Annotated in this window: 40 protein-coding genes, 1 other RNA gene and 4 pseudogenes; 21 read left to right on the forward strand and 24 right to left on the reverse strand. The window is 43.1% G+C overall.

Translation table 11 applies throughout. The annotated features are described in order from the left end of the window. Positions 1–642: pseudogene (locus ACOCD9_RS03720) on the forward strand (transposase family protein); the annotation flags it as partial. A gap of 326 nt (positions 643–968) precedes the next feature. Here the strand turns inward: ACOCD9_RS03720 and ACOCD9_RS03725 are convergent. Then, positions 969–2,015, reverse strand: coding sequence for a glucokinase (locus ACOCD9_RS03725; RefSeq protein WP_287699946.1), 1,047 nt, complete (start codon positions 2,013–2,015; stop codon positions 969–971). 190 nt (positions 2,016–2,205) lie between these two features. On the opposite strand from ACOCD9_RS03725, the gene ACOCD9_RS03730 reads away from it, so the two are divergent. Both ACOCD9_RS03730 and ACOCD9_RS03735 read left to right on the forward strand, forming a co-directional pair. Further along, positions 2,206–2,847, forward strand: coding sequence for a hypothetical protein (locus ACOCD9_RS03730; RefSeq protein ID WP_002766539.1), 642 nt, complete (start codon positions 2,206–2,208; stop codon positions 2,845–2,847). Positions 2,848–2,905: 58 nt separating this feature from the next. Next, positions 2,906–3,121, forward strand: a complete 216-nt coding sequence (locus tag ACOCD9_RS03735; RefSeq protein ID WP_353737338.1) for a hypothetical protein — start codon at positions 2,906–2,908, stop codon at positions 3,119–3,121. Positions 3,122–3,225: 104 nt separating this feature from the next. On the opposite strand, the gene ACOCD9_RS03740 is transcribed toward ACOCD9_RS03735, so the two are convergent. The 3 genes from ACOCD9_RS03740 to ssrS all read right to left on the reverse strand — a co-directional run bounded on the left by ACOCD9_RS03740 (position 3,226) and on the right by ssrS (position 5,298). After that, positions 3,226–3,480: a hypothetical protein gene (locus ACOCD9_RS03740; protein ID WP_002731866.1), complete on the reverse strand. Its 255-nt coding sequence runs from the start codon at positions 3,478–3,480 to the stop codon at positions 3,226–3,228. Between the two features lie 60 nt (positions 3,481–3,540). Next, positions 3,541–4,911, reverse strand: a complete 1,371-nt coding sequence (locus tag ACOCD9_RS03745; RefSeq protein ID WP_419546421.1) for an NAD(P)/FAD-dependent oxidoreductase — start codon at positions 4,909–4,911, stop codon at positions 3,541–3,543. Positions 4,912–5,110: 199 nt separating this feature from the next. Continuing rightward, a non-coding RNA gene (gene ssrS, locus ACOCD9_RS03750) (6S RNA) lies at positions 5,111–5,298 on the reverse strand. A gap of 289 nt (positions 5,299–5,587) precedes the next feature. Between ssrS and ACOCD9_RS03755 the strand changes: the two genes are divergently transcribed. The 3 genes and pseudogenes from ACOCD9_RS03755 to ACOCD9_RS03765 all read left to right on the forward strand — a co-directional run. Next, the gene (locus ACOCD9_RS03755; RefSeq protein WP_419546423.1) at positions 5,588–6,877 is read left to right on the forward strand and encodes a M16 family metallopeptidase; all 1,290 of its coding nucleotides are present in this window, start codon (positions 5,588–5,590) and stop codon (positions 6,875–6,877) included. Between the two features lie 143 nt (positions 6,878–7,020). Next, positions 7,021–7,881 carry a fructosamine kinase family protein gene (locus ACOCD9_RS03760; RefSeq protein WP_419546424.1) on the forward strand — a complete coding sequence of 287 codons (861 nt, stop codon included), beginning with the start codon at positions 7,021–7,023 and terminating at the stop codon, positions 7,879–7,881. Between the two features lie 21 nt (positions 7,882–7,902). Further along, positions 7,903–8,103, forward strand: a pseudogene (locus ACOCD9_RS03765) (Uma2 family endonuclease); the annotation flags it as partial. On the opposite strand, the gene murG reads toward ACOCD9_RS03765, so the two are convergent. Beyond that, positions 8,085–9,158 carry an undecaprenyldiphospho-muramoylpentapeptide beta-N-acetylglucosaminyltransferase gene (gene murG, locus ACOCD9_RS03770; protein WP_287699950.1) on the reverse strand — a complete coding sequence of 358 codons (1,074 nt, stop codon included), beginning with the start codon at positions 9,156–9,158 and terminating at the stop codon, positions 8,085–8,087. The pseudogene ACOCD9_RS03765 and the gene murG sit on opposite strands and share 19 nt — an antisense overlap. A gap of 81 nt (positions 9,159–9,239) precedes the next feature. On the opposite strand from murG, the gene ACOCD9_RS03775 reads away from it, so the two are divergent. Next, positions 9,240–10,046 carry a nuclear transport factor 2 family protein gene (locus ACOCD9_RS03775; RefSeq protein ID WP_287699951.1) on the forward strand — a complete coding sequence of 269 codons (807 nt, stop codon included), beginning with the start codon at positions 9,240–9,242 and terminating at the stop codon, positions 10,044–10,046. Between the two features lie 193 nt (positions 10,047–10,239). Here the strand turns inward: ACOCD9_RS03775 and ACOCD9_RS03780 are convergent, their stop codons facing one another. From ACOCD9_RS03780 to psb32, 3 genes are all read right to left on the reverse strand, one after another. Beyond that, a complete protein-coding gene (locus ACOCD9_RS03780) occupies positions 10,240–11,058 on the reverse strand; it encodes a transglutaminase-like domain-containing protein (protein ID WP_419546427.1) in 819 nt (272 codons plus the stop codon). A gap of 222 nt (positions 11,059–11,280) precedes the next feature. Further along, entirely contained in the window at positions 11,281–11,880 is a 600-nt protein-coding gene (locus tag ACOCD9_RS03785) for a hypothetical protein (RefSeq protein WP_419546428.1), read from the reverse strand. Positions 11,881–12,023: 143 nt separating this feature from the next. Next, positions 12,024–12,707, reverse strand: a complete 684-nt coding sequence (gene psb32 / locus ACOCD9_RS03790) for a photosystem II repair protein Psb32 (RefSeq protein ID WP_419546430.1) — start codon at positions 12,705–12,707, stop codon at positions 12,024–12,026. 197 nt (positions 12,708–12,904) lie between these two features. On the opposite strand from psb32, the gene ACOCD9_RS03795 reads away from it, so the two are divergent. The 8 genes and pseudogenes from ACOCD9_RS03795 to ACOCD9_RS03830 form a co-directional block, all read left to right on the forward strand. Next, positions 12,905–14,914, forward strand: coding sequence for a response regulator (locus ACOCD9_RS03795; RefSeq protein WP_419546431.1), 2,010 nt, complete (start codon positions 12,905–12,907; stop codon positions 14,912–14,914). Between the two features lie 74 nt (positions 14,915–14,988). Next, on the forward strand, positions 14,989–15,450 hold the full coding sequence (locus ACOCD9_RS03800) for a hypothetical protein (protein ID WP_287699956.1): 462 nt from the start codon (positions 14,989–14,991) through the stop codon (positions 15,448–15,450). Next, the gene (locus ACOCD9_RS03805; RefSeq protein ID WP_419546432.1) at positions 15,447–16,088 is read left to right on the forward strand and encodes an LppP/LprE family lipoprotein; all 642 of its coding nucleotides are present in this window, start codon (positions 15,447–15,449) and stop codon (positions 16,086–16,088) included. Before ACOCD9_RS03800 ends, ACOCD9_RS03805 begins: the two co-directional genes overlap by 4 nt. Before the next feature lie 58 nt (positions 16,089–16,146). Further along, a complete protein-coding gene (gene recJ, locus ACOCD9_RS03810) occupies positions 16,147–18,111 on the forward strand; it encodes a single-stranded-DNA-specific exonuclease RecJ (RefSeq protein WP_287699958.1) in 1,965 nt (654 codons plus the stop codon). 104 nt (positions 18,112–18,215) lie between these two features. Further along, entirely contained in the window at positions 18,216–19,355 is a 1,140-nt protein-coding gene (gene proB, locus ACOCD9_RS03815; RefSeq protein WP_287699959.1) for a glutamate 5-kinase, read from the forward strand. A gap of 98 nt (positions 19,356–19,453) precedes the next feature. Further along, on the forward strand, positions 19,454–20,047 hold the full coding sequence (gene apcB / locus ACOCD9_RS03820; RefSeq protein WP_287699960.1) for an allophycocyanin subunit beta: 594 nt from the start codon (positions 19,454–19,456) through the stop codon (positions 20,045–20,047). A 129-nt stretch (positions 20,048–20,176) separates the two neighbouring features. Beyond that, the gene (locus ACOCD9_RS03825) at positions 20,177–20,467 is read left to right on the forward strand and encodes a hypothetical protein (RefSeq protein ID WP_024968627.1); all 291 of its coding nucleotides are present in this window, start codon (positions 20,177–20,179) and stop codon (positions 20,465–20,467) included. Next, a pseudogene (locus ACOCD9_RS03830) lies at positions 20,464–20,802 on the forward strand (type II toxin-antitoxin system VapC family toxin); the annotation flags it as partial. The gene ACOCD9_RS03825 and the pseudogene ACOCD9_RS03830, both read left to right, overlap by 4 nt. Positions 20,803–20,841: 39 nt before the next feature. On the opposite strand, the gene ruvX reads toward ACOCD9_RS03830, so the two are convergent. Then, positions 20,842–21,342 carry a Holliday junction resolvase RuvX gene (gene ruvX / locus ACOCD9_RS03835; protein WP_419546433.1) on the reverse strand — a complete coding sequence of 167 codons (501 nt, stop codon included), beginning with the start codon at positions 21,340–21,342 and terminating at the stop codon, positions 20,842–20,844. After that, on the reverse strand, positions 21,342–22,583 hold the full coding sequence (locus ACOCD9_RS03840; RefSeq protein WP_287699962.1) for a GNAT family N-acetyltransferase: 1,242 nt from the start codon (positions 22,581–22,583) through the stop codon (positions 21,342–21,344). Before ACOCD9_RS03840 ends, ruvX begins: the two co-directional genes overlap by 1 nt. A gap of 211 nt (positions 22,584–22,794) precedes the next feature. On the opposite strand from ACOCD9_RS03840, the gene ACOCD9_RS03845 reads away from it, so the two are divergent. Then, positions 22,795–23,301 carry a hypothetical protein gene (locus tag ACOCD9_RS03845; RefSeq protein ID WP_002741066.1) on the forward strand — a complete coding sequence of 169 codons (507 nt, stop codon included), beginning with the start codon at positions 22,795–22,797 and terminating at the stop codon, positions 23,299–23,301. A gap of 8 nt (positions 23,302–23,309) precedes the next feature. Continuing rightward, on the forward strand, positions 23,310–23,717 hold the full coding sequence (locus ACOCD9_RS03850; protein WP_002802758.1) for an MAPEG family protein: 408 nt from the start codon (positions 23,310–23,312) through the stop codon (positions 23,715–23,717). Between the two features lie 90 nt (positions 23,718–23,807). On the opposite strand, the gene ACOCD9_RS03855 is transcribed toward ACOCD9_RS03850, so the two are convergent. Then, the gene (locus tag ACOCD9_RS03855) at positions 23,808–24,848 is read right to left on the reverse strand and encodes an adenosine deaminase (protein ID WP_419546434.1); all 1,041 of its coding nucleotides are present in this window, start codon (positions 24,846–24,848) and stop codon (positions 23,808–23,810) included. A 256-nt stretch (positions 24,849–25,104) separates the two neighbouring features. Between ACOCD9_RS03855 and ACOCD9_RS03860 the strand changes: the two genes are divergently transcribed. After that, on the forward strand, positions 25,105–25,935 hold the full coding sequence (locus ACOCD9_RS03860; RefSeq protein ID WP_287699965.1) for a hypothetical protein: 831 nt from the start codon (positions 25,105–25,107) through the stop codon (positions 25,933–25,935). Between the two features lie 6 nt (positions 25,936–25,941). On the opposite strand, the gene ACOCD9_RS03865 is transcribed toward ACOCD9_RS03860, so the two are convergent. After that, a complete protein-coding gene (locus tag ACOCD9_RS03865; RefSeq protein WP_287699966.1) occupies positions 25,942–26,832 on the reverse strand; it encodes an alpha/beta fold hydrolase in 891 nt (296 codons plus the stop codon). 1,135 nt (positions 26,833–27,967) lie between these two features. Here ACOCD9_RS03865 and ACOCD9_RS03870 point away from each other — a divergent pair. After that, a complete protein-coding gene (locus ACOCD9_RS03870; protein ID WP_002731861.1) occupies positions 27,968–28,153 on the forward strand; it encodes a hypothetical protein in 186 nt (61 codons plus the stop codon). Between the two features lie 345 nt (positions 28,154–28,498). Here ACOCD9_RS03870 and ACOCD9_RS03875 read toward each other — a convergent pair whose 3' ends face one another. The 5 genes from ACOCD9_RS03875 to ACOCD9_RS03895 all read right to left on the reverse strand — a co-directional run bounded on the left by ACOCD9_RS03875 (position 28,499) and on the right by ACOCD9_RS03895 (position 33,391). After that, the gene (locus tag ACOCD9_RS03875; RefSeq protein ID WP_419546435.1) at positions 28,499–28,882 is read right to left on the reverse strand and encodes a hypothetical protein; all 384 of its coding nucleotides are present in this window, start codon (positions 28,880–28,882) and stop codon (positions 28,499–28,501) included. A gap of 58 nt (positions 28,883–28,940) precedes the next feature. After that, positions 28,941–29,909: a hypothetical protein gene (locus tag ACOCD9_RS03880; RefSeq protein ID WP_419546436.1), complete on the reverse strand. Its 969-nt coding sequence runs from the start codon at positions 29,907–29,909 to the stop codon at positions 28,941–28,943. Positions 29,910–29,955: 46 nt separating this feature from the next. Further along, positions 29,956–30,582, reverse strand: coding sequence for an SH3 domain-containing protein (locus tag ACOCD9_RS03885; protein ID WP_419546438.1), 627 nt, complete (start codon positions 30,580–30,582; stop codon positions 29,956–29,958). Between the two features lie 81 nt (positions 30,583–30,663). Beyond that, entirely contained in the window at positions 30,664–32,199 is a 1,536-nt protein-coding gene (locus ACOCD9_RS03890) for a glycoside hydrolase family protein (protein ID WP_419546439.1), read from the reverse strand. Positions 32,200–32,278: 79 nt separating this feature from the next. Then, entirely contained in the window at positions 32,279–33,391 is a 1,113-nt protein-coding gene (locus tag ACOCD9_RS03895; RefSeq protein WP_419546441.1) for a DUF2235 domain-containing protein, read from the reverse strand. 520 nt (positions 33,392–33,911) lie between these two features. On the opposite strand from ACOCD9_RS03895, the gene ACOCD9_RS03900 reads away from it, so the two are divergent. Then, the gene (locus tag ACOCD9_RS03900; protein WP_287699971.1) at positions 33,912–34,628 is read left to right on the forward strand and encodes a hypothetical protein; all 717 of its coding nucleotides are present in this window, start codon (positions 33,912–33,914) and stop codon (positions 34,626–34,628) included. 69 nt (positions 34,629–34,697) lie between these two features. Here ACOCD9_RS03900 and cysK read toward each other — a convergent pair whose 3' ends face one another. After that, the gene (gene cysK, locus ACOCD9_RS03905) at positions 34,698–35,657 is read right to left on the reverse strand and encodes a cysteine synthase A (protein WP_002741039.1); all 960 of its coding nucleotides are present in this window, start codon (positions 35,655–35,657) and stop codon (positions 34,698–34,700) included. Between the two features lie 676 nt (positions 35,658–36,333). On the opposite strand from cysK, the pseudogene ACOCD9_RS03910 reads away from it, so the two are divergent. Then, a pseudogene (locus ACOCD9_RS03910) lies at positions 36,334–36,645 on the forward strand (transposase family protein); the annotation flags it as partial. Between the two features lie 420 nt (positions 36,646–37,065). Here ACOCD9_RS03910 and ACOCD9_RS03915 read toward each other — a convergent pair. The 6 genes from ACOCD9_RS03915 to ACOCD9_RS03940 all read right to left on the reverse strand — a co-directional run bounded on the left by ACOCD9_RS03915 (position 37,066) and on the right by ACOCD9_RS03940 (position 42,412). Beyond that, positions 37,066–38,613 (reverse strand): mercuric reductase, encoded by a 1,548-nt coding sequence (locus tag ACOCD9_RS03915; RefSeq protein WP_419546443.1) that lies wholly within the window; start codon positions 38,611–38,613, stop codon positions 37,066–37,068. 6 nt (positions 38,614–38,619) lie between these two features. Continuing rightward, complete coding sequence (locus ACOCD9_RS03920; protein WP_419546447.1) at positions 38,620–38,955, reverse strand: zinc ribbon domain-containing protein; 336 nt, start codon at positions 38,953–38,955, stop codon at positions 38,620–38,622. A 139-nt stretch (positions 38,956–39,094) separates the two neighbouring features. Next, on the reverse strand, positions 39,095–39,436 hold the full coding sequence (locus tag ACOCD9_RS03925; protein ID WP_419546445.1) for a DUF565 domain-containing protein: 342 nt from the start codon (positions 39,434–39,436) through the stop codon (positions 39,095–39,097). 2 nt (positions 39,437–39,438) lie between these two features. After that, complete coding sequence (locus tag ACOCD9_RS03930) at positions 39,439–40,050, reverse strand: DUF3611 family protein (RefSeq protein WP_103112220.1); 612 nt, start codon at positions 40,048–40,050, stop codon at positions 39,439–39,441. Between the two features lie 250 nt (positions 40,051–40,300). Beyond that, on the reverse strand, positions 40,301–40,990 hold the full coding sequence (locus ACOCD9_RS03935) for a J domain-containing protein (protein WP_016515421.1): 690 nt from the start codon (positions 40,988–40,990) through the stop codon (positions 40,301–40,303). A gap of 657 nt (positions 40,991–41,647) precedes the next feature. Beyond that, a complete protein-coding gene (locus ACOCD9_RS03940; RefSeq protein ID WP_419546446.1) occupies positions 41,648–42,412 on the reverse strand; it encodes a PD-(D/E)XK nuclease family protein in 765 nt (254 codons plus the stop codon). Between the last annotated feature and the right edge of the window lie 247 nt (positions 42,413–42,659).

A 42,659-nucleotide genomic window follows, 5' to 3' on the forward strand; every position in this document is an offset into this window, starting at 1 on the left:
ATATTTTCACATTGGTACAAGCTGGGAACTATCAGAATCAACTATATGTCGGATTGTAAATAAGACGGAAAAAATGCTTTTACAATCGGGAAACTTCCGTTTAAAAGGAAAAAAAGCTTTACTCAATCAAGCAGAGATACCGGTCATAACGGTAATGGATGTAACGGAAACTCCCAGGGAACGCCTCAAAAAGAAACAGAAAAATTTTTTTGTGGTAAAAGAAGTTATCATACTTTAAAATCCCAATTAGTAGCTGATAAAAATACCGAGGAAATTATCTGTGTCTGTTGTGGGAAAGGTAGAGGTCACGATTTTAGTTTATTTTAAAAAAGTCGAGTTCGGTTTCATCCTTTAACTCCCAGCAGAGAAGACAATAATTATCAGGGAATAGATACATACCATAGTAATGGTTATACACCGAAAAAGAAACCGAAAAATAGAAAATTAACAGAGTTATAAAAGGAGTATAACAATGCTTTAGCCAAAGAAAGGATTATCATTTAACCTATAAATAGGAAACTCAAAATCTTGAAAATATTATCGCGTAAATATCGGAATTGTCGTCGAATATATAGTTTAAAAGTTAACTTTTTGACGACTATTTATAACTATGAGTTAAGAATAGTTATAGCAACTTCTTAAAAGTTGCCAAACATTAATCCAGTCAAGGATAATTTATTCTCAATAATAAAAATTGAGATGGTTTCTGCAGCTTAAATAAAGAGGTTTTGATAACCAAATTAAAGCATATATAAAGAGTTTTGAGTTAAAAGTAAAACTTCAGGTTTTCATTCAGAAAAAATGCACTAATTGGCTAATTTTCCCAAAAAATTAGTTAGCCTACCATCATAACATATAATTAATTTGCAAGAGTTCTAATGCACAGCAAAGGAAAGGATTAAGCCTCCATCACTACTACCGAATCACCACCTGAAAATAATCCCTAGCCATCTCCACTAAACCCTCCCTCATAGCTGACTAGCACAGTAAACCGCCCCCATCAGTCCCACTTGAGCATTAAGAACGATATGGACGGGAATATTGCTTAATAGCTCCCTCATCCGACCTTTAGCCCGAAAAGCCTTCATAAAGCTACCCTCGGTCATTAGGGGAAGATTTTTGGCCGCAATCCCCCCCGCGATGTATAATCCTCCGTAGGGAAGCAACTTGAGGGCTAAATTGCCCGCTTCCGCACCGTAGGCCTCGACAAAAATTTTCATGGTTTGATAACAGAGATCATCCGAGTTATCTTGGGCAAAACTGGCAATTTTGGCCGCTAAATCGACGGTTTTTTGCGTTTTACCCATTTCTGCTAACCAAGTGCGGTAAATTTCCGCCATGGCCGGTGATGACTGACTATAGTTACTATCGTGGAGAAATCGATAGATAGAAGTGATTCCGGGGCCAGAAACCACTCGCTCCACCGAAATTCGCTCGATATTATAGAGTTCCAAGAGATAATTTAATAGTTGATATTCTAAACTCGATCGAGGGGCAAAATCAGCGTGGGAACCCTCACTACCAAACACCCGATATTTACCCTTCGAGACGGGAATCAAAAAACCCTCTCCTAACCCCGTCCCCGCACCGATAACCGCAATCGGGGCATCCGGTACTGTCGGGGCCGACTGTAGATTGTGCAGCTCCTCTGGGGCTAATCCTAACACCCCATAACCGATCGCCGCAAAATCATTAATTAATTTTACTTCCTCAATCTGCAAATCTCGGCTTAGGCGATCGCCAGTTAGAGACCAACTTAAATTAGTCAATTCGGAACTATTGTTAACCACCGGACCTGCAATACCGAAACAAGCTTTTGCCACCGCGGGAATAGTAGTTTGTCGGGCCAAAAACTGCCGGACGATCGGCACCAGATCGGGGTATTGTTCACTAGGATAAGTTTCTTGATCGAGAGTAGTTAGCAGGGGTTGGGGACTATCCGGTGAGTTTTGGCAATCCACTAAACGCAGGATTGTTTTAGTTCCCCCGATATCTCCCCCTAAAAGAATCGTCATGCTGGTTTTTCCCTGAGTTTGTCCCCATAATTATAGTTTTTTACCCTTTCTATCAGGCAAATTTAAAGGCCACCAATTCTATACTATAGTGAAAGATGGTAATGCCTAAGCCCTAATTAAGGATTGATTAATCATCGCTCCCGGGTTGGAATGGGGATTGGCTAGAGGACAGAAAGAGGGAGAAATCAGCTTGGGTGTAGAACTTCGCAGTTACGTTTATCTTGACAATTTACAGCTTCAACACGCCGCTTACATCGGTACAGTCGCCCAAGGATTTTTACCCTTACCCGGGGATGCTTCCCTCTGGATTGAAATTTCCCCCGGCATCGAGATTAATCGCATCACCGATATTGCCCTCAAATCCGCCGTGGTTCGTCCGGGGGTTCTATTCGTAGAAAGACTCTATGGACTCTTAGAACTCCATTCTAGCAGTCAGGGAGAGGTCAGGGCGGCCGGTCAGGCAATTTTGCAGTATTTAGGCGTTAGTCAGCGCGATTGTCTGAAACCGCAAATTGTCTCCAGCCAAATTATTCGCAACATTGACGCTTACCAAGCCCAATTAATTAACCGTAGTTCTCGGGGTATGATGTTAATGGCAGGACAGACTTTATATGTTTTAGAAGTGCAACCAGCCGCCTACGCTTCCCTAGCCGCTAATCAGGCGGAAAAAGCCGCTTTAATTAATATCCTACACGTTACTTCCGTGGGCAGTTTTGGACGCTTATATTTAGGGGGAGAAGAACGAGATATTATCGCTGGTTCCAGGGCGGCAGTTTCAGCTTTAGAAAATATTCAAGGTCGAGCTTTTCCGGGTAGCGACAAAAAAGAATAGGCTAACAAAGGCAAAAGGCAGGAGGTAAGGGTGCATCTCATTTTTGTCAATCTACCAATTGGGATTTTTACTTGGAAACTCTCGGCTAAAATTGGGCATTACTTCCGATTTTATTACTCAATCCAAGCTTTTGGGGGGTTCTACCCCCCAAACCCCCCGTTGGGGGCGTGGCGCTGTCACTGAGCGTGTCGAAGTGCCGCCCCCAAACCCCCCGCGCATTAGCTTTTCGGTGGGATGCTTACACGCAGCTGCTGATACATTTGTCATCATCTAAGAGTCACTGACAATTGCTGATTGTCGGTATTCCTGCAAATGTGAGATGCACCCTATCTCAACAAGTAATTTAAATGCGCGGGCAGCTTACAACAGCATTTCACCCTATTGAGGAGATTCAAAAATTAGTTCGCCATTATTCATTTTTTCAACGACTAAATGGCGATAGAGTGTCACCTGTCGGAGGATTTGGTCGGGATTGTTTTTCTTATTAGAAAACATGATTGTTTTAATCGATTCAAATTCTATTCTTGTGATCACACCATCTTTGATCGCTCGTTCAATTGTAACTCGTAAATATTCTAATTCTTGGCTTTCCTCTGGAGTAATTTCTAGACTGTTAGGATGTTCTATTTTCATGATCGATTGTTTTTACCGGCTAACTGATAACTGGATAATCACGGTTATTTTTTCACACTTTTATGATCGCGCAGAGAGAGTTTCCGTCTGGTTAGAAACGACCAGATTGTTATTATTTTGGCCGTTATTTTGCGGCAATTGTCCCGAGGCTAAATTCTGTCCCTCTCCCGTAATCAAACGAGCGCCACGACCGCGGGTAAAATAATTCCAACCCCATTGCACCATCACCACTAATTTATTATCAAATTCGATCAGATAGTAAATATGGGCCCAAACCCAGACTAACCAAGCGATAAACCCGGAAAACTTGACAAATCCCAAATCAACCACGGCCGCATTTTGGCCGATAACTGCCAGACTACCTCGATCGATATAATGAAAAGGTTTAATACTTTGCCCTTTTAGGCGAGAAATTAATAAATTCGCCAGATATTCGCCCTCCTGCATGGCCACGGGGGCAATTCCGGGTAAAGGTTTATCTCCCTGATGGGCAAAATTAGCCAGATCCCCGATCACAAAAATATTGGCATAACCGGCGATACTTAAATCAGGTTCAACGATTACCCGGCCGACGCGATCGAGATTTACCCCGGTTCTTTCGGCCAAAATTCGCCCCATTCTCGATGCTTTTACCCCTGCTGCCCATAAAATTGTCTCGGCGGCGATTTCTGTCGTCTTTTCTCCCTGACGGACCGTGACACAACCTTCAACAATATTGGTAACGATGCTGTTAGTTTGCACTGTCACCCCTAATTTTATGAGAGAAGCGGCAGCTTTAGCGGATAAATCGGGCGCATAGGGAGGTAATACCCGATCCATCCCTTCTAAGAGCAAAATTTTCGCTTCTGTGGGGTTAATCTGGTGAAAATCAGACCTAAGCGCACCGTGGGCAATTTCTGCGATCGCTCCTGCTAATTCTACCCCCGTCGGTCCGCCACCGACAATAACAAAAGTTAATAAAGCTTGCCGCTTTTCGGCATCGATTTCTTTCTCGGCCTTCTCGAAAGCGAGATAGATGCGACGACGCATTTCTACTGCGTCTTCAATGGTTTTTAACCCAGGAGCGTAGGGCTGCCATTGATCATTGCCAAAATAGTGATGACTGACTCCCGTGGCAATAACTAATTGATCGTAGGCGATTGGCGGGTGATCTTCCAAGATCACTTCTCCCTTGACCGGATCTATATCTATGGCATGATCGAGGAGAATATCTGTATTGTCATGACCCCGTAGGATTAAGCGCAAAGGTGAGGAGATATCGGCCGGAGACAGCGCCCCAGTAGCGACTTGATAGAGGAGGGGCTGAAAAAGATGGAAATTTCGCTTATCGATGAGGGTAACATGAACGGGGGCGTTTTTTAGGGCTTTGGCCGTGTATAAACCCGCAAATCCGCCGCCTATGATAACAACTCTTGGCTGTTTTTCAGTCATTGCTTAACAATAATTCATAAATTTCTCCCTAGTGTAGTCCGGATTGTCACAATTTAGCGGTGACAAACGTTACCGAAAACAGTAGTCTTTAACCTAGAAAAAAATATAGATACTGGCTTTTTTGACCAACCAAGAGGGCAAAACTAAGGAAGTACAGGGAATCTCCCCAGAATTTGGCCTATATATGCTCGAAAAACTTGAAAAGACCGCTACGCCGTTTTACCTAAGTTTATGACCTGGGTTAACCAGGTGGGAACTTATATTCCGCGTTTCTGTTTCCGAGTACAAGCTCGGTTTACTACCACACGGATTGGTTACTTGCTCCCTTATCACAATCAAGCATAGATCAAAAAACTTGAAAGGCAGTCACCAACGTAGAAGCCCGATTTAGTTTTATCGTAGCATTTTTTTTTCTCAGAGGCAAGTGGGGAAGTGGGGAAGTGGGGTGTGGGGAGGTGGGGAGGTGGGGGGTGGGCTTCGGCCGTGAGCTCAGCCGAACGGGTGTGGGGTGTGGGGTGTGGGGAGGATAAAGCGGCCCATTGCCCATTGCCTATTGCCTATTGCCTCCTGAATCCTAACACCCAACACCTGATCTTGTTTGCGCTCTGAAAGTCTGGGACTACAATAGAGAAAAGGGACAATCTTTGCCAGAGTGATTACCGAGGACTAATAAAGAATGACGGCTATCCTAGGGAAACCTGCCACACTTAACACTCCGATTCTGCACCGTCTTGCTAATGGTTTAACGATTATTGCCGAAAGTCAACCGGTAGAAGCGGTTAACCTCAATGTTTGGCTGCAGGTCGGCTCGGCCTTAGAATCGGATCAGATCAATGGCATGGCTCATTTTCTTGAACACATGGTTTTTAAGGGAACCCCTAACTTAGACAGTGGTGAATTTGAACGGGCGATCGAATCGAGGGGAGCGGTGACTAATGCCGCTACTAGCCAAGAATACACCCATTATTACATTACCACTGCCCCGCGGGACTTCGCCCATCTGGCCCCGCTGCAGCTAGAAGTGGTTTTAGACGCTTTAATCCCCGATGAAGCTTTTGAGCGGGAAAGACAGGTTATTTTAGAAGAAATTCGTCGTTCTCAGGATAATCCCCGTCGTCGCACTTTTTATCGCACCATGGAGACTTGTTTTCAAGTTTTACCCTATCGTCGTCCGGTGTTGGGTCCGACGGCAGTGATTGAAAATCTTACTCCTCAACAAATGCGCGATTTTCATCAGACTTGGTATCGTCCCGAATGGATGACGGTGGCAGTGGTGGGTAATTTGCCTGTAGATGATTTAATGGCTATTGTGAGGGATTCTCTAGATACTTTAGGCAGTAAGGGCAATTCTGGGCTTATTTCCCATCCTATCGCCAATCTACAGCCTGAAGCTCCCTTTAACGAGATTATCCGTCAAGAATACGAGGATGAAAATTTGCAGCAGGCCCGCTTAATCCTATTTTGGAAAGTGCCGGGGTTAAGAGACTTAGAAAAAACCTATCCTCTCGATGTTTTAGCGGCTATTCTGGGTCAGGGCAAGGTATCGCGATTATTTCAGTCTCTGCGTCAAGAAAAGGCCTTAGTTTCCCAAATAACTGCCAGTAATATGTCCCAAGCAGTGCAAGGGGTGTTTTCCGTGTCGGCCCAATTAGCCTCGGAAAATATCGAGCAAGTGGAGAGAGAGGTGATAGCACAGATTGGACAAATTCAACAGGAAGCTGTGACAGTTTCTGAACTGGAACGAGTTAAAACCCAAGTGGCCAATCGGTTTATTTTTAGCAATGAAAGACCGAGCGATCGGGCTAACCTTTACGGTTATTATCATACTCAGATCGGTGATTTACAACCGGCTTTTTGTTATCCCCAACACATTGAAGCCCTCACTTTAGAGGATATTCAAAATGCCTGTCAAGAGTATTTAAATGCTCACGCTTACGGTGTGGTGGTGGTGAGACCAATTCAGTAATCAGTGAACAGTAATCAGTAATCAGTGAACAGGTATAAAGATGAAAATAAATAAATAAATAACTAAATAACTTAAAACTTACATCTGATAACTTACATCTGATAACTGATAACTGATAACTGATAACTGATAACTGATAACCTATGTGGACTCAAATTGCCCGACATATTGCCCAAACCACGGAAAAACCCTTTGAAATCGAGAAAAGTCGTCCCGTTAGTGGTGGCTGTATCAATCAGGGTTATGCCGTTAGTGGCAATGGTTTAATTTATTTCGTTAAGATTAACCAAGCGAACCAAGAGGCCATGTTTGCCGCCGAAGCTTTAGGATTAAAGCAAATTCACGCTACCAAGACTATCAGGGTCCCGGAGCCAATTTGTTGGGGAATTGCCGAGAAATCTAGTTATTTAGTTCTAGAGTGGTTAGAATTCGGCGGTGGCGATAGTCAAAGCTGGGAAAAAATGGGGCAAAATTTAGCTCGTTTACATCAAGTTTCCCTATCCGATCGCTTTGGTTGGCATTGTAATAATACCATTGGTTCTACTCCCCAGATTAATACCATTAGTAACAATTGGGCGGATTTTTTCGCTCATCAGCGCATTGGCTATCAATTAAGACTTGCGAAGGAGCGCGGCGGCAATTTTCCCGACGAGGATCAAGTTATTCCCGCTATTAGCGAGATTTTGAGTCAGCATCAACCCCATCCCTCCCTCGTCCACGGTGATTTGTGGTCGGGAAATGCGGCAATTACCGTCGATGGGGAACCGGTAATTTTAGACCCTGCCACCTATTGGGGAGACCGGGAGGTAGATTTAGCCATGACGGAACTTTTTGGCGGTTTTCCGGCGGCTTTTTATCGGGGTTATAACGATGTTTTACCCCTCGATGCTGGTTATCAAAAGCGCAAAACTCTTTACAATCTCTACCACATTCTCAATCACTTTAATTTATTTGGGGGTGGTTACGCTTCCCAGGCCAATCGGATGTTACAGGAAATTCTTTAAGGGTTTTACTTGTGAATCTTTGAGGACAAAATTGCCGAATATTTTGCCAATGGTACTCGTTTGCTCTGGGTTATCAATCCAGGTCAACACTATGTTTTAGTTTATCGTTCCGGGTACGAACCGCAGGGATTATTAACATCAGGAGATTTTTTGGAGGGGGAAGAGGTGGTTCCGGGGTTCACTTTTCCCGTGGCTGATTTGTTTCAAAAACTATCTTTTTGACTCTTTCTTCTCAACAAATCGGCTAATAAATCGGCACTGTCACTAATAGCTAGATGAGAAGCTTCTTGAGCCATGGCGGCCAATTTTTCGGGATTAGACCATAAATCGAGGACTAATTCGCTTAAAAACTGAGCAGTTAACTCATTTTGACGATAAAGATAAGCGGCTTGAGCTTCAGCGAAAACTTTGGCATTATAAAACTGATGGTCTTCGGCAGCAAAAGGATAGGGAATTAAAATCGAAGGCGTACAAGTGATCGCTAATTCCGTTAAAGTGCCGGCACCGGAGCGACTGATAGCCAGATTAGCTCTTTGCCATAATCCCGCCATATTGTCGTAAAAAGGCTGGGAAAAATAGTTAGAATGGCGCAAACTATCCGCTTCGGGGTCGTTTTCTCCCGTGAGATGCACGATATAAATGCCTTTTTCTAACCATTGGGGAGCGCTTTGTCGGACAAGTTGATTAAGAGCCACGGCCCCTTGAGAACCACCGGCAACGACAATCAAAAAAGCAGTCTCTGGAATCGGTAAATCTAGGGACTGGGGAATGAGAAACTGCTCGCGTACTGGTGTACTAACCCAAGTGGTGCGAGTGCCGGGTAAATAGCTGGCGGTTCCCTGAAAACCGAGGGCGACCGTATCGCACCAGCGACCGAGAACTTTCGTGACTTTGCCCGGTATGTAGTTAGATTCGTGTAGGATGACGGGAATATTGGCTAAACGAGCCGCTAAAATGGTGGGTCCTGCGATATAACCCCCGGTGGTAAAAACTGCCGCTATCTGACGTTTTTTGATTAAACTACGCACTTGCCAAATGGCCCACAGTTGACGCAGCAGAATCTTGAAAGTTTTTAACCCCAAACGGGTTTGAAATCCCTCAATGGGAATAGTGTGCAGGGGATAGGTTTTTGGAACTAAGGACTGTTCCAGACGGTCTGGAACTCCTAACCATTCAATCTCATAATCCGGCAAGCGCTCGGCCACGGCCAAGGCGGGAAATAAATGACCACCAGTACCACTAGCGGCAATCAATAGACGGGTTGGAGTGCGTGCCATAATTCGAGAGAGGGGAAATTCAGCCCTAGAATGAAATAATCTACCATAGTTATTGATCGATCCTTACACAAACTATCACTAATGCGTAACTTGAACACGATTCCCGATAAATTTTTTCGTCAATCCCTCAATTTTTCCCTGTCGTTGCTGTTAGGTTTGGGGTTAACTTTTACCCTTGCCACCAGTTTGCGGGCCGAAAAGCCAGAAACTGCCCCGGCTAATTTAAAAACCCTTATCTCTAAAATCGAAACGGCGGCTAACGAGCGAGATCTCAAGCAATTAATGGAGTTTTATAGTCCGAAATTTACTAACTCCGATGGCTTGACCTACGAAAAAACTAAAAAGGCTTTAACTCATTTTTGGGAACGTTATAACAATCTACAATACACCACAACCCTCGAATCTTGGAGTCGTTCCGGGGACAAGTTAACGGCCAATACAATTACTAAAATTACCGGGACGGGAAAGGTGCAGGGACGAGTGGTGGGAATGAATGCTACGATTCGTTCTCGTCAACAATTTCAGGGTAATAAACTGGTTTATCAGGAGATTTTAAGCGAGAGAGTCGAGTTAAGCACTGGCAAAAATCCCCCCAGTGTTCAAGTGAGAATTCCGGAAAGGGTGAAAGTCGGTCAAGAATTTGATTTTGATGTGATTGTTCGCGAACCTTTGGGGGATGATTTATTGGCCGGAGCGGCGGTCGATGAGAAAGTAGATATTGAGCGTTATATTAATACAAAGCCTCTAGAATTGGAATTATTACAGTCCGGCGGTTTATTTAAGCGGGTAAAAGCGCCGGCAACACCGGAAAATCGTTGGTTATCGGCGATTTTAATCCAAGGAGATGGGATTGTTGTCGTTACTCAACGGGTTAAGGTAGAAAAGTAATTTTTATCTAAGTAGGGTTTGCTGAAAAAGCTTGTTGGTGGGGTGTGGGGTTTAGGGTGTAGGGTGTGGGGTGTAGGGTTTTATTCCCCCCGTTCACTCCAATGGCTGGCACTTTCATGCAATTTAATCCTTATTTTTGCCGTTTTTGAACCCTCAAAAATTAATTATGCAAGAGGTTGAATAAATACTCTGATTAAGCATAGAGGTGGGAAACATCGCTCGTCCATACCTTAAATTTTGTTAAATTTACTTGACCAAAAGAAGTTGTTAGGGCAGCATCGACGGCATCTAAGCCGCGAGTCATTAAAATTCGCCCGATTCTGGGGGTGTTATGACGAGCATCGAAAGTGTACCATTGATGGTCTAAATAGACTTCAAACCAAGCACTAAAATCCATCGGTAGGGGTTGGGGAGAAATGCCGATATCTCCGAGATAGCCGGAGGCATAACGGGCGGGAATATTGAGGCAACGGCAAAAAGTCAAAGCTAGATGGTTAAAATCGCGACAAACCCCCGTTCTTTCCCGATAGACATCATAGGCGGTTTTCGTCACCCGCGCGTATTCATAACCAAAACGAATGTGACTATGAACCCAATCACAAACCGCTTGTACCCTTGCCCAACCGGGGGGAGTTTGTCCGAAAAGTTCCCAGGCAATTTCCGCAAGCAAATCTACTTCACAATAACGGCTACTCATTAGGTAGGGAAAAACTTGGGTTGGTAACTCTGCTAAAGGAATTTCTTGGGCATTCCAATTAACGATATCGGGTTTCCATTCATTCTCGATAACTGCTTCATTGTGAATGCGGATCTGTCCGTCGGGTAAAATTAGACGACTGGTTCGATTACCGAAGCTATCTAAAAATTCTTCTATTTTTGTTGCCGGTTCCACCTGCAAATTTTCCGATTGTCTAACTTGATTTAAAATTGATGGGTGTAGATAAAGTTTTAACAACATGACCACGGGTAAGGGGGCATCAAAGCCAAATTCATAACCAACACGGATTAACATTAGGACTCCTATCTAAATGAAATTTTGTCAGGATTGGTAGAGATGAAACGCCAATAATCGCCAGACTGAAAAAAGTTAGGCCCGACTACTTACTTAAAAGTTTGAGGAGAAAGTAATAGCCAAGCTGAAAACCGATAAGCTTTGTACAGAGTTACTTTTATTATAAACCCCCTCAACTAAAAGCTTTGTAACTTTGAAGACAAGCCATCGGGAGGATTAGCTCTATCGAAAAGAGTCCGGGGTGGATGGTTCCTCTAAGAGACGGATTTCAATGGGGATGTAGGCTAGTTTAGCAAAAATCTTTTGTTGATAACTGACAGGCCACCATTCGTAAAGAAAAATTTCTAAAGGTCGCCAGAGGGCCACCCAACCACTAATTAATAATCCTTCTTCTAAGAAGTGAATAAATGTATCGGTGCCAAAACGACTAATTAATTCGCTGAGACTCAAACAAACAAAAAGAAAGGAGAGACCAATTAGCAAAGATATGCGTCCCTGTCGCCAAATTGTGCGTAATTTTCTTTGTTCTCCCTGTTGGCGATAGTCAAAATAATTATGTAAAGCTGATGGTAACAGATGTCGGGCGGTATTCTGTTCGTTACTGGGAAGATAAAAGACTAATTTAAGGGGGGTATTGAGGGGGAATTCATCAACAGAGTTAATAATATAATTTTCGGCGTTATCGTCTAAATCTCTATCTAAGAATGGCGAAGGATCGAGAGAATTAAAGACTTGCTGTAACTGATTAAGTTTAATTTCAATTAAGTAAGTTCCTTCCTCCTCTCGATAATAGGATTGTAATTTATTTAGCAGTCTAGACATTAGTTATTAAGGTTAAGCAAATGGGGTAAACTGACACAACTAAAATCTACTCCAGAAGTTACCTCATCTTGCTCATACAGGCTGAGAATTGAGCTATCTCTGAGAATATTTTAGCTGTATCAGTCCCAGATCATTAATTTAATTTATCGACCAAAACCAGCGTACCAAAAATAGGTGACCATGGGGATTACTGTAGCTAAAACCAGTAAAACTATCACCCAAATCGTGGCATTTTTATCGTCAGTTTCTTCTGCGGTAGTAAAGGTACTTTCGATATTAATTGTCGCTACTTCCGGCGGTCCGGGATCCGCTTCTCCAGAAAGTACCGCCGTTAGACGACGACTAGCATCGAGTAAAGCTTGATTATATTTTCCCCCATCTTTGAGGGGAACTGCCATAGTTTCCGAGAGGATACTATCGGCAATAGCAGCGGTTAATAGGGGTTTTGCTTCCTCCCCAACCCGCATAGCAGTTTTATTGGTTAAAGTATCAAGAACGACGATAGTTTGATTGCCACGATCTTCGGGATTAGGATACCATTCTCTCAGGATATCATCGGCTAAATTGTCAATTTTTTGACCGTAATCCAAGCGCCGGACTACCACCATTCTCACTTCTTGGCCGGTTTTTTCGGCGAGATTTTTCAGATCTTTATTTAATTTTCCCTCGTTAGCGGCACTAATGGCCGAAACAGGATCGACCACATAAGCGGGCGCTCCGGGGCTTAAAATGGGGAGGTCATAGACTCCCATAGCAGCAGCTGGTGACAGGGAAACACCCAAGGCTATACAGCAGGAGAGAAGGAGAGAAGCTAATAATTTGAGCATATCGATTTGGTAAAATTCCTATAGAACATAATAGGGGAAAAGTTTACTGTTTTTTGATTAGGGAGACGGGAGACGGGAGACGGGGTGATGGGGAAGTGGGGTGATGGGGAAATTCAACTAATACCCTAAAACCCTACAAACCTACAACCCCAACACCCAAACCCTTTTAACTGATAACTGATAACTGATAACTGATTATGAGTGATTTTGAGGAACTAGAGTCTAAAAAACGGGAAAAAGCCCTAGAAATGCAGGCCTATCGCGATAATTTGCTCTCGAGGGTGACAAGATTACTAATTTCTCAAGATATCCACTTGGCGATCGATCATACCCTAGAACTGCTCTGTCAATTTACCCAGAGTGCGCGCTGTTACATTATTCAATATTCCACCTGTCGTCAGCAGTGGAGTATGGTTTATGAATACTGTCACCCCGACTATCCCCAAGTTATCCCGATTAGGGAACAATCACAAAATCTCTCGACGGAAACCTTTCCCTGGTTTTCTGAACAATTATTAAACGGTATTCCAGTTAAACTGAACTCTTTAGACGATTTACCCGCTACTGCTATCCCTGAAAGAACTATTCTCGCTCATAGTCCTACTCCCTGTCTCTTAATCGTTCCCATGTGGGATAGTTATGGGGTAACGGTGGGTTATCTGGGATTGGATGCAAGTGCAGAAAAGCAATGGACAGGGGAAGATGTCACCTTTGTGCGGTTGCTGGGAGAATTAATTGCGATCGCACAAATTAGATATGAAGCGGAAAAAGAGTTAAAAGAGGCTAAAGAAGCGGCAGTTAAAGCAAATAAAGCTAAAAGTGAGTTTCTAGCTAACATGAGCCACGAATTACGCACTCCTCTTAATGCTATCTTGGGTTTTACTCGCTTAATATCCCGGGATAGCAGCATCAGCAGTGAATATCGCCAATATTTGGAAATTGTCAATCGTAGCGGGGAACATTTACTAGAGTTAATCAACGATATTCTAGAAATGTCGAAGATAGAAGCGGGAAGAACGGTTTTTAATCCCAGTAATTTCGATTTATACGCTCTTTTAGATAATATTGCCGAAATGCTACGTCCACAAGCGCAGGCAAAAGCTTTGAGCTTAATTTTTGAGCGCAGCTCCGCTCTTCCTCAATATATATGTACTGATGAAAGTAAATTGCGACAGGTGTTAATCAATCTCTTGGGTAACGGATTGAAGTTTACCGAGTCGGGAGGGGTAACTCTCCGGGGAAAAGTAGGGGAGAAAAGAGGAGATTATCAGCGATTGCTCTGGGAAATTGAAGATACAGGCGCAGGAATCGCCCCAGAGGAGATTTATAAGCTATTTCAACCCTTTAACCAAACGGAAACGGGACGAAAATCCCAACAGGGGACGGGATTGGGTTTACCCATCAGTAAAAAATTTGTTGAGTTGATGGGGGGTGCGATCGGAGTTAGTAGTATTCTGGGTCAAGGAAGTATTTTTAGTTTTGATATTCAGGTGGGTTTAGTGGGGGAAAATGAGATTAAAACCGAACCCAATAGGGCAAAAGTCATCGCTTTAGCGGAAAATCAGCCTAAATATCGCATATTAGTCGTCGATGATCGACCGGAAAGCCGTTTACTGTTGCTGAAACTCCTGACTAGCCTAGGATTGTCCGTGCAAGAGGCCGCTAATGGTCAAGAAGCGATCGCAATTTGGCAAGCATGGCAACCTCATCTTATCTGGATGGACATGAGAATGCCAGTGAAGGACGGTTACGAAGCAACTAGAGAAATTCGGCAGTTAGAGGCTGATAATCGCGGAAAAACGGTGATAATTGCCCTAACTGCCAGCGCTTTTGAAGAGGATCGCGCTCTGGTTATTGCCGCCGGTTGTGATGATTTCGTGCGTAAACCTTTCCGAGAGGAAGTTATCTGGCAAAAAATGGGCGAATATTTAGGATTAAAATATATTTATGCCGATAATGAGCCAAATCAGCCCAATTATTCGCCAGTTTTCCTCGATTCCCTGCAATCCCTATTAAAATTAATCAGTCCCGACTGGATTAGACAATTGCAACAAGCGGCGCGAGAATGTGATGATGAAAAAATTATCGCCCTAACCGCAGAAATTCCCCCCGATTATGCTACCCTTGCCCAAGGTTTACAACAGTTAGCCAGAGAATTTTCCTTTGATGCGATCGAAACCATAATTAAAGATTTAAACATATCTTAAGAGAGTATTTTATCCATACCTCAAAAACGTGATATTCTAAAGGCATAAATCCCTAAATATGGCAATTTTAAAGGATGAAACTGTTAAAAATGCTCATCGGTACTTTCTTAATACTACCGATTTTTTCCGTTCATGCTCAAGTCCCCTCGCTTCTCCCAATTAAGCAAAATTCCCCCAATCTTGGTGATCTACCCAATGATCCCACCCAGCAGAAAAATTGGGTTTGTAACCAAGGAGATCAACGCATTGCCGTGGCTGCCAAAGAAGAGAAAAGTTGGAAAGAATTAATTGAAAAACAAGGTTGGCAATGTCGTGAGGGAAATACCGACATACCCGATAAAACTCTCGGCTTTTCCTGTGAACCAGAACAAACCCTCGGCCTCTTGACAGTTTACTGGTTAAATGGTAGTAATGGTCAACAACAATTAAGCCAATGGCGAGATAAATTAGCAGCACAACAGGGGATGGTTTGTACCATTAATAACGTGCAGTTATTCGATACTCAAGAAAATATACCCAATCCATTACAACCATGATTAAATTAGCAGTTTTGCCTCAATCTATCCTCCTGGGTATCAGTTTATTATTAAACAATTCTCTGCCCTTACTTGCCCAATCTGCACCCCTGAGCATCGATAATTTAAGAAACACCGTCTATAACATTCCCAATCGGGGTTCCGTAGTTGTCAGCGATGGTATTTTTCAATCCAATGAGGGACAGATTTTAGGAGTGCAAGTCAGTCGAGAAGCTTTGATGGGGGACTATAATAATGATCAAAGGACTGATGGTATTGTCGTATTAAGAGTGATTACTAGAAATCAACAGCAATTACATTATTTAGCCCTAGTGATTGATAATAACGGTACTGCCACTAACACCGATACTGTCCTGTTAGCCGATCGAGTAGTTGTCGATAATCTTAGTGCTAAAGATGGTACGATCACCGTCAATATGAGAAGATTTCTCCCCCGAGATCCTTCCTGTTGTCCGTCGGGAGTCATTACCCAACAATTTGCGATTAATTCTAGTATTAATCAATTGACTTTACTGAGTACCAACGAAAGTCAACCCACCACCCCAAATGTGCAGGTAATACCTACTTCTCCCCTGAGAATTAATAATAATAATCTCCCCTTTCAACCTCCTGCTGGGGCCATCCAAATCCGCTTTTAACCCTGTTTTTGGTGCGTTAGCACAGCGTAACGCACCTTACCTTTTTACTTAACAAAAAATGCCCTACAAATATCCCATCCAACGCTGGTATATTGCCGCAACTAATTCCGAAAAAATCGAGGGGTTAGTGCGGGAAACGGGATTATCATCCTTATTAGCAACTATCTTAATTAATCGCGGTATTGATACCCCCGAATTAGCTAAAACTTATATAGATCCTGAAGTGGATACCTTACCCTCTCCCCTGGGAGAATTTCCCGACTTAGAAAAAAGTGTCAATTTATTAGTAAAAGCGATCGCTAGGGGCGATAAAATTGCCATCTGTGGGGACTACGATGCCGATGGCATGACCAGTACATCTTTACTGTTAAGAGCCTTGAGACATCTCGGTGCTAGGGTAAATCATGCCATACCCAGTCGCATGAAAGAGGGATACGGAATTAATCAGCGCATTGTCGAAGAATTTGCCGAGTCGGGAGTCGGATTGATTCTCACCGTTGATAATGGTATTTCCGCTCACGAACCGATCGCCCTAGCGATAGAATTAGGATTAAAAGTTATTATCACCGATCATCACGATCTGCCGCCAATTTTACCAAATGCCTCCGCTATTCTCAACCCAAAATTATTAACCCCGAACTCTCCCTATCAGGGATTAGCGGGGGTGGGAGTCGCCTATATTTTAGCGGTGACAACTGCCCAAAAAATGGGTAAATTACAGGGATTAACCGAGTCATTATTAGCATTATTTACCCTAGGCACTATAGCAGATTTAGCTCCATTAATTGGGGTAAATCGTCGCTGGTTAAAACGGGGTTTAAGAAAATTACCCAAATCCCAATTAGTCGGGATTCAATCCCTGATGCAAATAGCGGGAATTAGCGAGGAACAAAAGCAATTACAACCGGATGATATTGGCTTTAAATTGGGACCGAGAATTAATGCCATTGGCAGAATTGGCGATCCCCAGATAGTTATTGAATTATTAACCACCGATGACGCAGGAATTGCCTTAGAAAGAGCGATGCAGTGCGAACAAATTAATCGTACCCGTCAAGAATTATGCGAAAAAATTGAAGAAGAAGCGATTAAATTAGTAGAGGAAACGCCGATTCTTTGGCAAAAAGATCGGGTTTTAGTCTTAGTCGAAAAAGATTGGCATCATGGGGTAATTGGTATTGTGGCCTCCCGTTTAGTGGAACGCTACGGAGTGCCAGTTTTTATCGGTACTTACGAGGAAGAAGAGCTAGGGAAAATTCGCGGATCTGCCAGAGGAATTGAAGAATTTCACGTTTTTGAAGCCCTGCAATTTTGCCAAGATTTACTAGGAAAATTTGGCGGTCATAAAATGGCGGGGGGTTTTAGTTTACCCACAGCTAATTTACTAGCATTTAAACAAAGATTAAGTCAATTTTCTCACAAAATTTTACAAATAGAACAATTAAAACCTTTAATCAAAGTTGACACTATCCTAGACTTTAAACAAATAAACCTGCAACTTTTTCAACAAATTGATAGTTTGCAACCCTGGGGAATTGGGAATGAATTACCCGTTTTTTGGACTCCTAACGTGCGAGTAGTGGAACAGAAAACTATCGGAAAAAATCATTTAAAATTATTGCTGGCTCAAAGGGATGATACCAGAATTAAAGCCCTAGCATGGCGTTGGGGCGAATATTGTCCTTTACCAACGCGTTTAGATATTGCCTATAAACTCAAAGAAAATACTTGGAATGGTAATACAACCATAGAAATTGAATTAGTGGGAGTGCGATTACCCCAAGAAAATGATAATGTTAAAAAAGCAATTTTTATGCACGCCGATAAAATCTATCAATGTAGTTTTTGGGGTGATGTAAACGAGATTCGCATCAAAAATGAACAGGGCGATATTTTAGTCGTGCAGAAAGGCCAGCGCATTGGTTTATTAGGCAAAAATCGGCAACAAGCGAGAGAAGTCAACGTGACTGAACCCCGTTTTTATACTTTAATTAAAGTTGCCATCAAAGCTTTGGCTATCTAGGGCTGGCTGAATAAATCTAATACCAAATCCGTTTTTAATAGTGTGATTAACTCTCAAGTTATGAATTGTTTCTCCCCACACCCCACACCCCACACCTTTTGACGATGAACCAAACCATAGTGATCAAAATCGGTACTTCTAGTTTGACCGATAATGAAACCGGCCAATTATCCCTATCCACGATCGCCGCTTTAGTGGAAGTCCTCACCCGGTTGCGTGCCGCCGGTCATCGGGTGGTATTAGTATCTTCCGGGGCCGTGGGGGTGGGCTGCCGTCGTCTGGGAATACAGGAAAGACCGAAAAAAATCGCCCTCAAACAAGCGATCGCCGCCGTCGGTCAAGGTCGTCTGATGCGGATCTATGATGACCTCTTTACCAGTCTTGGTCAACCGATCGCCCAAATTTTGCTGACCCGTCCCGAATTGATGGAACGCACCTGTTATGTCAACGCCTATAATACCTTTCAGGCTTTGTTTGAATTAGGGGTAATTGCCATTGTCAACGAAAATGATACGGTGGCGATCGATGAGTTAAAATTCGGCGATAATGACACTTTATCAGCCCTTGTCGCCAGTTTAATCGAGGCTGACTGGTTATTTATCCTCACCGATGTGGATCGCCTCTACAGTGCCGATCCGCGGCTATTTCCCGAAGCGGCGGCCATTGCCCGAGTTAGTCCCGCGGAATTAGCGCAACTATCGATCGATGCCGGTAGTAGTGGCAGTCAGTGGGGGACCGGGGGTATGGCGACTAAATTGGCAGCGGCCCGGATTGCCACCAGTGCCGGGGTAGAAATGGCGATTACTAGGGGACGGCAGCCCGGCAATATCTTAAAAATTATGGCAGGAGAGGCGATCGGAACCCGTTTTGAGGCACAAAAACGCAGTGATAACGCCCGCAAACGCTGGATCGCCTACGGACTAATGCCCATGGGTAAAATCTATCTCGATACTGGGGCGGTTCAAGCCATTTGTCAGGGGGGAAAATCTCTCCTCGCGGCCGGGATCACCAAAGTGGAGGGGGAATTTAGCGCCTCGGAATCGGTGCAATTGTGCGATCAAGAAGGCCGGGAAGTGGCCCGGGGAATTGTTAATTATAGTAGTGAGGAGATCGATCGAGTTAAAGGTCAACATTCCGAGCGTATTGCCAGTTTATTAGGTTATATGGCCGCAGAAACCATCATTCATCGGGATAATCTCGTCATTTTGATTGCCTCGTCCACCACCTCGACTAATCAGGGATAATTCCGCCACCCAGAGGCGGTCCAGCCAATGCCTTAAATGTAAAGAAATGTCTCAAAAAAACAACAAATTGTTAGACAAGCAAGAGAGTTAGACTAGGGATGTCCCCCGAAGTTCAACCCTGTGAGATTATAAATAAAGCGAAACTCAAAAATGTCTTTATTGCTGTTGGGAGAAACTTAATAATGCGAGACGCGGTAACTAGCCTGATTAGAAAATACGATGTCACCGGACGTTATCTCGATCGAGATGCGATCGATAATCTTAAACAATATTTTGCCTCGGGAACTGCCCGTCTAGCTGCCGCCGCCCTCATTAACGCTAATTCGGCGGCGCTCGTGCGTGGGGCGGCGATTCGTCTATTTGAAGAAGTTCCCGAATTGATCCGCGCCGGGGGTAATGCCTACACCACCCGTCGTTATTCTGCCTGTCTGCGGGATATGGATTACTATCTCCGCTATGCCAGTTATGCCCTAGTGGCTGCTGATACTAATGTTCTAGATGAGCGGGTACTGCAAGGACTGCGGGAAACCTATAATTCCCTCGGTGTTCCCATCGGTCCGACGGTGCGCGGTATCCAAATCATGAGCGAAATGATTCAAGCCATGGCTGGTGATGCGGGTATTGCCGACACCTCTTTGATCGCTGAACCCTTTGATCATCTCACTCGTGAATTAAGCGAAGTGTCTATCTAAATTCAGTTATCAGTTATCGCTTATCAGTTTTGTTCGTTCAATCAATGAGTTGATTTTTTGCTTGCTAGAATTGAGTAAAGTCTTCCGTTGCTACGGTCAGATGACCGAGTTTCTTAGTGGATTCTTTTCATGAACAGCGAACAGTTATTGCTATCGAGATGGCGTGATTTGCCGCCAGACAAACAGAGAGAGGTCTTAGATTTTACCGAATTTCTAGCCACACGTCTCTTGTCGTCGCCAGAATCAGAAGCTAGTCCGAACTTGTCCGCATCGCCAGAAAACTCTCAAACTCCCGATCGTCGCTGCCAGTCGATTCCCGCTTTGATCGAGGCAGTCAAACAACGCTATCGGGAATTACCCGATGATGTGAAATGGCTAGACAGTACGGTATTGATTCGCCAAGAGCGAGACGGGCGATGACAAATGCTTTTAGATGCGTTGTCGATGCCAGCGTTGCCATTAAACAGTTTATTCGCGATCCCCTTTCTGAAAAAACGATCGAATTATTTGCCCTTCTCGTCGAACCAGAAACGGAATTTTTGGTTCCTGATCTGTTTTACATTGAAATGGCAAACATTCTCTGGAAATATTTGCGGGCAGGACAATTGACTGCAAGCCAAGTTCAAGAGGCCTTGACCTTTCTAGAAGGTTATCCCCTGTGGGTTTTTTCTACTGTCCCTCTCATGAGAGAAGCTGTGAATCTCGGCATCGCCTATAATCTGACCGCCTACGATGGCTCTTATGTCGCCCTTGCCAAGCGGCTAGACGCACCCTTGTTGACCTTGGATCGGAAGTTATTCGAGGCTTTGGCTACCAGTTCCCTTGCCGTTTTTTGGTTCGACGATTTCCCTATCCCCCAAAACAACACTATTAACTCGCCGTCGGCGATCGAGCCACTGTTGCAAAATAATCGCCGCCGCTTCCCGATCGATCGCTCCCTTATCCCAAGAGGAAAACTGTTTTTTGGCTTTTAAGAATTCTTCCGCCTCTAGAGACGTGCAACGCTCATCAATGTATTCGAGGGGTAAATCCAAGGCGATCTCTAGTTTTTGGGCGTATTTTTGTACCTGTTTGGCCTGAAATCCTAACTCTCCGGCCATGGTATAGGGCAGTCCCGCCACCAAAATCTTAATATTTCTTTCCTTGACAATTGCCTCAAACTGTGCTAGATCGGCAACAAAGGAAGAACGGATAATCGTAGTCAAACCAGTGGCGATTAAACCTGTACCGTCACATCCTGCCACTCCTACCCGTTTTTTGCCGATATCTAAGCCCAGGGCGGCGACCCTTTCCATTACACTGGATGCCCCTGATCCGGGGGTTCTGAGGGGGGTTTAGCGGGGGGAAGTTCTCCCGGACTGTCGAGGGAGTCTAGGGGGGGATTATTGGGCCATTTTAACCAAGACATCCGACTAGGGATGGGAGTTCGTGGCACCGATTGTAAACCCTGGAGCATTTCTGCTAAGGCGGAATTTTCCGGCTTAGTTTCGCGAATTTTGTGCCATACCGAGCGCGACATCATCAGGGTGTGGGAACTGCGGATCGCTCCCAATTGTTCCAGATATTCCCGTCTTTCGTGCTGATAATCGGCAGATATCAACTCTAGCGAGCGAGGGGGATACTTGCGAGTGATCTGGGCCATCTGGATTAATAACTTAGGATAGAGCCAAGTGTAGGCGGGATGGACAATTAATTTCGCTTGATGGGGTCGCTCATCCCGATTAGATAGAATTAATTCAAAATAACCGATCGCCGCTTTTCGTTGCGGTTCAAAAACGTAACCGCGACTAATTTGCGGACCGCCGCACCAACTCTGACAGCGACCGAACAAACTATCAACTAAACTGATTTTAAAATCCTGGATATGGCGATCAAATACCTGACGCAGTAGCGGCGGCATAGACACACAATCTAACTGATAGAGCAATTGAGCGTCAGCATTGCTCACAGGCAGTAAATTCGGTAAATCTGCCTCTTGTTTGCTCAATTCCTGTAATAATTGCGGCGGTAAAGACCAATAGGTTAATTCTGCTAAAGGCTGAAAACCGTGTTGCCGGAAAAGCGCCAAACTGTCCTTTTGATTGATATTAACCTCTAACACCCAGGTGCGGGCTTCCCAAACCGTTTCTAGACAATAACGCAGTAATTGCGCCCCGATGCCCTTGGGTTCGCCTAAAGACTCCCCCGGATGCACCCGCACCTGTTCCACCCGCCAAGTGCTGCGACTACTATTAAAAGGGGTGACTTGGATTGCCCCGCGAATTTTCCTTTCTTCTCCCCGATCCGCCATGGACTCGGCCACATAGACATGAAAACGGTGTTGCAGAGGATTGGGAAAAAAACTGAGAATTTTAAACAACCCAAACCAAGGCCGCACCCGTTGCACCTGCGTGCGGAAATTTTGGGCGCGACGATCAATATCCTCATCGAAGTCATCCAGGGTTAAAGCTTCAATGTCTTCCAAATCCCGATACTGTACGGGACGGATTGGGCGATCGCTAAAATCGTCCCCTTGGGGAACAGGAGAAGTGGTCATGGCTCTGGGGTAAATATCGTCTATGCACCTATCTTACCGCAGAATCTAGAGGCACTTCCCCACCAATAACAATTTCTGACGGCTCAAGGAGACTGCCACAGAAAGGACACCTCGATGAGCATCTGGGGTTTTTTGGGCCAAATTTCCAATCATGAGAATTCGATGCTACAATAACGGACGGTTAATCAGTCCGAATTTGCAGTAAAAGTCTTTGAGTCAATCTGTAGATACCACTAACACCCTAGACACTCTAGCTCAAGAACTGGCCGCCATTCAGCAGACCGGTTCTAAGCGCGTCGCTTTATTGGGTTCCCGTCACGTTCCCATCACACACCAGCAATTGATCGAAATGATGGCCTATGCCCTCGTGCTGGCGGGCAATCGGATTATGACCTCCGGGGCGACGGGAACCAATTCCGCCGTCATTAAGGGGGCAATGCGGGCAGATCCTAATCTTTTAACCGTGATCTTACCCCAAAGTCTCGATCGCCAGCCCCTGGAATCCCAAGAGCAACTCCAGCAGGTTATCCATCTGGTGGAATGTCCCGAAAATGACCATCTATCCCTAGGCGAAGCCAGCAGCCTCTGTAATCGGGAGATTATCAATCGTTGTCAACAGTTAATCTGTTTTGCTTTCCACGACAGTCAAACCCTTTTGCAAACCTGCGCGGAAGCGGAAGATCAACGCAAGCTAGTTACCCTATTTTATTTTGACTAAATTCAGCGATGAATCTCTCCGTCAGTGCCATTCTTCTCTATTCGATAGTGGCCGCCGCTATCTCTGTCTATCTACCTTTTCTGCTGGTCGCTTACGCTAGAGCTAAGGTGGGTTACAATACCTCCGCCCCCCGGGCCATGTTCGACCAACTCCCAGACTACGCTAAACGAGCAACTTGGGCCCATCAAAATGGTTTTGAAACCTTTATGATCTATAGTGCCGCCGCTCTCATGGCCTACGTTACAGGAGTCTCCTCCTCCCTGGCCGCTAACTGTGCGATCGCTTTTGTGATCCTCCGGCTTTTATTTTCCCTTTTTTATATCACTAATGTCCCGATCGCTCGTTCCCTGATGTTCGGTCTTGGTTCTCTGTGTACTTATACTCTCTTTGGGTTGAGTTTAATCAAGATTCAGTAGAATTCCCGAAACCCGATGCAGGAGAGTGGAAAAACGCTATAGTTCGGGAGCGGTAAAGAAGTTGCTTAACCCAAACTATAGTTAATTGTGTTACTGATAAACCGGTAATTTGGGATTATCCACTGATAACAAACTGGTTAAAAGTGAGGCGGGTTTTTGACTATAGGGCCAAGCAAAAGCATGACGAAAAGCCGCATCTTGACAAGCTTGTAATTGTCGAAAATCGATCACGTCTAGGGTGAGTAAATTTTCGTACTCGAAGGGCAGCCGGACATTGTGTAAACCAGCATTATCGGTACAGATAGCAATATCAACCCCCGCTTCAAAACAGCGATCGAAGACTATCTTTAATTGCGATAAACTTTCAAGGGTGCCGGTTTTTAAATAGGTGGTGGGACAGACTTCTAAACATTGATGACGACGGGCAACTTCCGGCAGCAATTCTGGGTATTGTAGGGGAATTTGAATACCGTGACCAATTCTTTGCAGATAGGGCAGTAATTGGGGATAACAACCGTCCTTTGTTTCATAAAGATGGCCGGTGGTATTTAAACCGTTTTCCCTGGCATAACTGTATAAACCAGCAAATTCCTCTAGTCGAGTTTGGTAGTAGGAATCACCCCCAGCAATATCGATCGCACAGACGTATTCTCTCATCTCTAGGGCAAGATCGACGATCGCTTTGTTGACTTCGTAGGGAAGTCGCGAGTGCATACAGAGAATTTGACTGGTAATAATCGGATATTCGCTCATTTTCGAGGCTTGACCGACGATCTCGACAATTGATCGCATTTGCTCGATTCGCTCCGTTTGGTTCAAATGTTCGTCGGTGCGATAGTAGGGAGTATAGCGCAATTCTAAATAGGCCAGATTCTCGAAGATGTAAGCGCCGCGAATCAGACGATAGATAAAATAGGGCAAAGTTTGGGCGGTTTGAACACTTTCGACGAGGGTGTGTAATTCCAAATACTCATCTAAACTATTGCGTTCACGGGTGTAAAATTCCTCAAAAGCGGGATATTCTGGAAATTTATCCGCTAAATCCCGCTCATGTCTGTGAAAGTAGCGCCAGAGAATTCTCGGTACTACCGATCCCCCTAAATGCCGATGCAAATCCGCGTATAAAGCCACAACTCCGCTGCTCCTTAGTCTCTCAAATGTTCCTTAAATATAACGAAGTTTTACAATTGTTTGACAATCGTTCCCAAATAGCATTAGTACCTATTCGGTGAACAGTGTCTGGTGTGGGGTGTGGGGTGTGGGGTGATGGGGTGTGGGGTGTAGGGTGTGGGGAGTTTTCTCAGTGAACTGATAACTGATCACTGATCACTGATCACTGCTTAATGATTTGATAGCATGGAGGAAAACCTATAGAGGGTGAAGCGGTATGAGTGACTATAAAGATTCTTCTTCCATGCGCTATTTCTTGGCAGGATTAAAACCCTTTGCCCAACCTTTATTTTGGCTGCCCCTAGGAATATTTTCCTTAGCTCTAATTGCTTTCTCGATATATCAACAGAATCCTGCATGGTTGGGTTCGGTATTCGATACCCCTGGAATGTCCTTGGAGGAACGCGAAATCCGGAGCAACCAGATTACCGATGCTCCTCTCCCCACTGCCGTACCACTGCCGGCCATTCCTGCCAATAATAATACCGCTCGCCCGAGGAGAGCGGCCTCGACGCAGCCTTTTGATCCCTTAAATACTAATCCCAATGAAAACCAGAAACCCCCCTTATTCGCCCCGTTAATGCCGCCAGTCAAGCCAAATCCAGTACCGAATGCTAGTAAAGGTCTGCAACCGATTCAAGTGCAACCGATTACTGGCAACACTAGCAATTATCCTTTACAAAGGGAAATCGAAAATCGCTCGCGGACTGCTAACTTGAATAATTATCCTAATCTCAACCCCGGGGGCAACCCGAATCAAGTCACCCCCCAGGGGAATTATTCCCCTTATCAACAAAATGTTCAGCCCCTACCCTCCCAGAATAATACCAACCCTAACCCCATCCCTGGCTCTAGCAACCAATCCAACTATTATCAACCTCCTGTATATCAGGCCCCCGTCTACAGCAGTCAACCTAACGTCACTGGTTATCCCAATCAGGGAATGCCGCCCAACAATAATGGCATCCCCAATCAAGTTCCCCCTCAAACTACTAACCGAGGCTTCACCATCCAACAACCGATTGATGCTCGGTCTCCTGGTTACTAGAGGGACTTAGATAGGAGCTTGCAGGAAGTCTAATAAAATCGGATTAACTATTTCTGGGGCTTCATCCTGGGGACAGTGGCCTAAACCAGCTAAGGGGATAAACTGTTTTACGGTCGGGAATCTTGCTAATTCCCGACCCAAGGGCAAGGGTTCCCAGGGATCTTCGCTACCCCAAAGCAGAATCGCCCGACAGGGGAGAATCGGCAGCAGGTCTTCGGGGAGTGGGCCGCCAGAATAACCGGTAAAAGCGAGGAAAACCTCGATCGCTCCTGGATCTCGGGCGGGTTTTAAGATTATTTCTACTAATTCCTCCGTTACTGCTTCCGAGCGCCGATAAGCTTGGAGGAGAATTTTACGCACTGTCTGGGGTTTGGCGATCTGTTGGAAGAAAAAAGCCCCAATTGCCTTATTTTTGAGAATTATTTGGGCAATATCCGCACCTAAACGACGATACCAGGGTAATTTTCCCCGTTTTCTTTCGTGCAGTAGTCGGAGGGAACAATTAATCGCCGCTACCCCAAGGACAAAATCGGGATAATCGACGGCAGCCTGCATAATGGCGACGCAACCGATGGAATTACCCGCCAAAAAAGCAGGACCCCCCACCACTTCCCGACAAAAATCGGCAATTTGCGCCCCCCAAGTCTCGAAAGTGTAATCGATCTCGTTTTTTGGTTCGGGTTTGTCGGAACCGCCAAAACCAATTAAATCTAGGGCAAAACAGCGACATTTTTCGCCTAAAACGGGGATATTTTTCCGCCAATGTCCCCAAGATGCCCCAAATCCATGCACAAGCACGATCGCAGGTCCTGTCTCCCCCGCACTTTGATAGGTGATTTTGAATCCCCGCCAATGCCAAATTTTTGGTTGTGTCTCTAATCCCAGAATTTGCTGCATACTTTTGTTTATCTATAAAGTATTTGTTGCTTTTCTTAATATATACTGTCAGGTTAAGTGGCGGCTTAGCTGGTCGTCTGGGGATGATGCCAAATCCCGTCGTACTTCATCTTGATGAGAAACGCTATATTACTGGACTTCACCCATACATAAATACTACAATAGTCTAAAACCCTTATCCATCAATGGATTCACCCGTTAACTTTTCTTAATGTATCCATGTTTATTGTAATATTTTTGAATAGACATGAATGGAGCATATTTGCTGGAATCGGCTGTACTGAATTTAAACTGCGTATTGGAAACTTTAGTACAAATGCTCGAACTGCTTCTCCCTGCTCCCTGCTCGCCGCTTCCCTGCAATCTTAACGAGTAATTTAGATAGTCAACAGCTTAGTAGGCCTGTATATAAGACCTCTTGCAAAAATCAAAAATCTTCCGTTAGGTGACGAGTCAGGCTTCGGCCGTGAGAATTCGGACGTTCGGCGAACTCAGTCGAGCGAATGTTGAGCCTGTGGAACGGCAAAAGGCAACAGTAAAGGGATTGGGGGAGCTTCGGCTAATGTAATAATAAGCGGTTTAAATGCGTCTTAGCTTATTTGAGTAAGCAGGACAGGAGCCAGAAAAAGATATTTGTCAGAAAAGTGATGATCAAGCTAGAGGTTTAAAGACTGATCGGGTTCCAATTATTTTTATTAATCAATATTTTACACACTTGATACCGGGTAAGCAAGAGGGCTACGGCACTACTACCAGATCATTTCCTCTAAAAAAATGGAGAATCACGTTGGCGAGTCCTTTGGTATTTTATCCATGACTACAATGCAGAGCAAAGCAAAGGATTAAGCCTCCATCACTACTACCGAATCACCAGCCATCAAGAGTAAGACTGATTCTGTATTCTGTGCTACCGTTTGAATTGGGAATTACTGTCTAGAATTTGGTATCGACGACTGGCGACTGCCTCCCCAAAACGAAAACTTTATACCTCGCCCTTGAGATGACTGTTATAAGTTGTGTTGAGAAATGTGTAGAGTTGGAGCGAATCCTTGACTGGAACCTAAGCTCTTGTGATAACTTGTATAGGAGTTATCGACAAGACCCCATCAGCTAGACAGACCCTTCCAGTTTCTCTATGTTTCATCCTAACCAATCGGAAACCCGCGAAGATATCCGTGAGTATGTGGCTCAACTACAACTTCACATGGCTTTACAAGCTCGTAATCTCGTGCCTAGTCTGACTAATACTAGAGATAGTCGCGAGAAACTGCTGCAGGATACCCAGGCGACTATTGAAAAAATCGTTTCTCGTCATTTCTAGTTGACCGATTTTAGCATAGTCACTTGAGCCACAGGACAGGCAATACAGGTGCCAAAATTGCCACTGCGATTGTTTGATAACAGTATTGACTAGAGCTTTCAGTTTTTGGGTAGTCATCATTTTTGCTCCTTTTTTGCCTGATTCTGGACAGGTTACTTTAACAACAGCAGACAGTTAACAAATAGGATATTTTCCCTTTGTCAAGTCAAGTGGCTCTTCTCGACTTTGTGTGATAATTTTTGCTTATAGAATCGTGAAATGTTGACGGAGAAAGACTTTTACGACTATTTTGCCGAAGAAACTATCAGTATAGGCTTCGTTTCCACACAGAAACCGGAAGAGCCGTCAAGTTAAGGAAGTTACAGTGAGTTGGATGCTATCTCGATTATTGCCATAGGCGATGATCACATCGTTAGCAAAGCAGTAAAGCCGTCCTGTTTTTGGGGCTATAAACTGTTTATTTGTGCCGATGAGGAAGAAACTATCTTGATCTTTATCAATTGAACCAATCAGTGAAAACCAAGGAGAATTAGGCATTCGTCGTAGTCCTTCACATAGTTTCAGAAAGAAATTAGGACTTTCATAACCATCAGCATTAGAGGTAATTGTCCAGTCTGTCCATTGACCTGTTGCTTGAAAATGATATTCTTGTCCAGCGACAAGATTAATTCCTGTATCGTTCCAGATTAGTTTTGAGTCTATGGTTACAGGGAGATTTGTGTTTTGCATTACCTTTCCTCCTTTTTTATAAAGGCTGTGAGATTTGAAATCACACTAAATAATTAGCTTAATGAAATGGCTCTGGTATTTTGTTGACATCAATCCAAATTTCAAATTGTTTTTTAGGGAGATTAGGATAATTTTCCGATAGATCATGGCTAACAAAACATCCCTCTGGTTTTTCAGGACAATACTTTTGTTTAAGAGTTACCTGTAACTCATTAGCTAACGCTTTTTCTTCCGTATGAAAATATCGAATATCTCCATATTTGCCAGAAGGAGACTTATATTCCTCAATAAATTCTATCCCTGGAGCATTCCATTTTTCTGATAATGTTTTTCTCAATTTCTCAATATCTTCCTTCTTATTTTGATTGTTATATTGAATAAAAACTAACCCTTTTTTACCTTGACCTTCTTTTGATTCATTAAAGATAGCATTGACAAATGTCCTTTTATTTTCTTGTTCTGGAGACAATTCTATTTTTTCTCCTTTTTTAGGAATTTCAGCAGGATTCGGTTCAGCCAACTTAAAAGTTTTATCTCGCCAACCCTTGCATTTATCATCTTTGAGAAAACAAAGAATATCAATGGTTTTACTTGTGGCTAGAGATTCTGGACTTTGGGATAATAAGTTATTGTAATTAACCCGAAGAATTGTGTCATAAATATCTATCCAAAACTTTCTGTGCGGTATTTCAATTTCTTTTTTTTCTAAAACAAATGGTATTGTAAATCCTTTTTTTGAGCTTAATTCGTCTTGCTTTTCTACAATAAATAATGAATACAGAACACTCAAAGCAATTTCCCTTTGTTTCTCATCTTTTGATAGATTGTCAATCGTACTTTCCATGAACTTTGCAAATTCAAGTTCCTGTTTCAGAATGTCCAATTTATGATTTGTAATCCCACCAAAAACTGCAATAATCACAAGTATTATTGTGTTAAGACTATTAACCCAATTCCAAGTAGTTTCTGAACGATTTTTGTTGATTTCAGAAATCTCTTTATCTTGAGAAGAAAGATTATTGTTCATGGTGTCAACCTCTACTTAACATGAAAATACAATTAAACGCAAATCATTATCTATTTCTATTCTGCCAATCCTGTTTGACCATGTTGTCAGAAGGCAATTGAATAATAATTGCTTCAAATTTTTGACGCTCGGATGAGTTACTAATGCCGAGTCCAAAATCAATTAATCGTAATGACATTTGACGATTTAATGAAGATTGCTGTTTTAAAATTGAGAGCAAAAAATTTGGGTTTTGGTTGGCAAAATTGGTAATGGATTCGGCATAAATTTCTGAATTTGCCCCATCCATTGCGCCAGACATTTTAATGAGGGTTTCTGCGGCCATGCGATTACCTTGTATCGCCTTTTTACTTAAATGATTCATGGTAGGATATCCCACTTTATATAAAAGATCATGGGCTGTATCACAAGAAACTTTGCTGATTTGGTTGCCCGCAACCCAACCCTGAAAAGGACTATTAATTTGCCACCAACCTTGACGTTGTATTGTCAAAGAAAGAGAAAATCCAGTTGGTAATGTACCAACAATATTATTTTTTTGAACCCTAGGAACAGAACGCACATTGACATAACCATCTGAAGCGGTAACAGCGAACTGTTCACATTGTTCGGCTTTAAGAGGGCTAATGACTACACTCAAGAATAAGACTGATGCCAGTAAAAGTTTGTACATGGTTTATGAGTTAATGACCCAATCAGAAAAGAGTGGGGTGATCACTATGAAAGATCATTATGATCACCCTTGAGTAAGCTATTATTGAGGTTGAGGACAAGTTCCTAATCCCCAATTGACATACAAGTCGCGCAGTTCTGGATTCTCATTTTCCCGTAACCAACTGACAAATTTTTTGTAATCTGCAATATTGTATATTCCAATACAACCAGCCGTACCGGGAGAATTAGGATTTCCAGCAGATGTTACTCGATTCCAATCAATATGAATTTCGATCGCACTGCGCCGTGTAGAATTAGGACCTTTATAACCAATCGGTGTGCTAACAGGTCCTAAGCCATTATTAAAAACGACAGGGCCATATTTATCTTTGCCATCTGCCCAATTAATATTATTGATATACCATTGACCTTCAGGTAGCGGTTCCATTGAGCCAGAAACGCTCTGAGAACCAGCGCGGAAAAATTGCCGATTAGGTTGTCCTGAACACACCTCAAGACTATCTTTGACTTGACCATTCTTGATATATTCTAGGAGCAAAACATAACAACCCAAGCGATCTTTACGGTTAGTTTTTGTTAATCGCAGGTAGGTTTTTCCAGCTTGTCCTTGACCTGTAGAAACTACACCATCTTCTCCCCACAATTTAGCCCATGTTTTCGTTCCGACTTTACCATCCGCTTGACTTTGACCAAAAACATCTGCTTGGAATCGTCTGACAGCATTATCAGTACCACTGCCAAAATCCCCATCAATTTCTCCGTTATAGTAGCCTAAATCTTTCAAACGTTGTTGCATTTCTGCAATATCTTTGCTAGAGATTCCTGCATCATTATCAGTCATTCCTTTTAACAGTAATCCTCGCTCTAAAGTAGGCGGATTGGCAACCCTCGATAGAGCTTGAGTACGCCCCTCAAATTCAACTCGATTACCTGCTGGAATTTGCTCATTTGGTGCGGCGATATGGAAATTCTGAGCATTAGGATATTGTCGCAATACATCAATTAAATCTTCTTTAAGAGGACTTTTTAGGGTAATAATTTCGACAACTTGGTTAGCCTTATACGCCACAACAACGGTATTTTGATTTTCTAAGAATCCTTTAAGCCAAGTAGCGGAACTTTGGGGAGAGGGTTCTAGATCAATAGGTTCACCAAACCCATCTGTTTTACGAAATAGTTCTTCTTCATCTTTACGGCGATTAACTAACCCTTCAAGAACCACTCTTTGTCCGTTTACGGTTGCTTTATTCCATTCTTTAAACTGATTAGCCGCTTCGTTATAATTTGGCTGATTTAACAGACGTAGTAAGGTACTGTCTTGAAAAGCTCCAATGCCTACGTTATAAGCAAAGGAAACTAAAGCGTCAAACTGATTTTGATGAAGATCAACATTCACCAATTTATCCACAGCTTTTGCTTTTTCCTCACATTCATGGACAAGGAAACCTTCTGCTTGTTGATCGGTAATAGTATCCCCTTCCCGAACACGTCGTCCATCAGGATAACAAGTTGTTCCAATCCCAATTGTCCAAACGCCAGCAGGACATTTATAAGCGGTAAGCTTACAACCTTCCCATTTTTTGATTATATCGATACAGTTTTGTGATACTTTCATGGCAAATCCTCCTAATTAGGTCAGATTATGAGTGTTTATGTAAGTAAAGTGAAGGCGACATTTTTGAGGCAGCGAAGTGCTAAACAGAGACTATTTCTTTCTTTCTCAAAGCACCAAGCTCTTTCTCAAGCATCATTTGAATTCCGGGAATAGCAGGTTCATAGGGTGGATTAACATTATTAGGGTCTGTCCAGCGATTTTTAACACTTTCATGCAAATTGCTAACATCCCCTTCAAATTGGCGAGGTGCTGTTCCCGCTACATTAAATGGACATTTTGACGTATTATCAAAACGCGCACTAGAATTGGGATGAACTTCATGTTGAATATAACTTTGATCTAAGACCAAACCCAAGGCTTCGACTTGTTCCATCATCCACAATAAAGCTCCATCGGATAGGCCAGATTCTTCCTGAGAACCTCCACCAACACAACCATGACCCCCCGGAAACCAAACTTGAACCACCTGTTCTTTTTGTTGTCTGATGTGGGTAGAATGGGGACGCATTAGTGTTACATCAAAGACTTTACGAATTTCATCAATGGCAACTGCATGAAACGCCTTTTCAATTGTGGGATTGATGGTCGAATCATAAAAGCGATAACGTTCGTTGAACTTTTCATCTAAATGCAGAGAATGAACGATATCAGGGATACCTAAAGAAGCAACTGTATCCCAACAGCATAAGGCTTTAATAGGAACTCGTCGTCCATACTGATTACGGAAATCAATGGCATTTTTACCGTTAGGTGCGTTATTTGGGTCTTGTTTGTCTCGGTAAATTTCGTAGGCTTTGGGGATTTGTCGGATAAATTCTCGATACAACAAACCACAATTATAAATTAACCCAGCTAAACAGCGTACAGTGTAAGCTCCCCGACTAAACCCAAAGAGATAAATTTCATCTTCAGGTTGATAGTTTAAGCACAGAAAACGATAGGCATCCTCAATCTTATGATCCATGCCAATGCCTAAAGCACCTCCAGCAATTTTAATTAAAGTATCAGTCACCTCGGTATTAGATTGTTTTGTCCCAATCCCTTCGTCATAGTAGATGATTTGACGGATGGGGTTGCCCTTACTATCATCAAGTGGCGTGATAGCTTGTGCCATTTTGACAACATTGGTAGGATAACCTTGTCCTAAATCTTGCCAAGTTCCATCACAACAAACAATAAGACGGCTTTTCATAGCGATGAACCTCCCAGGTTTCTTAAAACTCGCCAGTTTATGAAATATTTGAGGATTCTAGTGAATCATGACTCAAAATTATCGAGATTTTCCTTAAGGTAAAATTTCCGCAAGACTCAACCGAGACAAAGGAAGTTCTAACTCTGTTCGGAAGTGAAATAGATGAGTTAGACAGCTGGCGTGACTAGGTAAAATTAGGTGCGGTACTTATACTTACTACTCTAGATCGTCTATCAGAATTTACTGCCCCAAAGACGGCAAATTAACATATTTCTTTAGATTTATGTATATAAGTTTACAGAATATTGTTGAGCTATTTATTAATAAAAAAAGTTGAGTTTGATTGCAAACCATCTTAACACCTAAGCCCGCCAACCTGAACTTTAGCCGATTCTCGATCGCAATTTTAGCTCACCCTAACACTTCCCTCTTTTGCCACGAGGATTTTTATCAAGAAAAATGATCTGTCTGCCTAAGAACAGGCTATAGTGATCATCAAACCCTCAGTGAAAAACTTCCCGTGTCTTCAGTATTCCGCCTTCCTCCCTATTTTTCTCCCGCTCTGCAGCGTCGAGTCATGAGAACTCTTGCGTCAAAAAAAACCCGTCAATTCTTGACATGGGCGGCAGCTTGTGCTAGTTTTTTGATCCTCTGGGCGTGGAATTGGCAGCTAGTTTTGGCCACTTTAACCGGGGTGGGGGCGATGATCGGAGTTTACCATCTCCAGGGGCAAAACTGGCCATCGCTGTGGCTGTGGTGGCGTGCTTTTTTCAGCGCCGATAGCGGTAAGTTAACTTTAGCGGTAGTCTGTGGCGGTTTAGGCAGTTTAGCCACCTATCTCGCTGTGGCAATTTGGACCTATGCCGAAAATCGCTGGTTGGCTCTGGCCTCAATTTTGCAAGGATTTGGCACGGTTTTGACTTTAATCCTGCTAGGATGGCATTTTCTCGACCATCGCGGTCAAAATGAGTCAAAAAACTTCGATCGCTGGTTAGAAAAATTAACAGTCAATGATCCCTTAATGCGCTTAATGGCCGTCCGACGTTTAAGTGAGATGGAACTTTCCCCCAGTCGTCGAGAACAATGCCAAGAATACTTCCGCTATCTTCTCTCGCGAGAAACCGACACGCAAGTGCGATCGGCTTTACTTGATAATTTTTCCAGCAAAGAAGCAATCAAACCGCAACCTTTACAAATACCCCTACAGGTGAAAAAATCCCTCTTGAAATATGATTAAAAAGCTCTCTGCTATTAGCAATCAGCCCTCAACTAAAGCTGACTGCTAGAGGCTGAGGAGGATATTTTTTTACACCAAAGTTAACTCGCGCTCCTCGATATTTTGGAACATCAGCGTACTCAGATAACGTTCCCCGAAACTAGGCTGAATCACCACAATTAATTTACCCTCATTTTCCGGTCGTTGGGCCAGTTGAATCGCAGCGCAAAGATTGGCACCGGAAGAAATCCCCGAAAGCAACCCTTCCTCTTTTGCCAGACGACGACCAAATTGAAAAGCTTCCTCATCACTGACAGTAATTACCTCATCAATCAGATCTGTGCGTAAAACTTCCGGAATAAAACCCGCACCGATACCTTGAATTTTATGGGGACCGGGATTACCACCAGAAATCACCGGACTATTGAAAGGTTCCACCGCGACTACTTGAAAACTAGGTTTACGAGATTTAATCACTTCAGCGACTCCCGTAATCGTGCCTCCAGTACCCACACCCGCAACAATAAAATCTACCTGTCCCTCCGTATCTTGCCAAATTTCCTCAGCAGTGGTGAGACGGTGAATTTCTGGGTTAGAAGGGTTGCGAAATTGTTGCAACATATAAGCCCCGGGGATACTATCGACAATTTGCTGCGCGCGTAAAATTGCCCCTTTCATGCCTTGGGAACCGGGGGTAAGTTCTAGGGTAGCACCGTAGGCTTTTAACATCGCCCGGCGCTCTAAACTCATCGTTTCTGGCATAGTTAAAATCAAGCGATAACCCTTAGCTGCCGCAGTCATCGCGAGGGCAATTCCCGTATTGCCAGAGGTGGGTTCCACTAAAACCGTGGTTTCTGGATTGATTAAACCCGCTTTTTCGGCGCTATTAATCATGTGGGTGCCAATGCGGTCTTTGACGGAAGCAGCGGGATTCATCCCTTCTAATTTCATCACAATTCGGCCAAGACAGCCCTCCGCTTGGGGAATCCGATTCAATTGTACTAAAGGAGTGCGGCCAACCAATTCGGTGACATCGTGAGCGATACGCATGATATTTTCTCAGTCTGGGTGATTCGTGTGCTTAGTTATAGCGGTAAGCTCTCAGCTTTAGCGTTTGAGAATTTCCTCACTAGCCAAGGAGGCGCTATATAGCTCACTTATAGCAAAGGCCAGCCCTAGATCGGCAAAATTTCCATTTTCCTTTGTTTCTTTAATCAGTCCGCCTAGCTTGAGAGGATGTCCTATAAAATCTAGATATGATAGGAATGGGATTTTTCTGACAAACTGAAGGTTTTCCCACTGGTGAAAGAGGCTAATCCGTCTTATTTAACCCCTGAAGAACAAGCTTTATCCCTAGAGCAACGTCTGGCTTTTCTCAAGTTACCATTGATTGAGTGCAGGCGTATCCTTGAAGGGCAGGCTGAGTCTATGCTTGACCACTATCAGCAAGGATTCTGAATGGCAGGAGTTAATGTCAGGTGATATCATCAGCTACTAACTTTTATAATTCTGAAAAGTAGGTTACTTTGCTATGGCTAACTCACTAAAATATGCTGAGATACTATCCAAATTTTTGAAAAAAAAAGCGGTAATTAAACCTCGCATAAAATACCTAAAACTCAGTTTTGTGTGTGATCAAGAGTCAGGGTTATTTTTAATAGATCTCTTGCATAATTTTTTTGTAGTATGATAGAAGATTCTGCTTTTTTCTCGATTTTTAGATGGAAGTCAAGTTCATTTTTGTACTTTAACTACCAGCATAGAATACAGTGGTTATCAGGGAATAGCTGCATACCATACTAATAGTTATACACCGAAAAGGAAACCGAAAAATGGAAAACTAACAGAGTTAGAAAAGTAGTATAACAAGGCTTTAGCCAAAGAAAGGATTATCATTAAACTTATAAATAGGAAACTCAAAATCTTGAAAATCTTATGCTGTAAATATCGGAATAGTCGTCGAATATATAGTTTAATAGTTAATCTGTTGGCGGCTGTTTATAACTATGAGTTAGGGATAGGTATAGCAACTTCTTAAAAGTTGCCAAACATTAATCCAGTGAAGGAGAATTGTAATTAGTCAAGATAATTTATTCTCAATTTTTATAATTGAGATAGTTTGTGCTGCTTAAATAAAGAGGTTTTGACAACCAAATTAAAGCATATCTAAAGAGTTTTGGGTTACAAAGTTAAACTTCAGGTTTTCATCTAGAACAAATGCACTAACTAACTAACTAATTTTTTGGTGAAAATTAGTTAGCCTACCATTGTAATACCAATTCTCCAAAGTCTGACTACAGAAGTTTAATCACCCTAAATCCCCCTTAAAAAGGGTGACTTAAATTCGATGTGTAGTTTTCATTTAGAGAAATGGTATAACATATAATTAATTTGCAAGAGTTATAGTAAACAGTAACCAGTGAACTGAAAACTCAAGTCTGATAACTGATAACTGATTTTAACGCGATAATTTACTCAAAAATTCCAATAGTTTTTTACTATTAGGAGTCAAGAGAGTTCGACGATAGGCATCGGCGGTCTTTTTAATTGCTTCCGCTTGGGTGGGGTAGGGATGAATAACACTAGAGAGTTTACTCAGTCCGATTTTAGCCACCATAGCGGTGGTAATTTCAGAAATCATCTCACCGGCGTGAGCGGCGACAATAGTGGCCCCTAAAATTTGGTCGGAACCTTGTTTGTGAATAATTTTTAAAAAACCGTCCGTTTCGCCATCAGCGATAGCTCGATCGACTATACTCAAAGGAATTTTAATAGTATTAGTGACCAATCCCTGGGTCTGTGCTTGGGTTTCATCCATACCCACACGAGCAATTTCTGGGTCGGTATAAGTGACCCAAGGCATAACTAAATTACTGAGCTTATCGCGTCCGAAACCGAAGGGAGAAAAGAGAGTATTTTTAATCACAATACGGGCGGCTGCATCGGCAGCATGGGTAAATTTCCAATCCATACAGATATCACCAGCCGCATAAATTTTCGGGTTAGTAGTTTGCAGATAATCATTAACTTTGACTCCCCGACGAGTATCGTATTCCACGGCCACCGCTTCTAAATTTAATCCTGACAGATTAGGCTCCCGGCCGGCAGCGACTAAAATCTCATCAACGGTGATAGTTGCTCCTTGACCGTTGCTAGTATATTCAATGGTTTTACCCCGCTCATTTTTTGTCACCCGTTCAATTTGGCAAGAGAGAATTAATTGCATTCCTTCCCGCAGCAAAGTATGCTCAAGAATTTCGGCCGCTTCTGGGTCTTCTTTGTTCAAAAGATGGGAATGATTATGAAATAAAGTCACTTGCGTGCCTAACCGTTGAAAAGCTTGGGCTAATTCACAACCAATCGGCCCGCCACCGATAACAGCTAATCGAGGAGGTAATTCTGTGACGGAAAAAATTGTTTCATTGGTATAAAATCCCGCCGCTTTTAGTCCGGGGATATCGGGATGAAAAGCCCTAGCACCAGTGGCAATGACAGCTTTTTTATAAGCGAGGGTTTTTCCCGCCACTTCCACGGCATTTTGTCCTAAAAAACGAGCGCTACCCAAGAAGACATCGATACCTAGTTTTTGGAAACGTTGCACCGAATCATGATGACTAATATCGGCGCGAATTTGCCGCATTCTGGTCATGACTCTGGCAAAATCTACCCTAGTATCCCCAATATCAATTCCTAATTTTTTGGCTTTCTCAATTTCCCCGATAATTCTAGAGGAACGAATCAGACATTTAGAAGGAATACAACCAAAATTGAGGCAATCTCCCCCCATTAAGTGTTTTTCCACTAAAGCCACTTTTAAACCTATATCTAAACCCGCCGCCCCCGCCGCTACAACTAAACCGGCAGTACCCGCACCGATGACGACTAAATCATAACAATCTTGGGGTTGTGGATTGACCCAATCGGCAGGATGAACATAATTAACTAATTTTTGATTATGTTCGTCCATGGGGAGAATACTAACTTCACTGGAGCTATTTTGAAACATAGTGAACTACCTTGACTCCCTAGGCGCAGTTGTCAAGACTTCGGAATTTACAGGGGAATGCCTCAAGACAGATTTACATCCACCTTTTTGACTTACTTCTCCTCTTTGAGCAGTGGTCCGAGTTCCTGAGACCAATAATTTTCTGATGCCTTCTGCTCTCATTTTTTTATCTGCATTTTCGTCTCTATCGTGATGTGTACCACAGCTTGGACAAGTCCATTTTCTAACGTCTAATGGCATATCAGACATTTGATAGAGACAATGATAACAGGTTTTAGAGCTAGGGAAAAATCTATCAATCTCCATCAATAAACCGCCTTTATTCTGTAGTTTATAGTCAATAAATTTCCCTCTTGACCAAGTTGGTAGAGCAAGTCTCTTGGTTCTATGTTAGTTGTTGTTGTATTAATCGGACAAAACCTGATGAGCCTTTCTCTGTCAACTCTTAAGGAGTCGTGCGTTTTATTTTTCAATTGGGGATTTAAGAGCCAATTTTAAAGGCTTCTAGAAATAAACTATAGGTGATACCAATTTTTAGTAAATTGAGAGATTCTCGCAGAATCGGTGCTGGTTTAGCCTGGGAACTTTTTCGGTAAACAATCCGGCTAGTCGCCTCCGTAAACAGCAGTAATAAACCGGCAGCGGTGACATCCCATTGAGCAGTTTGGCCAGCAGTAGTGACAATTGCTTGCCCAGAAAAAACTCCAAATAAAACAGAAATTATCTGGAGGGAAATTCGCCGCCAAGGATTACCAAAAAAGCTATTAAATCGACTGCTGGTGACATTAGCCAGCGTACTTAAACGGGTGCGTTGCATGGCCATATTTATTTAGAAGTAATACGATTAAGAAGCCACAAAGAGGTAACAATACCAGTAAAGTGAGCGAGAATTGTATTAGTATTAGCCTGCACAATTAACAGGTCAACAGAATTAACAAATTGACTGGGGTTAGAGGCAACATTAAAAGTGCCTTGAGGAACATTGAGGGATTTAATTAAGACGATTCCCGCCAAGGCTTGCGCTCCCAAAATTGTTAAAAACATCCCGATAATATTAGCGATTAAACCCTGACGAATTAATTGAATAGTATCGGATTTTTTCGGGCGACTATCTTGATCACCCCCCAACATTTGACGGGCGATTTTCATGTAACGAGAAGAAAAGAAAATGGCGACTACCAAGAAACCAGCCCCACCAATGGCACATAAAACACCGATTTCAATACCGGAAGTGCGTTGTCTCGTCCCTAATAAACTAGCGGTAGCAATGAGCAATAAAACCCCTGAAATTACGCCTAGGACAATCTGCGTCCAAAAACCGATTCTTCCCTGACGTAAAAGGATATTAGCAGCCCGTTGGACGGCGGGAGGCAAGGAATAAAGATCAGAATCTCTAGGGGTGGATATATTGGTAATTTCTGATTGTTTGTCTCTCATCGGGGTTAAGCTAGGGATTGGGTAAATCTGGTCTTGATCTATTTTCGTCTTTTTTTTTGTCCATGGCTAGAGATTTAATCAAGCTCTGGCATAATTAATTTTTCAGGGTTCAAATACGGCAAAAATAATGATTAAATTGCCTAAAATCTGTAAATAGACCATTTAATTGATTGTTATTCATTCTTAATTCTCCTGACTACTGGCTACTGACTCCTCACCCTAACAACAATTTTTGATTTTTACAAGCGGTCTAATTTTGGCACTGACTGGCTATCTGTTTAGCTTCTACCTGTAAACGCTGGGCCATACGAAACATTTCTTGACCGGTGTGGAGAGAGCGATCATCGTAGTTAAGGGTAAAGGTTTCTAATTCTTCTAGTCCGTCAGTGAGATGATTGAGACAGTAGTAAAGAGAAGCGGCCACTTTGGCCATTTTGGCAGGGTTGGGCCGTTGGGAAAAGAGGGTTTTGGCTCGATCGAGATTTTGGCGACAGGTTTCTAGATAGTCTTGAAAAACAGCCATCAACTGATCATCGAAGGGATCGGCGGATAGGTGATTGATCTGACCTTTGAGAGGCCGGATAATTTGACCGATCAGGCGATTAATCGGGCTATAGGTCTGGTTATACCACTGTTTGACCAGGGCTTCGTCTTCCTGGACTGCTTCTTTGTAACGATGGTAATTTGCCTGGGCGGTGGCGGTGCGTTGGGCGCGTTTTTCGGGAGAATTGGCGATTAGTTGGTTATCGTAGTCCTTTCTTAGTCTCGGATCGCTTAGTATCTCGTAGGCGGCGTTAATAGCGACGATTTTATCGTGACTGGCACTATCGTTTTGACTATCGGGGTGGAATTGTCTGGCTAAACGCCGATAGGCCCGTTTAATCTCGTCAGGGGTCGATTTATGGCTGATTTCTAAGGTTTGGTAGTGGTTGCCGGTCATGAGCGCAAGCGATCAATCTGTCTTTTATTATTATCGACCATGGTTAACGCGGCGGAGAAGGGGAATTGTCGAGAGTGGGAAAGTGGGGTGTGGGGTGTGGGCTTCGGCCGTGAGCTCAGCCGAACGGGTGTGGGGTGTGGGGTGTGGGAAGAATACATAAAAATAATCTCCTGTGTCCTGAATACTGACTTCTGACTCCCGACTTCTGACTTCTAACCCAATGTTCGCCAAAGATAAGCAAAAGTTATCTATTGACCCCAAAAACTTGAGAATATTTAAATTAACATTCCGCAATATTTATAAATTCTTAAGAATTAATTGAGAAAGATTTTTATTTAACAACGATTTTACAATGGTTACAGCGATTTGATAGAATTTCATAGTGGGATATTCTGTGCTTTTTTGGGTGGCAAGGGTTGAAACCCTTGCCACACCTACAAGGTAATCCTAATTAAGACGGGTAAATTAGTCAATTTCACCCACAACGATGATCTTTTTTTTATGTAGTTTTATTACAAAGAAAAAGTTTTTTTGACAAAAAGCACAAAGTATGAATTATGAATTGGGGAGAAGGGAGGGGGAGAGGGGGAGAAGGGAGAATAAATAAAAATAATCTTCAGAATTCTGAATTGAGAATACTGACAAAATTGGCAATAATTAGACAAAAGGATTGATTTCAGGGATATCCTCGATCGAGGGTAAGTCTATTGGGTCCGATCGCTCTTGTCTAAGATAATAGGGACAATGAAGCTGACAATCGGGACGATGGGGAAAATCGACTAAATCATTTTGGTATGCTGATAGATAGCGATCGAGATCCTTCAATAAACGGCGTAAATCCCGCCCTGTCTGTTGGTGTAGTTTCTGGTTATAGTTAAAAGTAATTTGTTCGGGGCTGCGGGGTAACTGCACAAACCAATAGGTCATCGATAAACTATCAGGAGGATAAGGAGAAGTTTCTGCCAACACATACAGATAAAGTCTCGTCTGCCAATTTTTGGCTAGTTTGTCGGCATCGATAGGTTTTAAGTAGGTTTTCCAGTCAAAAATTACCGCTCGATCGCTCTCTAGTAAAATTAAATCATAGATAACCGTTAATAAATAATTACCCACAGTTAAACTGCGACAATGTTCTGCTTCTCGATTAGCTTCTCCCGGATTTTGGGCAATTGCCGGGGCGGCCTTTAATAGGGCTGTTAAACAATGTTCTAACTGTTCATTTTCGCGTAATAAGGACGTGATCGGCAGCCCTAATTCCCGCTGCTGTAATAATAGGTGAAACTGACTGCCCCATTCTTGCCTCTCCAATTGCCCGGGGTCAGCCGGTGTGTTAAGTTGCTCTAGATAGACTTTTTGAAATCTGGGTGGACAGGTTTCCAATAGGTTTAAATGGCCCTGGGCAAGACGATAGATATTAGACATGATAACTAGATAGGTATTAAAAACTTTCAGATGCCACCCTTATTAAGGGGGGATTAAGGGGGGATCGGCACCCCCATTATCAAGGGTAGATCCCCCCGCCTATCGGCACCCCCCTTATCAAGCTATCCATTAGTCACATCTTTCTTAACATAAAATTTGACAAAAAGAGAAAAGTGTGCAAGATGGCTCAAGGAGGTTCTATGGGGGAACTAATTTGATGAGATAGTTTCCAAGTCTGGCTGATATC

Source organism: Microcystis sp. (assembly GCF_048564745.1).
GTDB lineage: Bacteria > Cyanobacteriota > Cyanobacteriia > Cyanobacteriales > Microcystaceae > Microcystis > Microcystis ichthyoblabe_A.

Bases quoted from the DNA above. Each gene is read 5' to 3' on its own strand.
- ACOCD9_RS03725 (WP_287699946.1), bottom strand. From the start codon at position 2,015: ATGACGATTCTTTTAGGGGGAGATATCGGGGGAACTAAAACAATCCTG.
- ACOCD9_RS03740 (WP_002731866.1), bottom strand. From the start codon at position 3,480: ATGAAAATAGAACATCCTAACAGTCTAGAAATTACTCCAGAGGAAAGC.
- ACOCD9_RS03745 (WP_419546421.1), bottom strand. From the start codon at position 4,911: ATGACTGAAAAACAGCCAAGAGTTGTTATCATAGGCGGCGGATTTGCG.
- ACOCD9_RS03755 (WP_419546423.1), top strand. From the start codon at position 5,588: ATGACGGCTATCCTAGGGAAACCTGCCACACTTAACACTCCGATTCTG.
- ACOCD9_RS03760 (WP_419546424.1), top strand. From the start codon at position 7,021: ATGTGGACTCAAATTGCCCGACATATTGCCCAAACCACGGAAAAACCC.
- murG (WP_287699950.1), bottom strand. From the start codon at position 9,158: ATGGCACGCACTCCAACCCGTCTATTGATTGCCGCTAGTGGTACTGGT.
- ACOCD9_RS03775 (WP_287699951.1), top strand. From the start codon at position 9,240: ATGCGTAACTTGAACACGATTCCCGATAAATTTTTTCGTCAATCCCTC.
- ACOCD9_RS03780 (WP_419546427.1), bottom strand. From the start codon at position 11,058: ATGTTAATCCGTGTTGGTTATGAATTTGGCTTTGATGCCCCCTTACCC.
- ACOCD9_RS03785 (WP_419546428.1), bottom strand. From the start codon at position 11,880: ATGTCTAGACTGCTAAATAAATTACAATCCTATTATCGAGAGGAGGAA.
- psb32 (WP_419546430.1), bottom strand. From the start codon at position 12,707: ATGCTCAAATTATTAGCTTCTCTCCTTCTCTCCTGCTGTATAGCCTTG.
- ACOCD9_RS03795 (WP_419546431.1), top strand. From the start codon at position 12,905: ATGAGTGATTTTGAGGAACTAGAGTCTAAAAAACGGGAAAAAGCCCTA.
- ACOCD9_RS03800 (WP_287699956.1), top strand. From the start codon at position 14,989: ATGAAACTGTTAAAAATGCTCATCGGTACTTTCTTAATACTACCGATT.
- ACOCD9_RS03805 (WP_419546432.1), top strand. From the start codon at position 15,447: ATGATTAAATTAGCAGTTTTGCCTCAATCTATCCTCCTGGGTATCAGT.
- recJ (WP_287699958.1), top strand. From the start codon at position 16,147: ATGCCCTACAAATATCCCATCCAACGCTGGTATATTGCCGCAACTAAT.
- proB (WP_287699959.1), top strand. From the start codon at position 18,216: ATGAACCAAACCATAGTGATCAAAATCGGTACTTCTAGTTTGACCGAT.
- apcB (WP_287699960.1), top strand. From the start codon at position 19,454: ATGTCCCCCGAAGTTCAACCCTGTGAGATTATAAATAAAGCGAAACTC.
- ACOCD9_RS03825 (WP_024968627.1), top strand. From the start codon at position 20,177: ATGAACAGCGAACAGTTATTGCTATCGAGATGGCGTGATTTGCCGCCA.
- ruvX (WP_419546433.1), bottom strand. From the start codon at position 21,342: ATGGAAAGGGTCGCCGCCCTGGGCTTAGATATCGGCAAAAAACGGGTA.
- ACOCD9_RS03840 (WP_287699962.1), bottom strand. From the start codon at position 22,583: ATGACCACTTCTCCTGTTCCCCAAGGGGACGATTTTAGCGATCGCCCA.
- ACOCD9_RS03850 (WP_002802758.1), top strand. From the start codon at position 23,310: ATGAATCTCTCCGTCAGTGCCATTCTTCTCTATTCGATAGTGGCCGCC.
- ACOCD9_RS03860 (WP_287699965.1), top strand. From the start codon at position 25,105: ATGAGTGACTATAAAGATTCTTCTTCCATGCGCTATTTCTTGGCAGGA.
- ACOCD9_RS03865 (WP_287699966.1), bottom strand. From the start codon at position 26,832: ATGCAGCAAATTCTGGGATTAGAGACACAACCAAAAATTTGGCATTGG.
- ACOCD9_RS03870 (WP_002731861.1), top strand. From the start codon at position 27,968: ATGTTTCATCCTAACCAATCGGAAACCCGCGAAGATATCCGTGAGTAT.
- ACOCD9_RS03875 (WP_419546435.1), bottom strand. From the start codon at position 28,882: ATGCAAAACACAAATCTCCCTGTAACCATAGACTCAAAACTAATCTGG.
- ACOCD9_RS03880 (WP_419546436.1), bottom strand. From the start codon at position 29,909: ATGAACAATAATCTTTCTTCTCAAGATAAAGAGATTTCTGAAATCAAC.
- ACOCD9_RS03885 (WP_419546438.1), bottom strand. From the start codon at position 30,582: ATGTACAAACTTTTACTGGCATCAGTCTTATTCTTGAGTGTAGTCATT.
- ACOCD9_RS03890 (WP_419546439.1), bottom strand. From the start codon at position 32,199: ATGAAAGTATCACAAAACTGTATCGATATAATCAAAAAATGGGAAGGT.
- ACOCD9_RS03895 (WP_419546441.1), bottom strand. From the start codon at position 33,391: ATGAAAAGCCGTCTTATTGTTTGTTGTGATGGAACTTGGCAAGATTTA.
- cysK (WP_002741039.1), bottom strand. From the start codon at position 35,657: ATGCGTATCGCTCACGATGTCACCGAATTGGTTGGCCGCACTCCTTTA.
- ACOCD9_RS03915 (WP_419546443.1), bottom strand. From the start codon at position 38,613: ATGTTTCAAAATAGCTCCAGTGAAGTTAGTATTCTCCCCATGGACGAA.
- ACOCD9_RS03925 (WP_419546445.1), bottom strand. From the start codon at position 39,436: ATGGCCATGCAACGCACCCGTTTAAGTACGCTGGCTAATGTCACCAGC.
- ACOCD9_RS03930 (WP_103112220.1), bottom strand. From the start codon at position 40,050: ATGAGAGACAAACAATCAGAAATTACCAATATATCCACCCCTAGAGAT.
- ACOCD9_RS03935 (WP_016515421.1), bottom strand. From the start codon at position 40,990: ATGACCGGCAACCACTACCAAACCTTAGAAATCAGCCATAAATCGACC.
- ACOCD9_RS03940 (WP_419546446.1), bottom strand. From the start codon at position 42,412: ATGTCTAATATCTATCGTCTTGCCCAGGGCCATTTAAACCTATTGGAA.